This is a genomic window from Streptococcus sp. DFI.7.26, from assembly GCF_022240605.1.
GTDB lineage: Bacteria > Bacillota > Bacilli > Lactobacillales > Streptococcaceae > Streptococcus > Streptococcus xiaochunlingii.
The window spans coordinates 1-57,671 of sequence record NZ_JAKOGN010000008.1; the positions used below are offsets into that span (position 1 = coordinate 1).

The following is a 57,671-nucleotide window of genomic DNA, read 5'->3' on the forward strand; positions in this document are numbered from 1 at the left end:
TAGAGTACTTGGTTTGGGACCAAGGTGTCGCAGGTTCGAATCCTGTCTTCCCGATTTATGGCGGTGTAGCTCAGCTGGCTAGAGCGTCCGGTTCATACCCGGGAGGTCGGGGGTTCGATCCCCTTCGCCGCTATACTATTGATCTTGTCGGACCTTTAGCTCAGCTGGTTAGAGCTCTCGGCTCATAACCGAGTGGTCGTAGGTTCAAGTCCTACAAGGTCCATAATTAGCTGGAGGATTACCCAAGTCCGGCTGAAGGGAACGGTCTTGAAAACCGTCAGGCGTGTAAAAGCGTGCGTGGGTTCGAATCCCACATCCTCCTTAATATTAACGCGGGATGGAGCAGCTCGGTAGCTCGTCGGGCTCATAACCCGAAGGTCGTAGGTTCAAATCCTGCTCCCGCAATATTTGGCTCGGTAGCTCAGTTGGTAGAGCAATGGATTGAAGCTCCATGTGTCGGCGGTTCGATTCCGTCTCGCGCCATTTTCCTTAATAATAAGCGGGTGTAGTTTAGTGGTAAAACTACAGCCTTCCAAGCTGTTGTCGCGAGTTCGATTCTCGTCACCCGCTTTGAACTTTTTGTTCATTACCAAGTTTTTAACTTGGGCGCGTAGCTCAGGTGGTTAGAGCGCACGCCTGATAAGCGTGAGGTCGGTGGTTCGAGTCCACTCGTGCCCATTTTGGAGAATTACTCAAGAGGCTGAAGAGGACGGTTTGCTAAATCGTTAGGTCGGGTAACTGGCGCGGGGGTTCGAATCCCCCATTCTCCGTACGGAATCAAGTTAGCTTTCTAGCTAACTTTTTTTGTTACTTTGATACATCAATAGAAATAAAAATGTAACAAAGGCGTAATATAAAATCTTTCATTTTCTGTTATACTAGTTAGTGTCTTATATGAAGGAGTCTTTTATTTTATGAAGAAAAAATTATTAACGACTATTTTACTTACTACAGTTGCTTTATCACAAGTAGGTACAGTTATTTCTGTAGGAGCTGATTCTACTGATGATAAAATTGCTGCACAAGATAGTAAAATTGCAGATTTGAGTTCAAAAGAACAAAGTGCGCAAGCACAAGTTGATCAAATTCAAGCTCAAGTTTCTGAAATCAAAAAACAACAAGAAACTCTTAAAGCTGAAAATGAACGTTTGAATGAAGAGTCTGCTAAACTTTCTGCAGAGATTGAAGAGCTCTCTAAGAATATTGTTGCTCGTCAAGAATCATTAGCGAACCAAGCACGTAGTGCTCAAACAACAGGAACTGCTACAAGTTACATTAACGCTATTGTAAGTTCTGGTTCTTTGACTGAAGCTATTTCACGCGTTTCTGCAATGAATGAGATTGCTAGTGCGAATAACAAAATGTTGGAAGAGCAAAAACGTGATAAAGAAGATATCGATGCTAAGCAAAAAGAAAACAACGATGCCATTAACACTGTTATTGCGAACCAACAACAATTAAATGATGATGAACAAGCTTTAGCAACTAAGGAAGCTGAGTTGAAAGTCGCTCAATTGAATTTAGCGGCTGAAAAGTCAACAGCTGAAAATGAAAAGAATGCTTTGCTTGAAGAAAAAGCAGCAGCTGAGAAAGCAGCAGCTGAGAAAGCAGCTGCAGAAGCTGCATACCGTGCTCAACAAGAAGAACAGCGTAAGGCTGTAGAAGCATCTGCTAATACTAACTTGCAAGCACAAGTGCAAGCTGCTACTCAAACACCTGCAGCTGAAGGTGCACAACCTCAAGCAACTGTTGCAACTCCTGCTGCAGCACCAGCAGTTCAAACTCAAACAGTTGCTACACCAGCAGCAACTAGTCGTCCAACATACAGCTCTTCTGCAAGTTCTTACCCAGTAGGTGAATGTACTTGGGGTGCGAAAGTTTTGGCTCCTTGGGCTGGCGATTACTGGGGTAATGGAGCACAGTGGGCTGCAAGTGCCGCAGCTGCTGGATTCCGTACTGGTAGCCAACCACAAGTTGGAGCTATTGCATGTTGGAATGACGGTGGATATGGACACGTAGCGGTTGTTACAGCTGTTCAATCTACTACAAGTATCCAAGTATCTGAATCTAACTACTTAGGTATCCGTAGCATTGGGAACTACCGTGGATGGTTCAACCCAGTGAATGCACAAGGAACAGTTACTTATATCTATCCAAACTAAAAAATTAAAACACTCACTTTTGGTGGGTGTTTTTTACTATAGTTACTATTTTAATTTTTGATGGATTATGGATTGAAAAATCATGTAAAAAGCGTTACAATGGGTAAAGAGAAGATTTGTACATTTGTACATTGTGGTTAATTTTATGTGGAGGAAATCATGTCGTTTTCGGATTTAATGCTGTTTGCTTTATCTTCTAACCAAGATTTGGCTGAACGTGTCTCTAAGGAGATGGGATTGCCACTTGGTAAGTCGACCGTACGTCAATTTTCAGATGGGGAAATCCAAGTCAATATCGAGGAGTCTATTCGTGGTAAAGAGGTGTATATTCTTCAATCTACGAGCTCTCCTGTCAATGATAATTTAATGGAAATTTTGATCATGGTAGACGCCTTAAAACGTGCCAGTGCTCAAACCATTAATGTAGTGATGCCTTATTATGGTTATGCTCGTCAAGACCGTAAAGCTCGTGCTCGTGAGCCGATTACATCCAAATTGGTTGCCAATATGTTAGAGATTGCTGGTGTGGATCGCCTTTTAACCATTGATTTGCATGCGGCTCAGATTCAAGGATTCTTTGATATTCCAGTGGATCATTTGATGGGGGCTCCATTGATTGCAGACTACTTTGAACGTCGTGGCATGGTCGGTTCTGAGTATGTGGTAGTTAGTCCAGACCACGGTGGTGTGACGCGTGCTCGCAAGCTAGCTGAGTTTTTGAAAACACCAATCGCCATCATTGATAAACGTCGGAGTGTTGATAAAATGAACACCAGCGAAGTCATGAACATCATTGGGAACGTTGAAGGGAAAACTTGTATCCTGATTGATGATATGATTGATACTGCGGGAACCATTTGCCACGCTGCGGATGCACTTGCTGAAGCAGGAGCAGTAGAAGTCTATGCAAGTTGTACGCACCCTGTATTGTCTGGTCCAGCTATGGACAATATTCAGAAATCAGCGATTAAGAAGTTGGTAGTATTGGACACTATTTACCTACCTGAAGAGCGCTTAATCGATAAAATTGAACAAATTTCCATCGCAAAACTATTAGCAGAAGCGATTATCCGCATTCATGAAAAACGTCCTCTGTCTCCTCTATTTGAAATTGGAAATGCTAAAAAATCTTAAAATGTAAAAAAGAGGTTGTAGAAAGCCTCTTTTTTAAGAAAGGAAAAATATGTTTTTCAACTGGTTAAAAAAAGAAAGTAAGATCAATAATCAGAGGGAGGAGTTGCTAAAAGAAGCACAAAAAAATGAGGATAGATTGGATCCTTGTCTCCCCAAAAAGACCTTGCCAAAGAGTGGTGTAGTCAAATAGAGTAAGGAAAATGCCTTAAAAAATCAGGATTTCCATTATGGAAATCAAATAGTTTGCTTTTTCTAAAAAAATTTAAATTTAAGCCAAAAATTTATTGACAGATCTATGATATAGTAGTATACTTACAATAGTTACGAAGTAACGAAATATTTTTAAAATGAAAAAAGGAGATAAAACAATGAAAAAAGTTTTATTATCATCAGTAGCAGCACTTGCAGTATTTGCAGCAGCAGCACCAGTTTTCGCTAACGACGGTCATGTTCACACAGGAAGTCTTGATAACCAAGAAGTTGTTAAAGGAGAGCAATTCTTCACTGATAACGAAGGTGGTCTTACTCAAGCAGCTAAAGACGGTCTTAACAATGTTGATGCTGAATCAACTGAAGCTAAATTCAACGAAAATGGCGAAAAACTTGTACCTAAAAAGGATGCAAATGGTAACGTTATTCCAGGTGAATTCGTAGTTGAAGGTTCAGCTAAAGAAGCTAAAAAAGAAGCTAAAAAAGAAGAAGGAAAAGCTCCAGCAGCAGCAGGACAAAAAACTCTTCCAAAAACAAGCGCAGTTAAATAATTAAATTATTAATTAGCTCATAAAAATACACTGGGTCCTTGGGTTCAGTGTATTTTTTAGAAAAAATTGAATACTTAGGAGAGTTCTAATTTATGAAACGAGCAGAGAAACAGACGACTTCAAAAGGAAAAGGATTGGGAATTCTCTTTGCCTTAGTAGCCGTTGTAGCACTTGTTCTTGGGTTTATTTTCTTCAATCCATTTGGTAAACAAAAATCCACATCGACACATCAGGAAACTGCGAAATCGACAAGTGGTTCGACTAGTTCTAAACAAGAGGTAAAATATACCCCTAGTCAAGAGGAGAAAGATTACCTAGCAAATCGTTTTGCTCAATTTACTGCAGTTAATCCAGAGACGATTGCCTATGTTTATGCTCCTGGTACGGAGTTAGATGAGCCAGTGGTTCAAACAGGTGATAATGCTACTTACTTGGATAAAACTTTTGAAGGTGGCTACCAACCGTATTTAGGTACGGTCTTCATGGATACGGATAACAAAAAAGATTTTAGTGATCGGTTGACTTGGTTATTCGGTCATGCTCGTGGTAGCAAGGTTGCAGATCATCGGATGTTTAACGATGTTAACTTCTATGATAACCAAGAGTACTTTGACCAACATCCTTATGTAGTTATTGAAACACCTGAGCGTAAGTACTATTATGAAGCAATGTGCTTGGTCATTGTTCCTGAAACGACTGCTTTCTACCGTACAAGCTTTAAGGATGATGAAGATTTCACTACCCAATTGAAGCATAACTATGAAGGATCGCGGACAAAGAATCCAAATATTAAAATCAAAGCTTCTGATAAGTACTTAGTATTGTCTACTTGTCGTGAAGAAGATGAAACTATCCGTTCCAATCTCTACCTTCGTCAAATTCCGGATTCGGAAATGAAGGATTTCTTGGCGAAACATGGTGACCAGTTGAATTATGTGGCAACACGTGGTCAAGAATAGAAAAGATTTGGCAAAATTTATTCAATGAGAGAGAGTGGGACAGAAATCGGTAATTCGTTAGAATTCGATTTCGTCGTCCCACCTCCGCACAGTTGAGTAGGGCTGTAAAAGCTGATGAAATCAGCGTGGTAGAGCCCACTCAACCACTGCGTCTTGCTCGATAATCCAAAGACAATTGAGAGGCTAGGACTTTTGTCCCAGCCTTTTTTGATGAGAAAGGTCATTATTGTATCATTTTAGTTGGGGCTAGCCCCTTTTTTGCGATGCTTTTCCATTTATAGTATAATGGTGATAGAACTTTTTTTGGAGGTGGCTATGGATTTAACAAAACGGTTTAATCAAAATTTGAATCGAATCGAGATTTCTTTGATTCGTCAGTTTGACCAAGCCATTTCTTCTATTCCAGGTGTTTTACGTTTAACCTTGGGTGAGCCAGATTTTACGACGCCAGATCATGTAAAGGAAGCAGCAAAAGCAGCTATTGACGCCAACCAGAGCCATTATACGGGGATGAGTGGCTTGTTAGCTCTACGTGAAGCTGCTAGTCAGTTTGTAGCTAAAAAGTATAATTTACAGTATCGACCAGAGGATGAAATTTTGGTCACTATTGGGGCAACGGAGGCTCTTTCTGCGACCTTGACGGCTATATTGGAACCGGGAGATGTGGTGCTATTACCAGCACCTGCTTATCCTGGTTACGAACCTATTATTAAACTGATGGGGGCTAGTGTCGTCGAAATCGATACGACAGACAATCGCTTTATCCTCAGCCCAGAGGCTTTAGAAAAGGCCATAGAAGAGCAAGGGGACCGCGTCAAGGCGGTTATTCTCAACTACCCAGCTAATCCGACAGGTGTTACCTACTCTAAGGAGCAGATGCAGGAGTTGGCTAGGGTCTTGAAGAAATATGAAGTCTTTGTCATTTGTGACGAAGTTTATTCAGAGCTAACCTATACAGGACAGTCTCACGTTTCCTTGGGATCCTATCTACGGGACCAAGCCATTATTATCAATGGCTTATCTAAGTCTCATGCTATGACAGGCTGGAGACTTGGTTTTATCTTTGCGCCGGCTTCCTTGACAGCTCAATTAATCAAGAGTCATCAGTACTTGGTGACTGCAGCGGGGACCATGAACCAGTATGCAGCCATTGAAGCCTTAACGGTTGGTAAAGACGACGCAGAGCCGATGAAACGAGAATACATAGAGCGTCGAGATTATATCATCAAAGAAATGTCTGCCATGGGCTTTGATATTATCCGCCCAGATGGGGCCTTCTATATTTTTGCTAAGATCCCACAAGGATATCTTCAAAATTCCTTCGATTTTTTGAAGCTCCTAGCCCAAGAAAAGGCTGTTGCCTTTATCCCAGGAATGGCTTTTGGCCCATATGGAGAAGGCTATGTGCGCTTGTCTTATGCAGCAAGTATGGAAGTGATCCAAGAAGCGATGAGTCGGTTGAAGGAGTTTATGAAAGAACATGCTGGAGAGCATTGAGAGTCGTGGCATCGTCCTCTACCATCGGGATTACCGAGAGGATGATAAGCTGGTTAAAATCTTTACAGAGCAAGCTGGCAAGCTCATGTTTTTCGTGAAACATGCCAATCGTTCTCGGTTGAATTCTATGATCCAACCTTTGACTTTAGCGGATATGTATCTGAAAATCAATGATGACGGACTCAGCTATATCGAAGATATTCATGAGGTTCAAAGTTTCCAAGGGATTAATCAAGATCTTTTTCGCCTTTCCTACGCAACCTATATACTGGCCTTGGCAGATGCTAGTATACAGGATCGTCAACCTGATCCAGATTTATTTGCTTTTTTAGAGCAGACCTTGCAATTGATGGATCGGGGCTTGGATTATGAAATCTTGACCAATATTTTTGAAATGCAGATTTTATCCCGATTTGGTGTCGCCTTAAACGTTCATGAGTGTTGTGTCTGTCATCGAGTGGGGCTGCCTTTTGATTTTTCATTCCGCTTGGGTGGTGTCCTTTGCCCAGATCATTATGATCGTGACGAAAGACGGGCCCACTGGGATCCCAATGCCCTCTATTTGCTGGATCGTTTTCAAGCCGTGAAATTTAGTGAGTTAGAGACGATTTCCATCCATGATGCGATGAAGAAAGAATTGAGAAAGTGTCTAGACCAACTCTATGATGAATATGTAGGCATTCATCTAAAAGCTAAGAAATTTATTGATTCCCTGGGAAGCTGGGGAGAGATCTTAAAAGATCAGTCTGGAGGTAAGAAATGAAAAAAATTGCAGTTGATGCAATGGGTGGAGATCATGCTCCACAGGCCCTGGTAGAAGGGGTCAATCAAGCCATACAAGAATTTAAGGATATTGAAGTCATTTTGTACGGAGATGAGGCTAAAATTAAGCAATACCTGACAGCAACTGAACGGGTATCTATCGTCCATACAGATGAGAAAATCAACTCAGATGATGAGCCAACTCGTGCGATTCGTCGGAAAAAGCAAGCTAGCATGGTCTTAGCAGCGCATGCAGTTAAGAATGGGGAAGCGGATGCGATGCTTTCTGCAGGAAATACAGGAGCTCTTCTTGCCTCTGGTTACTTCATCGTCGGTCGGATCAAGGTCATCGATCGTCCAGGTTTGATGTCGACTCTTCCTACCCTTGATGGGAAGGGCTATGATATGTTGGATCTGGGGGCAAATGCTGAAAATACGCCAACACACTTGCACCAATATGCGATTATGGGAGCCTATTATGCAGAGAATGTCCGTGGCATTAAGCGGCCTCGTATCGGTCTCTTAAATAACGGAACAGAGGAAAGCAAGGGGGATCCCCTACGCAAGGAGACCTATCAACTATTAGCAGCGGATCCTTCTCTTAATTTTGTAGGAAATGTGGAAGCGCGTGACTTGATGGATGGAGTTGCTGACGTCATTGTGACAGATGGATTTACAGGAAATGCTGTCCTTAAGACTATGGAAGGAACTGCTCTGGGCCTATTTAAACAGTTGAAAACGGTCCTTAGTGGTGGTGGGTTGAAAGCTAAGATTGGAGCTTTCCTCTTGAAGAATGATCTACGAGGTTTGAAAAAGACCTTGGATTATTCAGATGTTGGAGGTGCGGTCTTGTTTGGCTTGCAAGCCCCTGTCGTGAAAACCCATGGTTCTAGTGATGCCAAGGCAGTCTATAGTACGATCCGCCAGATCCGGACCATGTTGGAAACAGATGTTATTCGTAAATCTGTGGTTGAATTATCAGAATTGGAGGAAGAGAAATGAGTCGTCATCAAGAAATTTTTAAACTAGTTGAAGGGTTGATTCAAGATAATAAGGGATCTGACTATGAGGTCTCTTTGGATTTGGATTTACGAAAAGACTTGGAAGTGGATTCCGTTGATCTCATGGAATACATTATTTATTTGGAAGAAGCCTATCAAATTAATATTCCAGACAAGGATATTGATGCCATGGCAACTGTTGGAGATATGGTAGACTACGTTTTGAAGAAAACAAGCAAATAAAGTTCGGATTTTACGAACGAACAAGCATCTAAAAATAAGAGGTTGAATCTTTTTGATTCAATCTCTTATTATTTTTGTGTTACAAGCGAACAAGATACGGATTTAACTTGAAAAAACAACCTCTCTGTGATACACTGAAAGGGATAAAAGATGAAAGGCGAACAAGAAGATGTCCGATCAATTAATTTATACGGGGAAAGCAAAAGATATTTATAGTACAGAAGACGAACATGTGATTAAGTCCGTTTATAAGGACCAGGCCACCATGCTGAATGGAGCTCGCAAAGAGACCATTGAGGGGAAAGGTGTGCTCAACAATCAGATTTCGTCTCTTATTTTTGAAAAATTGAATGCTGCGGGTGTTGCGACGCACTTTATCGAGCGTATTTCTGATACCGAACAATTGAACAAGAAGGTTACTATTATTCCTTTGGAGGTTGTTCTTCGAAATGTGACTGCGGGTTCTTTTTCTAAACGTTTTGGCGTTGAAGAAGGTTTGGACTTGGAGACTCCAATCGTTGAATTTTACTACAAGAATGATGAGTTGGATGATCCATTTATCAATGATGAGCATGTGAAGTTCTTGGATATTGCCAATGATGAACAAATTGCCTATATCAAGGAAGAAACGCGTCGCATCAATGAATTGCTGAAAGATTGGTTTGCACAAATTGGTCTTCGCTTGATTGACTTCAAATTGGAATTTGGTTTTGATAAGGATGGCAAGATCATCTTGGCTGATGAATTCTCACCAGATAACTGCCGCCTTTGGGATGCGGAAGGACACCATATGGACAAGGATGTTTTCCGTAGAGACTTGGGCAGTCTAACAGATGTGTACAAGGTTGTGTTAGAGAAATTGCAGGGCTTGAAGTAAAGTTTTACTTGGTCGTCACTACAATCTTTAAGTAGAAATAGATAAAGGAAATAAAATGGATAAACGTATTTTCGTTGAGAAAAAAGCTGATTTTCGTGTGAAATCGGACTCTTTAGTAAAGGAATTACAGCATAATCTTCAGTTGAAAACCTTGAAGGATCTTCGGATTGTTCAGGTTTACGATGTCTTTGATTTGGCAGAGGACTTGTTTGCGCGTGCGGAAAAACACATCTTTTCTGAGCAGGTGACCGATACTGTTTTGGATGAAGCTGCGGTTCAGGCTGATCTTGAGAAGCATGCTTTCTTTGCCATTGAAAGCTTGCCTGGTCAATTTGACCAACGGGCAGCATCTTCGCAAGAAGCTTTGCTTTTGCTTGGTAGTTCAAATGATGTAACAGTGAACACAGCGCAATTGTACTTGGTTAACAAGGATATTGATGCGAATGAGTTGGAAGCTGTCAAAAACTACCTCTTGAATCCAGTGGATTCTCGTTTCAAAGATATCACTGTTGGTATTGCGAAACAGGATTTTTCTGAGTCTAACAAGACCATTCCAAGCTTGGATTTCTTTGAAATTTATACGGCAGAAGATTTTGCACAGTATAAGGCTGAGCAAGGATTGGCCATGGAAGTGGATGACCTTCTCTTCATTCAAGATTACTTCAAGTCTATTGGACGTGTGCCAACTGAGACTGAGTTGAAGGTGTTGGATACCTACTGGTCTGACCACTGCCGTCATACAACTTTCGAGACTGAGTTGAAAAACATCGACTTCTCAGCTTCTAAATTTGAAAAACAATTGCAAGCGACTTATGACAAATATATCGCCATGCGTGACGAGTTGGGACGTACGGAAAAACCTCAAACCTTGATGGATATGGCCACTATTTTTGGTCGTTATGAGCGTGCTAATGGTCGTTTGGATGACATGGAAGTGTCTGATGAAATCAATGCCTGCTCTGTTGAAATTGAAGTGGATGTCAATGGTGTGAAAGAACCATGGCTTCTTATGTTCAAGAATGAAACCCACAACCACCCAACTGAAATCGAACCATTTGGTGGTGCGGCTACTTGTATTGGTGGTGCCATTCGTGACCCATTGTCAGGTCGTTCATACGTTTACCAAGCCATGCGTATCTCAGGTGCTGGTGATATTACAGCTCCAATTTCAGCAACTCGTGCTGGTAAATTGCCACAACAAGTGATCTCTAAAACAGCGGCTCACGGTTATTCTTCATACGGTAACCAAATTGGTTTGGCGACAACTTATGTTCGTGAATACTTCCACCCAGGTTTCGTTGCTAAGCGTATGGAGCTAGGTGCAGTTGTCGGTGCGGCTCCTAAAGAAAATGTTGTCCGTGAAAAACCTGAAGCAGGTGATGTGATTATCTTGCTCGGTGGGAAGACTGGACGTGACGGTGTCGGTGGTGCGACAGGTTCTTCTAAAGTTCAAACGGTTGAATCTGTTGAAACAGCTGGTGCTGAGGTTCAAAAAGGGAATGCCATCGAAGAACGTAAGATTCAACGCCTTTTCCGTAATGGGGAAGTGACCCGTCTGATCAAAAAATCAAATGACTTTGGTGCTGGTGGTGTCTGTGTGGCGATCGGTGAATTGGCAGATGGTCTTGAAATTGATCTAGACAAAGTGCCATTGAAATACCAAGGTTTGAACGGTACAGAAATTGCCATCTCTGAATCTCAAGAACGGATGGCTGTCGTGGTTCGTCCAGAAGATGTAGATGCCTTCGTCGCAGCATGTAACAAAGAAAATATTGATGCTGTTGTCGTTGCAACAGTGACGGAGAAACCAAATCTTGTCATGCACTGGAATGGTGAAACCATCGTTGATTTGGAACGTCGTTTCCTTGATACAAACGGTGTACGTGTGGTTGTAGATGCTAAGGTGGTTGACAAGGATGTTAAGCTTCCAGAAGAACGTCAAACATCTGCTGCAACCCTTGAAGCTGATACTCTTGAAGTCCTGGCTGACCTTAACCATGCCAGTCAAAAAGGGTTACAAACCATCTTTGATAGTTCAGTTGGTCGTTCAACAGTCAATCACCCACTCGGTGGTCGCTACCAAATTACACCAACGGAAGCTTCTGTACAGAAATTGCCAGTCCAACATGGCGTGACAACAACTGCTTCTGTTATGGCGCAAGGATTTAACCCTTATATCGCCGAATGGTCTCCATATCATGGTGCTGCTTATGCGGTCATCGAAGCAACTGCTCGTTTGGTTGCTGCTGGTGCCAACTGGTCTAAGGCTCGGTTCTCTTATCAAGAATACTTCGAGCGGATGGATAAACAAGCAGAGCGTTTTGGCCAACCAGTATCAGCTCTTCTTGGATCCATTGAAGCTCAGATTCAACTTGGTTTGCCATCTATCGGTGGTAAAGACTCGATGTCTGGTACCTTTGAAGAATTGACAGTACCACCAACCTTGGTTGCTTTTGGGGTAACAACTGCGGATAGCCGTAAGGTTCTTTCTCCAGAATTTAAAGTTGCTGGTGAAAATATTTACTACATTCCTGGTCATGCTTTGGCACAAGAAATTGACTTTGGACTCATCAAGTCGAACTTTGCTCAATTTGAAGCTATCCAAGCTGACCACAAAGTGACAGCCGCATCAGCTGTTAAATATGGTGGTGTGGTTGAAGCTCTTGCCCTTGCAACATTTGGGAACCATATCGGAGCAAACGTCGAATTAGCTGACCTTGACACTAGCTTGACAGCCCAATTGGGTGGATTCGTCTTCACATCGACTGAAGAAATTGCAGGTGTTGCTAAGATCGGACAAACAGTAGCTGACTTTACACTTACTGTCAATGGTGTAACGCTTGATGGACACAAACTTGACAGTGCTTTCCAAGGTAAATTGGAAGAAGTTTACCCAACGGAATTTGCACAAGCAACTGAGTTGGAAGAAGTACCTGCTGTAGCAACAGATGCTGTGATTAAAGCTAAAGAAACAGTTGATACACCAGTGGTTTACATCCCAGTATTCCCAGGTACCAACTCTGAGTACGATTCAGCTAAGGCCTTTGAAAAAGAAGGCGCAAAAGTTAACTTGGTACCATTTGTCACACTGAATGAAGAGGTGATTGTCAAGTCTGTTGACACCATGGTTGACAACATTGAAAAAGCCAACATTATCTTCTTTGCAGGTGGCTTCTCAGCAGCGGATGAACCAGATGGATCAGCTAAATTTATCGTTAACATCTTGCTCAATGAAAAAGTTCGTTCGGCTATTGATAGCTTCATCGAACGCGGTGGCTTGATCATCGGTATCTGTAATGGATTCCAAGCTCTTGTCAAATCAGGTCTCCTTCCATACGGTAACTTTGAAGATGCAAGCAGTACCAGTCCAACCCTCTTCTACAATGATGCCAACCAACACGTGGCTAAGATGGTGGAAACACGGATTGCCAATACCAACTCACCATGGCTTGCGGGAGTAGAAGTTGGAGACATCCACGCTATCCCAGTATCACACGGTGAAGGGAAGTTTGTCGTGACAGCTGAGGAATTCGCAGAGCTTCGTGACAATGGTCAAATCTTTAGCCAATACGTTGATTTTGAGGGCCAACCAAGCATGGATTCTAAATACAATCCAAATGGTTCTGTCCATGCCATCGAAGGAATTACCAGCAAGAACGGTCAAATCATCGGGAAGATGGGTCACTCAGAACGTTTTGAAGACGGTCTCTTCCAAAATATTCCAGGAAATAAAGATCAACATCTTTTTGCATCAGCGGTTCAATACTTTACTGGAAAATAAAAGGTATACAACATGACATACGAAGTAAAATCTCTTAATGAAGAGTGTGGAGTCTTTGGGATTTGGGGACATCCAGACGCAGCAAAACTCACCTATTTTGGCCTTCACAGTCTCCAACACCGGGGACAAGAAGGGGCAGGCATCTTGGCCAATGACCAAGGAACCTTGAGACGCCATCGGGATACAGGTCTGCTTTCAGAAGTCTTTCGGAATCCTTTAAATCTTGAAAAATTGACAGGATCTTCTGCTATTGGACATGTTCGCTATGCGACAGCGGGGGAAGCGTCTGTGGATAACATCCAACCCTTCCTCTTCCGCTTTCACGATACGCAGTTTGGTCTGGCCCATAATGGGAATTTGACCAATGCCCAATCGCTCAAATCCGAATTAGAAAAAAATGGAGCCATCTTTAGCTCGACCTCTGACTCAGAAATTCTGGCCCACTTGATCCGTCGGAGCCACAACCCTTCCTTTATGGGGAAAATCAAGGAAGCACTCAATACGGTCAAAGGTGGGTTTGCTTATCTGATGCTGTTTGAAGATAAGCTGATCGCGGCGTTGGACCCAAATGGCTTCCGTCCTCTTTCTATCGGGAAAATGGCCAATGGTGCCTTGGTTGTTTCTTCGGAAACCTGTGCCTTTGAGGTGATTGGGGCAGAATGGATTCGAGATGTGCATCCTGGTGAGCTCGTGATTTTCGATGAAAATGGTATTACCTATGATCGCTATACGGATGATACTCAACTAGCGATTTGTTCTATGGAGTATATCTATTTTGCTCGTCCTGATTCCAATATCCAAGGAGTCAACGTCCATACGGCTCGCAAGCGGATGGGCGCTCAGTTAGCACGAGAATTTAAGAACCAAGCAGATATTGTAGTGGGGGTTCCCAACTCCTCTCTCAGTGCGGCCATGGGCTTTGCGGAAGAATCCGGTCTGCCAAATGAAATGGGCTTGATCAAGAATCAGTATGTCCAACGGACCTTTATCCAACCGACTCAGGAATTGCGGGAACAAGGAGTGCGGATGAAGCTCTCTGCCGTATCTGGGGTCGTGAAAGGCAAACGGGTTGTCATGATTGATGATTCTATTGTACGTGGAACGACCTCTCGTCGGATTGTGAAATTGTTGAAAGAAGCAGGGGCTACTGAAGTCCATGTGGCAATTGCCAGTCCAGCTCTGGCTTATCCATGTTTCTACGGAATTGATATTCAGAGCCGCGAGGAGCTGATCGCAGCCAACCATACAGTAGAGGAAACTTGTGAGATTATTGGTGCGGATAGCTTGACCTACTTGTCCATTGATGGCTTGATTGATTCTATTGGTATTGATACCGATGCACCAAACGGTGGTCTTTGTGTAGCTTACTTCGATGGGAAATACCCAACACCTTTATATGACTACGAAGAACGCTATTTGGAAAGCTTGAATGAGCAGACCTCCTTTTATTAGGAATGTTTGCAAGTGAATCTGATCAATCACAGTAGACTCTAGGAAGAGAAAAAGGAATAAACAAATGACAAATAAGAATGCATACGCTCCACGTCTCACTACTGACTAAAAGCTAAAGCATTTGTCAGTAGACGCTTTGTCCTATGGGATCAAAGCTAGAGACCTGACTAGTATTTTTAGATAAAAAGATGGTTTATCTAAAAATACGTCGCAATCTTTCTCAAAAAAAGAAAAGGAATGAACAAATGACAAACAAAAATGCTTACGCGCAGTCTGGTGTAGATGTTGAAGCGGGTTATGAAGTTGTTGAACGGATCAAAAAACACGTGGCACGTACGGAACGTGCGGGTGTTATGGGAGCTCTTGGTGGTTTCGGTGGCATGTTTGACCTTTCAAAAACAGGTGTCAAAGAGCCTGTTTTGATCTCAGGTACGGACGGTGTCGGAACTAAGATCATGCTGGCCATCAAGTACGATAAGCACGATACAATCGGTCAGGACTGTGTGGCTATGTGTGTCAACGATATCATCGCTGCAGGTGCAGAGCCCCTCTACTTCTTGGACTACGTCGCAACTGGTAAAAATGAACCAGCTAAATTGGAACAAGTCGTTGCTGGTGTAGCTGAAGGGTGTGTGCAGGCTGGAGCAGCCCTCATCGGTGGGGAAACTGCTGAAATGCCTGGTATGTATGGCGAAGACGACTATGACTTGGCTGGGTTTGCTGTCGGTGTTGCAGAAAAATCTCAAATTATCGACGGTTCAAAAGTAGCTGAGGGGGATGTGATTCTTGGCCTTGCATCAAGTGGTATCCATTCAAATGGTTACTCACTCGTGCGTCGTGTCTTTGCGGATTACACAGGTGAAGAAGTATTACCTGAGTTAGAAGGCAAGAAACTTAAAGACGTTCTTCTTGAACCAACTCGTATCTACGTTAAGGCTGTTATACCGCTCATCAAAGAAGAATTGGTCAACGGAATCGCCCATATCACAGGTGGTGGTTTCATCGAAAATGTACCACGTATGTTCTCAGATGACTTGGCTGCTGAAATTGATGAAAGCAAAGTGCCAGTTCTTCCGATTTTCAAAGCCCTTGAAAAATATGGCCAAATCAAACATGAAGAAATGTTTGAAATCTTCAACATGGGTATTGGTCTCATGCTTGCGGTCAAACTAGAAAATGTGGAACGTGTCAAAGAACTTCTTGACGAACCTGTTTATGAAATTGGTCGGATTGTCAAGAAGACAGATGCAAATGTGGTGATAAAATAATGGCTAAAAAAATTGCTGTTTTTGCTTCCGGAAATGGTTCAAACTTCCAGGTGATCGCGGAACAATTTCCAGTAGAATTTGTTTTTTCAGATCACCGGGATGCCTATGTCATAGAACGTGCCGAAAAGCTAGGGGTATTAACCTATGCCTTTGAACTCAAAGAGTTTGAGAACAAGGCAGACTATGAAGGAGCCATTGTCGAACTTTTGGATAAACATCAGATTGACTTGGTTTGCCTCGCAGGCTACATGAAAATCGTTGGCCCAACCTTACTAGCAGCTTATGAAGGTCGAATTATCAATATTCACCCAGCCTATCTTCCGGAATTTCCAGGTGCTCATGGTATTGAGGATGCTTGGAATGCAGGTGTAGCTGAGAGCGGTGTGACCATTCACTGGGTGGACTCTGGTGTTGATACCGGTAAGGTCATCAAACAAGTCCGTGTACCACGCCTTGAAGGGGATACCCTTGCTACTTTCGAAACGCGCATCCACGAAACAGAGTACAAGCTCTATCCGGAAGTCTTGGATAGTTTGGGAGTGGAGAGGAAGAAATGATTATGGACCAATACTATATGGAGTTAAAGAATAAGTTATCTAACAGACCAATCCTACTGGATAATACTAAGGATTTTCTTTTTGTTTTAGTAAATACAGTGAAAGCTATGATAGAAAATACTGATAAAAGTCAGCTTTCAGAGTTAGATAAAATTTTAGACGGTGTCACAAGTCAAGAATTAAAACTTGCCTATGATTTTTGTCAAGGAAAATTCGGTCAAGCAGGTTTTTCTTATCGTCGGCACCCGAATTATTTTTATTTGTCCAGTTTAATTGCGACCTTTCCAGAATTTGAGTTGTCTAAAGCAGACCGAGATTACCTCAAAGGAATCATAAATTTTGATAACTACCTTTTATATGAGTTAGATTAGTCTTTAATCACCTCAAAATCCTATTTATTCAAAAGGAGAAAAATGATTAATCTGAAATTAGTAGATGAGAGCAGTTTTCAGGCAGTGCTGGATTTGAAAATATCTGATGCTGATGAACGAGCGCGTTTTGTAGCTCCCAATGAGCGTTCTTTAGCTGACGCATGGCTCTACCGAGAGAATGGGGATGTGTTTCCCATGGCAATCTATTGGAATGAGCTAGTAGTTGGTTTTCTACTGTTGGAAATAGATAAGGATGAGGCAGAATACTTTATCTGGCGGATAATGATTGGCCAGCAGTACCAAGGAAAAGGTTATGGACGAAAAGCCTTGGAAGTTCTGATCAAAGAGGCTCAGATGGATAGAGATTGCAATCATATTATCGCAGATTATGTGGTTGGAAATGAAAAAATGAAGTACCTGCTGACTAGTTTGGGTTTTCAGGAAACAGGATTTATAGAAGAAAATAACGAAGTCGCTATGCGGTTGGATCTAAAGAAAGAGGAATAGAATGACTAAACGCGCACTAATTAGTGTTTCAGATAAAGCGGGCATTGTTGAATTTGCCCAAGAACTCAAGAAACTTGGTTGGGACATCATCTCAACTGGTGGTACTAAAGTTGCCCTTGATAATGCTGGTGTTAATACCATTGCTATCGATGATGTGACTGGTTTCCCAGAAATGATGGATGGTCGTGTCAAGACTCTCCACCCAAATATCCATGGCGGTCTCCTCGCTCGTCGTGACCTCGATAGCCACCTAGAGGCTGCTAAGGACAACAAGATTGAGTTGATCGACCTTGTGGTGGTCAACCTTTACCCATTTAAGGAAACCATCCTCAAACCAGACGTGACTTACGCTGATGCAGTTGAAAACATCGATATCGGTGGTCCATCCATGCTTCGTTCAGCAGCGAAGAACCACGCTAGCGTCACAGTCGTGGTAGACCCTACTGACTATGCTGTTGTGCTTGACGAATTGGCAGCAAATGGCGAAACCTCTTATGAAACTCGCCAACGTTTGGCAGCAAAAGTATTCCGCCACACAGCAGCCTATGATGCTTTGATCGCAGAATACTTCACTGCTCAAGTGGGTGAAGAAAAACCTGAAAAACTTACTTTGACTTATGATCTCAAGCAAGCCATGCGTTACGGGGAAAACCCTCAACAAGACGCAGACTTCTACCAAAAGGCCTTGCCAACGGATTATTCGATTGCATCCGCGAAACAGCTCAACGGGAAAGAATTGTCCTTCAATAATATCCGCGATGCGGATGCTGCGATTCGGATCATCCGTGATTTCAAAGACCGTCCAACCGTTGTGGCTTTGAAACATATGAACCCATGTGGGATTGGTCAAGCTGATGATATTGAAACTGCTTGGGACTACGCTTATGAGTCTGACCCAGTATCCATCTTCGGTGGAATCGTCGTTCTCAACCGTGAGGTAGACGCTACGACGGCTCAAAAAATGCATGGAGTCTTCCTTGAAATCATCATTGCACCAAGCTACACAGATGAAGCGCTTGAAATCTTGACAACTAAGAAGAAAAACTTGCGGATTCTTGCGTTGCCGTTTGATGCTCAAGATGCTAGCGAAGTGGAAGCAGAATACACTGGTGTTGTTGGTGGTCTCCTCGTTCAAAATCAAGACGTTGTCAAAGAAAGTCCAGCTGACTGGCAAGTAGTGACCAAACGCCAACCAACGGAGACAGAAGCGACAGCTCTTGAGTTTGCTTGGAAGGCTATCAAGTACGTCAAATCAAATGGGATCATCGTGACCAACGACCACATGACACTTGGTGTTGGCCCTGGTCAAACCAACCGTGTGGCATCTGTCCGCATCGCTATTGACCAAGCTAAAGACCGCCTTGACGGTGCTGTCCTTGCTTCAGATGCCTTCTTCCCATTTGCGGATAACGTAGAAGAAATCGCTAAGGCAGGAATTAAGGCTATCATCCAACCGGGTGGATCAGTCCGTGACCAAGAGTCAATCGAAGCGGCTGATAAATATGGTTTGACCATGATCTTTACAGGTGTTCGTCACTTCAGACATTAATCTAAAAAGGCACTCATCGATTGATGAGCGCCTTTTGTTCTGGTTAGGAATTCCTTAATTTGGATAGATATAGCTGACTGTTCCCCAGACAACATTCGTGGGGTCAAACCAGCCACGGAAATTGTTGATGGTCCGATTTCCATTGTAATTAGCTTCTTTTACTTGGATTTTTTGATCATGTTCGACCTCCGTCACGACTGCAACGTGGCCATAGCCTCCATTATCCCAACAGGCGATAGCACCGACCTCTGGGGTATTTCCTGTCCGGAAGCCCGCAGCGCGTGCACTAGCTGCCCACATGCCACCGTTTCCCCACCAGTTTTGTGACCAAGGAGCTAGCTCTTTTGCCGCCCAGGTACATTCGCCGACGGGATAGTAATTATCCGGTTGAGTGACCAGTGGAGCAGGTTTGACCCGCTCGACCTGAAATTCAGTGGCAAGCAGGCCTTTTAAGTGCCCCTTGTCTTTTTGGTAGACGTGGAGATGAAAGGTTCCTTTCCCTGTATGTTTCTCGGCATTGAAGGATAATTGGTAGCGACCAGGTGCCGTTCTTTTTGCGGGATACCAGATCAAGTCGTCTTGGCCATCTTGTTCAGACCAGATGGGAAAGAAGACCTCCTCCACATCTTCAAAAAGCTGGAGTTGGATCTCAAATAGCTGTGCAGTGCTAGGTCGGACTGTAATCTTGGGTTGGGAAGAAGTCAGATCTTTTTCTTCAATGATTGTCTGTAGAGGAAACAGTCCTTCAATATTTCCGTTAGAATGGATCCCGTAGACATGGATGTGATAAAGTCCTGCTTGATCCAAATGATTAGTCAGAGGTACTTGCAAATCAAACCCATTTTCTCCTCGTTGGACAGGATACCAAATGAGGTCGTCCTGGCCATTTTGCTCGGACCAAATGGGGACGCTAACGCTTTGGAAGCGATCTGGAATGGTCCCGAGGTGGACAACTAATTGTCCTTTTTCCTTGTAGATATAATTGACGTTTTGGTCTGCTCTTGCAACTTGTGAAGCTCCTGCCCAGAAAAGACAAGCTGCCAAGAGTAGTTTCTTTATTCTCTGCATAAAACTCCTTTTTTAAAAAATATTAGAGGTCTCAATTATAATATTCGTAAAAAGGAGCAGAAATTTAAAAAATAATGAAAAAAGTTTGTTTTCTAATGAAAATCATCGGATATTCCTTGAAATATTAGAATAAAACGAACGATTATGATATAATTTAATAAAATAATTCGCAAAAGAGGTTCGAGATGAAACTTTTGGTTGTTGGATCTGGCGGTCGTGAGCATGCGATTGCCAAGAAATTGTTGGAGTCTAAAGACGTTGAGCAGGTTTTTGTGGCTCCTGGTAATGACGGGATGCGATTAGATGGTCTGGATTTGATCAATATCGGAATTTCCGAACATTCTAAGCTGATTGACTTCGCAAAAGTCAATGAGATTGCTTGGACCTTTATCGGTCCAGATGATGCCCTTGCGGCTGGAATCGTGGATGACTTCAATGCAGCTGGACTCAAAGCCTTTGGTCCGACTAAGGCTGCGGCTGAGCTGGAGTGGTCTAAGGATTTTGCCAAGGAAATCATGGTCAAATACGACGTTCCGACAGCAGCCTATGGGACCTTTTCAGATTTCGAGGAAGCCAAGGCCTATATCGAAGAAAAAGGCGCTCCAATCGTAGTCAAGGCAGACGGTTTGGCCCTTGGGAAAGGTGTCGTCGTTGCTGAAACGGTTGAGCAAGCAGTCGAAGCTGCTCATGAGATGCTTTTGGACAATAAATTCGGTGACTCAGGTGCGCGTGTGGTTATCGAGGAGTTTCTTGCAGGAGAGGAATTTTCACTTTTTGCCTTTGTCAATGGTGACAAGTTCTACATCATGCCAACAGCTCAGGACCACAAACGTGCCTATGATGGCGACAAGGGGCCTAACACTGGTGGGATGGGGGCCTATGCGCCAGTTCCACACTTGTCACAGAGCGTGGTTGACACAGCGGTTGACACCATTGTCAAGCCAGTCCTCGAAGGCATGATTAAAGAAGATCGTCCTTATCTTGGTGTACTTTATGCCGGTCTTATCTTGACAGCTGATGGGCCCAAAGTCATCGAGTTCAACGCTCGTTTTGGAGATCCTGAAACGCAAATCATCTTGTCTCGTTTGACATCTGACTTTGCACAAAATATTACGGATATCCTCGATGGCACGGAGCCAGCTATTACTTGGACGGATAAGGGTGTGACACTAGGTGTGGTTGTAGCATCAAACGGCTACCCACTCGCTTATGAGAAAGGTGTCAAGCTTCCTACCAAGACAGAAGGCGACATCATCACTTACTATGCTGGTGCTAAATTCTCTGAAAACGATCAAGACCTCCTCTCAAACGGAGGACGTGTTTACATGTTGGTCACAACAGCAGACACCGTCAAAGACGGCCAAAACATTATCTACAACCAACTTAACAAACAAAACACAGAGGGCCTCTTTTACCGAACAGATATCGGAAGTAAGGCGATTCGATAAAGATATAAGAAAAAGCGACGCAATCGCCAAACACGATAATGGTCGTTTAATTTGCGAGCATTAGCGAGCTAGTATAGGATAATCGTCACAGTAGTGGAACTCCTAGTAGCAAAGCTACTAGGAGCGGAAAACTGGAGACTCAGGCTCCAGTTTTAGTAATGGAACGCCCTAGGCGGTCGCTTACGTCCGCACTACATTAGACGATTATCAAAAAAGGAGAAGAAATGAAACCAGTAATTTCCATTATCATGGGCTCAAAATCCGACTGGGCAACCATGCAAAAAACAGCAGAAGTCCTCGACAACTTCGCTGTTGCTTATGAAAAGAAAGTTGTCTCTGCCCACCGTACACCGGACCTCATGTTCAAACATGCCGAAGAAGCACGTAGCCGTGGCATCAAGGTCATCATCGCTGGTGCTGGTGGCGCAGCCCATTTGCCAGGTATGGTAGCAGCCAAAACAACCCTTCCTGTCATCGGTGTACCCGTCAAATCACGTGCTCTTAGCGGTGTGGATTCACTTTATTCAATCGTTCAAATGCCAGGTGGTGTGCCAGTTGCAACTATGGCTATCGGTGAAGCAGGGGCGACAAATGCGGCTCTCTTTGCCCTCCGCCTCCTATCAGTAGAGGATCAGGCTATCGCGACAGCTTTGGAAGATTATGCAGAAGAACAAGGAAAAATCGCAGAGGAGTCGACAAATGAGCTCATCTAAAACAATCGGAATTATCGGTGGCGGTCAGCTGGGTCAGATGATGGCCATTTCTGCTATCTACATGGGGCACAAGGTCATCGCGCTGGATCCTGCAGCGGATTGCCCAGCCTCTCGCGTGGCGGAAATTATCGTGGCGGCTTATAATGATGTGGACGCCCTTCGTCAGTTGGCTGAGCGATGTGATGTCCTGACCTATGAGTTTGAAAATGTCGATGCTGACGGCCTTGATGCGGTTATCAAAGAAGGGCAGCTTCCACAAGGGACTGACCTACTTCGCATCTCCCAAAACCGGATTTTTGAGAAGGAATTCCTTTCAAACAAGGCCAAAGTCACCGTTGCACCCTACAAGGTCGTGACTTCTAGCCAAGACTTGGTAGATATCGACTTGTCGAAAAGCTATGTCCTCAAGACTGCGACTGGTGGCTACGATGGCCATGGTCAGAAGGTTATTCGTTCGGCAGAAGATTTGGCAGAAGCCAATGCACTAGCTGATTCAGCAGACTGTGTTTTAGAAGAATTTGTCAACTTTGACCTTGAAATTTCTGTCATCGTATCTGGCAACGGCAAGGATGTGACGGTTTTCCCAGTTCAGGAAAATATCCACCGTAACAATATCCTGTCTAAGACCATCGTGCCAGCTCGCATTTCAGAAAGTCTGGCTGAAAAAGCCAAAGCTATGGCAGTACGAATTGCAGAACAACTGAACTTGTCTGGAACCCTTTGCGTGGAAATGTTTGCAACAGCTGATGACATCATCGTCAATGAAATTGCCCCACGTCCACATAACTCAGGGCACTACTCTATTGAAGCCTGCGATTTCTCCCAGTTTGATACCCATATTTTAGGTGTTCTGGGAGCACCATTGCCAGCTATCCAGCTACATGCTCCAGCTGTCATGCTTAATGTTCTCGGCCAGCATGTCGAGGCCGCTGAAAAATATATCACAGAAAATCCAAGCGCCCATCTCCACATGTATGGTAAAATAGAAGCGAAGCACAACCGCAAGATGGGACACGTGACTTTGTTTAGTGATGTGCCAGATGAGGTTGAGGAGTTTGGGGAGTAAGACAGGACCCCAGCAATAAGGTCCGTCGTCTTACCCCTGCAAGGTTGACTAGGCTTGTCGCAGGTGAAAAATCGACAAGAGAAGCCAGACAACTACTGCTGGAAAGGAATTGATTTTTAAGTGAAAATAGCGATTCTAGGACTTGGAGTCATCGGGACCACTTATGCCTACGCCTTTCAAAAAGCAGGCCATCAAGTAGAGCACGTACTGAGAGATAGTAAGAAAAGCACTGCTCCGAAGGAATTGTCGGTTGATCTACTAGATGGTCGCTATCATTCCAAGGGTGAGAACAAACACGATACCTATGAGGTTCGTGTGGCAGAAGCTGATTCGGAATATGATTTTATTTTTCTGAGTGTGCGTCATGGGCTTGTCAAAGAGGCTGTGGAGACCTTGCTAAAAAATAATATCAAAGGCACCCTTGTTTTCTTCTGTAATTTTTGGGATACTCGAAAAGAGGTCCAAGAGTGGGCAGGAGATTATGACTATATTTTAGCTTTTCCAACAGCTGGAGGTCACATGCAGGAGGACCATTTGGATGGTGTCTTGTTCGACCATTTAATGCTAGAAGGTGAGCAAAAAGCACAGATTTCTAACTATGCTGATCTGACAACTTTACTGACTTCTGCAGATTTGAAGTGGGAAGTGCCTCATGATATGGTCGAGTGGATTTGGATTCACATGGCGATTAACGCAGGTGTTACTTCGACAGCCGCACGTTCGGGAAATCTGGAAAATCCAGAAGAATTGGCTTTGAACTTGATGAATAGTTCTTCGGAATTATCATTAGCCATCAAGGCCATTCGAGAGGCTTTGAAAGTTGTAGAAGCGCGTGGCGTGAATTTGAAGCTTTATAAAGCCGAGCTCTTGCCATACAAAATCCCTGCTTGGATAGCCGGAAAAGCCATGAAAATCATGTTTGCGAAAAATGAGCTGACTCGAAAAATTATGACCTTACACAATGATAAACAGGATATCTTCTATTGTTGTCAAAGTGTCTATCAGACTGGTCAGGAGTTAGGTGTGAAGATGCCTATTCTGGAAGCAAATATGAAGGGAATTTCGATTTAGGAGGTTTTATGATTCAACTCATCGTCAACGCATTTGTTGAAAAAGATAAGACTGGAGCAGTCGTCGAAGTCTTGTATGCTAGTAGTGATCATGAAAAAGTGAAAGCTAAGTATGAAGAGCTAGTTACACAATATCCTGAAAACTATTTAGCCATCTATGATCTACCGTTAGATACGGATTTGAATACACTGGATCATTATCCATCAGTGTGGATTGGGAAAGAAGAATTTTAATAAAACGACTTTTGTTCGTTAAACGGATGTTTCACGCCGTGGGGAAAGCGTAAGCGACGGAAATCTTGAGACTAGAGGCTCAAGATTTAGTCATGAGATTCCGGAGGAAGCTGCTGACGTCCGCCCCACATAAGTGAAACATCAAAAGAAAGGAAAATTAAACATGATTGATAGATATAGTCGCCCAGAAATGGCGAATATTTGGACTGAAGAAAATAAATACCGTGCTTGGCTTGAGGTGGAAATCTTGGCTGACGAAGCTTGGGCTGAATTGGGAGAAATCCCTAAGGAAGATGTGGCTTTGATTCGTGAAAAAGCAGACTTTGACATCGACCGTATTTTGGAAATCGAGCAGGAGACTCGCCACGATGTGGTTGCCTTCACACGTGCGGTTTCTGAAACGCTTGGTGAAGAGCGCAAGTGGGTCCACTATGGGTTGACTTCTACCGACGTGGTGGATACGGCCTATGGTTACCTCTACAAACAAGCCAACGATATCATCCGTAAGGATCTTGAAAACTTCCTTAACATCATCGCTGACAAAGCGAAAGAACACAAGTTCACTATCATGATGGGTCGTACCCACGGGGTGCACGCTGAGCCGACAACTTTTGGTTTGAAATTGGCAACTTGGTACAGCGAAATGAAACGGAACATCGAACGTTTCGAGCATGCGGCTGCTGGTGTGGAAGCTGGTAAGATTTCGGGTGCGGTTGGTAACTTTGCCAACATCCCACCATTCGTTGAAAAATACGTCTGTGATAAGCTTGGTATCCGTGCTCAAGAAATCTCGACACAGGTCCTTCCTCGTGACCTTCACGCTGAGTACTTTGCAGTTCTCGCTAGCATCGCAACATCGATCGAGCGTATGGCGACTGAAATCCGTGGTCTTCAAAAATCTGAACAACGTGAAGTAGAAGAGTTCTTTGCCAAAGGTCAAAAAGGATCTTCAGCAATGCCTCACAAACGCAATCCAATCGGTTCTGAAAACATGACAGGTCTTGCACGTGTGATCCGTGGTCACATGGTCACAGCTTATGAAAACGTAGCCCTTTGGCACGAACGCGATATCTCTCACTCATCAGCTGAGCGGATCATCGCACCAGATACAACCATCTTGATCGACTACATGCTCAACCGTTTCGGAAACATCGTTAAGAACTTGACAGTCTTCCCTGAAAACATGATCCGCAACATGAACTCTACATTTGGTTTGATCTTCAGCCAACGTGCGATGTTGACTTTGATTGAAAAAGGTATGACACGTGAGCAAGCTTACGACCTTGTTCAACCAAAGACAGCTCAATCATGGGATAACCAAGTAGATTTCAAACCACTTCTTGAAGCAGATCCAGAAGTGACATCACGTCTTACTCAAGAAGAAATCGATGAAATCTTCAACCCAACTTACTACACTAAACGGGTGGATGAAATCTTCGAACGCATCGGTTTAGGTGACTAAGCCCCTCATAAATTTGATAAAAAAAGAGGCTGGGACAAAAGTCCTAGCCTCTTAATTGTTTTTGGATTGTCGAGCAAGACGCAGTGGTTGAGTGGGCTCTACTACGCTGATTTCATCAGCTTTTACAGCCCTACTCAACTGTGCGGAGGTGGGACGACGAAATCGAATTCTAACGAATTACCGATTTCTGTCCCACTCTCTTTTTCTTTGCCGATATTAGGTGCTCTAGACACGGAATTTATCATAATAAATTTTGACTGATTAAACTATTTATAGGAAGTCTATCACTAATTATAGATTATTCGTTTTACATGTTTTAGGAACTATTTTTTCATGCTATAATTTGTATCATAAAAGTCTGAGGCCAAACCCCAGACTTTGAATGATCAATGATCACGATCACAAGAGATAAATTTGATTTTATAGTAGTCGCCGCGTTTATAGGTTTCGCTATATTCGAGAATTTGACCGGTCGCTTCCAATTTTGTCGTCTTCACTTGACGAACAGTTGGGAAGTTTTCATCGATATTCAACACAGAAGCGATTTTGCTTGGTGTTGGAAATACAATATCATTGATTTCTTCAAAGTGTTCATCATTCATATGGATATGATAATCTTCTTTAAAGCGATCATAAATCGAACTATAGTAATCTAAGCTCGGATAATTTGGGTTAATATATTGCTCTGGGACATAAGTCTGGTGGTAGATATAAGTATCTTCACCAATATGACGGGTCCGATCAATCTTATAATAGAATTGAGTTGGAGCAAGTCCTAGTTTATCCAAGATGTTCAGTGCGTTGCCACGCTTGATAGAGAGAACTTTTACGGTCGCTTTTTGGATAGGGAAGGTTTCAACGTCTGAAAACTCAACCAGCTTGTGTTTTCTAGCGCGCGAAACAAAGGTTCCTTTTCCTTGTTGGCGGACGATGTATCCATCACTAGCCAAATCGTTCAAAGCACGAACAACAGTAATCGAGCTAACATTATAAATCTTAATCAACTCGGCTTCTGTGTAAAATTTATCTCCATTTTCAAATTTACCTGAGATAATTTGTTGCTTCAAATCATCTTTGATGTGTTGGTATTTTGGGATTGCCATGTACTTCACCTCTTTTTTCGATATCTCTTGTTAATATTATTTTAACATATTTTTTTGAAAGTGGTTGACATTTTTTCGTTAATATATTATATTAATAAATGAAAAGGGTTTCTTAGAAGGAGGTTCTCAGTATGGGGGCATTTGAAATCCGTGAAGATTTTTATTTAAATGATCAACCTTTTAAGATTTTATCTGGTGCAATTCATTATTTTCGGATCGATCGTGAGGATTGGTATCATTCCTTATATAACCTAAAAGCTCTAGGTTTCAATACTGTTGAAACCTATGTTCCATGGAATGCTCATGAGCCGCAAAGAGGCCATTTTCACTTTGAAGGGAATTTGGACCTGGAGCACTTTATCCAAGTGGCTCAAGAGTTGGATCTGTATGTGATCCTCCGTCCATCACCGTTTATTTGTTCGGAGTGGGAATTTGGGGGCTTGCCAGCCTGGTTAATCGAAGAAGACCTTCGGATTCGTTCATCAGATTCGGCCTTTCTCGAGGAAGTGGCTCGCTATTACGACGAACTCCTGCCACGTGTGGCCAAGTACCAATTGGATCGTGGGGGCAATATCCTCATGATGCAGGTAGAAAATGAATACGGCTCTTACGGCGAAGACAAAGCCTATCTTCGGGCGATCAGAGATCTAATGATCGAGCGGGACATTACCTGTCCACTCTTTACTTCTGATGGACCTTGGAGGGCGACTCTTCGAGCAGGGACTTTGATTGAGGATGGACTCTTTGTAACCGGTAATTTTGGTTCGCGAGCAAATTACAATTTCTCTCAGATGAAAGAGTTCTTTGCGGAGCATGACAAAAAGTGGCCACTCATGTGTATGGAATTTTGGGATGGCTGGTTCAATCGTTGGAAAGAACCCATCATCAAGCGAGATCCAGAAGAGTTGGCAGAAGCAGTCCATGAGGTCTTACAAGAAGGCTCTATCAATCTCTACATGTTTCATGGTGGGACCAACTTCGGATTTATGAACGGTTGCTCAGCGCGAGGGACCGTGGATTTACCTCAAGTAACATCTTATGACTATGACGCTCTCTTAGATGAGCAGGGCAACCCGACTCCTAAGTACGATGCAGTCAAAAAGATGATGAAGACCTACTATCCAGAGTATCCACAGTCAGAACCACTTGTGAAGTCGAGTTTATCTGAACGAACATTGGAGTTGACCCAAAAGACTAGTTTGTTCGGCAATTTAAACGAGATTGCTCAAGTCACAGAAAGTCTTTACCCACAGACCATGGAAGAAATCGACCACCCATTAGGCTATCTGCTCTATGAGACAGAAGTGGAAATGGATGCGGAAGAAGAGCGCTTGCGTATCATCGATGCGCGTGATCGGGTGCAGGTTTATGCCAATGATCAGTTGATTGCCACTCAATACCAAGAAGAAATCGGTCAAGATCTTTTTTTAAACGGAGAAAAGAAAACGATTACAAACCTAAAATTCTTGATCGAAAACATGGGAAGAGTCAATTATGGGCACAAACTCTTAGCGGACACCCAACGAAAAGGAATCCGAACAGGAGTTTGTATCGATCTTCATTTCAAGCTTCATTGGAAACAATATGCGCTTGATTTTAGCCAGCTGGATCGCTTGGATTTTTCGAAAGAATGGCAAGAAGGTCAACCAGCTTTTTATCAATTTGCTTTTCATCTAGATCAGGTTGAGGATACCTTCCTTGATATGACTGGATTTGGAAAAGGGATCGTTCTTGTAAATGGCCACCATATCGGTCGTTTCTGGGAAGTCGGTCCAACACTCTCCCTCTACATCCCTCATGGTTTTCTCAAAGATGGGGAAAATGAGATCCTCGTCTTTGAGACAGAGGGCACTTGGAAGGAGACCTTAAAACTTGTTTCACAACCTACATTCAAAGAAGTAAAGGGGGAAAACTTATGACTATTGTAGGATGCCGTATCGATGGACGTTTGATCCACGGGCAGGTAGCCAACCTATGGACTACCAAACTTAATATTTCACGTATCATGGTGATCGATGATGAAGTCGCTCAAAATGATATCGAAAAAAGTGGCTTGAAATTAGCGACACCACCTGGTGTTAAGCTTAGTATCTTGCCAGTGGCAAAGGCTGCAGAAAATATCTTGGCTGGAAAATATGACAGCCAACGTCTCTTCATCGTAGCCCGCAAGCCAGACCGCTTCCTTGGTTTGGTAGAAGCAGGTGTACCACTTGAAACCTTAAACGTAGGGAACATGTCTCAATCAGATGAGACTCGTCCGATTACTCGTTCGATCAACGTAGTGGATGCCGATGTGGAAGCTTTCCACAAGCTAGCTGAAAAAGGAGTTAAGTTAACTGCTCAAATGGTTCCAAATGATCCAGTTGAAGACTTCTTGAAGTTGCTCAAATAGTTTATAAATAAAAAAGAAAAATTTTAGGAGGAAATTGTCATGATACAATGGTGGCAAATTTTACTACTTACTTTGTACTCAGCTTATCAAATCTGTGATGAGTTGACGATTGTTTCATCAGCAGGATCACCAGTCTTTGCTGGTTTCATTACTGGACTTGTCATGGGAGATTTAAAGACAGGTCTCTTTATCGGAGCTTCTCTTCAATTGACAGTACTCGGTGTTGGTACTTTTGGTGGAGCTTCTCGTATTGACGCGACTTCTGGTGCCGTTCTTGCGACTGCCTTCTCAGTAGCACAAGGGATTGATGCAGAGCTTGCTATTGCTACAATCGCTGTGCCGGTAGCAACTTTGTTGACCTACTTTGATATTCTTGGTCGTATGACTACAACTTACTTCGCTCACCGTGTAGATGCTGCAATCGACCGCTTTGACTACAAAGGTATCGAACGCAACTACCTTCTTGGAGCGATTCCTTGGGCTCTTTCTCGAGCTCTCCCAGTTTTCTTCGCTCTTGCTTTTGGTGGAGCTTTCGTAGAAACTGTTGTTACAGGTCTTGCTAATGTACAATGGTTGGCAAACGGTCTGAAACTTGCGGGTCAAATGCTTCCAGGTCTTGGATTTGCGATCTTGCTTCGCTACCTTCCTGTTCGTCGTAACCTTCACTACTTAGCACTTGGCTTTGGCTTAACAGCAATGTTGACAGTGCTTTATAGCAATGTTCAAAGTGTTGGTAACGCCGTTTCAGCAATGCTTGGAACAGATGCTTTTGCAAAACTTCCAAAAGAACAAATGGTTGCCTTCACAAACAACTTCAAATCTGTATCTATGATTGGTATTGCCATTATCGGTATCTTCCTTGCAGTACAACACTTCAAAAACAGCCAACGTACAGTTGTAGCTGCTCCAGTAACTGAATCAGAAAGCGGGGAAATTGAAGATGACGAATTCTAATTACAAACTAACAAAAGAAGATTTTAAACAAATCAACAAACGTAGCCTCTTCACCTTCCAATTGGGTTGGAACTATGAGCGGATGCAGGCTTCTGGTTACCTTTATATGCTTTTACCTCAGTTGCGTAAAATGTATGGTGATGGCACTCCAGAATTGAAAGAAATGATGAAATTGCATACGCAATTCTTCAATACTTCACCATTCTTCCACACTATTATCACTGGTTTTGATTTGGCCTTGGAAGAAAAAGATGGTGTGAAATCGAAAGATGCGGTTAACGGGATCAAGACAGGTCTCATGGGACCATTTGCCCCTCTTGGAGACTCAATCTTTGGATCATTGGTGCCAGCTATTATGGGTTCAATTGCAGCAACTTTGGCTGTTGCAGGAAACCCAGCCGGTATCTTATTGTGGATCGCTGTGGCAGTTGCTTATGACATTTTCCGTTGGAAACAATTGGAATTTGCCTATAAAGAAGGGGTTAACCTCATCAACAACATGCAAAGTACCTTGACAGCTTTGATCGATGCAGCTGCCGTTCTGGGTATCTTCATGGTTGGTGCCTTGATTGCCAGCATGATTGGTGTTGAAGTTTCTTGGACTCCACACATTGGGGACAAAGCGATTGAAATTCAAGATATGCTCAACCTTATCTTCCCACGTTTGGTACCAGCTATCATCACAGGTGTAATCTACTGGTTGCTTGGACGAAAGGGTATGAACTCTACAAAAGCTATCTTGCTCATCATCCTTGCAGCAATCGCATTCTCAGCATTTGGCCACTTCTTCTTTGGAATGGCATAATGGAGTAAGGTATGGCAAAACACCTAGTATTGGTCAGTCATGGTCGCTTCTGTGAAGAGCTCAAGGCCAGCACAGAAATGATTATGGGACCACAAGACAACATTCATGCCGTGGCCCTCTTGCCAGAGGAAGGTCCTGAGGAGTTTACAGCCAAGTTTGAAGCCTGTGTTGCAGACTTTGAGGACTACATCGTCTTTGCGGATCTTTTGGGAGGCACTCCTTGTAATACGGTTAGCCGTCTGATTCTTGAAGGGCGCGCCATTGACCTCTATGCAGGGATGAACTTGCCAATGGTAATTGAATTTATTAATAACAGCCTGGTCGGAGGAGAAGAAGCTTATCCAGCGCGTGCACAAGAAAGCATCGTGAAGGTTAATGATCTCTTATCCAACTTTGATGACGACGAGGATGAGTAAAATACGATAGCGAAAACCGCTTGAACATTCGGAATGGGGCTGGGACAATTGTCTCGGCCTCTTACCGCTTATAAGGCGGGTAGAAAAGAGGAGAAGCATGCTAGATTATACAAAAGAAGAACTGCTGGAACTGGGGGCTGAAATTACGACACGCGAAATTTACCAGCAACCGGAAGTTTGGAAAGAGACCTATCGTCTCTATCAAGAGAAAGCAAAAGAAATCCAAGAGTTTTTGGAGGCTATTGGGAAGCGTCATGGCTACATCAAGGTCATCTTGACAGGGGCAGGGACCTCAGCCTATGTGGGGGATACTTTGGTTCCGTATTTGCAGGAAGTGCACGATGAACGTCACTGGAATTTCCAATCCATTGCGACGACAGATATCGTGGCGCATCCACAAACCTATCTCAAAAAAGAAGTACCAACTGTCTTGGTTTCCTTTGCACGAAGTGGCAACTCCCCAGAAAGTGTCGCAACCGTGCAGCTGGCCCAAGACTTGGTCAATGAACTCTATCAAATCACCATTACCTGTGCGGAAGAAGGGAAGCTGGCTCAGCAGGCTCACGGAGATGAGCGCAATCTCTTGCTCTTACAGCCGAAAGAAACCAACGACGCCGGCTTTGCCATGACCTCCAGCTTTACCTCTATGCTCTTGACAGCCCTCTTGGTCTTTGATCCAAGTGAGGAAGCAATCAAGGCAAAACGAGTAGAAGAATTGATTCACCTGTCAGAACAGGTCTTGGAAAAAGATCGCGAGGTTAAGGAAGTTGTAGACTTAGACTTCGAGCGCGTCATCTATTTGGGGGCAGGACCTTTCTTTGGGCTCGCTCATGAAGCTCAGCTAAAGATTTTGGAATTGACTGCCGGTAAAATCGCGACCATGTACGAGAGTCCTGTCGGCTTCCGTCACGGTCCGAAATCCCTCATCAATGATCAGACTCTCGTCTTGGTATTTGGATCGATTGCCCCTTATACACGCCAGTACGATCTAGATTTGGTTGGAGAAGTAGCCGGAGATCAGATTGCCCGTCAGGTCGTCCTCTTGACGGACCAAGCTGCAGGCATTGAGCATGTACGAGAAATTTTGGTAGCATCTTCAGCCGATTCACTGGATATCTACCGTGCCTTCCCATACATTATCTATGGTCAATTGATTTCTCTCTTGACTTCGCTCAAGGTTCAAAATCGTCCAGACACGCCATCACCAACCGGTACCGTCAATCGGGTTGTACAAGGAGTGGTGATTCACCCTTTTCACTAGAATGAATGATCTTGGAGGAGACAACTTGTGAAACACTATCAAAAATATCTATTTGGTCAACTGGACGGCCAAGACGTAGAAGCTTATCGCCTCGAAAATGACTTAGGTTATCAATTGTCTGTCATGACCTATGGGGCGACGATCTTAGAGTATGTGACACCAGACAAGCATGATCAATTCGCTAATATTGTATTGGGCTTTGACAATTTTGATGCCTATGTCGGCAATAGCCCCAAGTATGGAGCTAGCATTGGCCCAGTCGCGGGCCGGATTGCGGAGGCAAGTTTTGAGCTCAATGGTCAAACCTATCACTTAGAAGCCAATAATGGTGCCAACTGCAACCACAGTGGACCGACTGGCTGGGACAGCGCCTTGTTTAGCGTGGAATCCGTGACAGACCAAGAAATCACCCTGTACACAGAGCGTGCGGATGGTACCGGCGGTTTCCCTGGAAATCTCAAGATCTGGGTGACCTATGGCTTGACGGAAGCAGGGGAGTTGGAAATCAGCTATCGAGTAGAAACGGACCAAGATACTCTAGTTAATCCGACCAACCACAGCTATTTCAACCTATCAGGAAACTTCACTCAGCCGATTAATGACCATGTCTTTCAGATCAACCATCAAGGGCTTTACCCTATCCATCCCGACGGTGTCCCTCTTCACACTGTGGACAAAGAAAGTCCGGTTGTTCAGCATCTCTACCAAGCTATGCTCTTAGAGGATCTCTTTAAGGATTCTGATCCGCAAATCCGCCTGGTAGAAGGCTTGGACCATCCATTTGCTCTTCCAGAAGGGCATGAGAATGCAGGCTTCTTCTATCATCAGCCGTCTGGACGCTTTTTGACCTTCAAGTCAGAAGCTCCCGCCTTGGTGGTGTATTCTGCTAACTTTGTGGATGAAACGGTTTATCTGGAAGGCAAACCAATGGTTCAACACAATGGCTTGGCTCTAGAATTCCAAATCGTACCAGATGCCATTCATAGCGACCAAGCTGAAAAGGTTATCTTGAGAGCGGGTCAAATCTTCACCAGCAAGACCAGCTACCATGCCATTGCTAAGAAATAGATAAGAAAGAGAGGGTGACAAACAAGGATGTGAAATCTTTGCTTGGAACCTCCTCTTTTTTTGAAAAAAATTTAAAAAATGACTATAAGGAAACTTTAAGCTTCCCGTCGTATACTAATACCATCATCAAAGACCTCCTAACTTTGAATGATAAAACTCCTAAAACTTTTTCATAATAATCTCCCTATAAGAGCCACCAAAACCGGTGGCTTTTTTTCTGGGAGTGAGACAGAACAATTTTTTAAAATTGTTCGTTGTCTCACCCCCGCACAGTTGATTAGGTAATCTTTGGAGCTATAAGAGCGAACAAAGATACCAATCAACCACTGCGTTATGTAATTATTACTAAACCTATTTCATCTAACCAAGCCTGATAGGGACGTAGACGAGTTTAGGTACGTTGACGCAGTTTGAGCGGAGCGAAAACTACGTTCCTTATTCTTTACGAGTATTAGCGAGTTTAGGTACATTCCTTAAAAAGAAACAAGGTAGTTTAAGAGGGGAATCGATTCCCAACACCCAACAATCAATAATTAGTGACATATTGAATAGAATATGATTTTAAATCATCAGAGGCATCATTTTTTGCTATAATAGACTGTATGAGTAGAATTTTAGACAATGAGATCATGGGCGATGAAGAGGCTGTTGAACGGACGCTGCGCCCGCAATATTTACATGAATATATCGGTCAAGATAAGGTCAAGGACCAGTTAAAAATCTTTATCGAGGCAGCCAAGCTTCGGGATGAGGCGCTGGATCATATCCTTCTTTTTGGTCCTCCGGGACTAGGGAAGACTACGATGGCTTTTGTTATTGCCAATGAACTGGGCGTCAATCTAAAGCAGACTTCCGGTCCTGTCATTGAAAAGGCTGGTGATTTGGTAGCTATCCTCAATGATCTAGAGCCAGGCGATGTTCTCTTTATTGATGAAATCCACCGTCTTCCTATGTCAGTCGAAGAAGTACTATACAGTGCCATGGAAGATTTTTACATCGACATCATGATTGGTGCTGGCGAGACCAGCCGGAGTGTCCATCTGGATCTTCCTCCCTTTACCTTGATTGGTGCGACGACTCGAGCTGGGATGCTGTCCAATCCCTTGCGCGCTCGCTTTGGAATTACCGGTCATATGGAATACTACGAGCAAGATGATCTGACAGAGATAGTCGAGCGGACCGCCGAGATTTTTGAGATGGAGATTACTCACGAGGCTGCCGAGGAGCTTTCTCTTCGTAGTCGGGGGACTCCTCGGATTGCCAACCGTTTGCTGAAGCGGGTGCGTGATTTTGCTCAGATTATGGGTGATGGCTTGATTGATGACACCATTACTGACAAGGCCCTCTCTATGCTAGATGTGGACCATGAAGGACTGGACTATGTCGATCAAAAGATCCTGAGGACCATGATTGAGATGTACGGTGGCGGCCCGGTTGGCCTTGGGACTCTATCGGTTAATATTGCCGAAGAGCGAGAGACCGTAGAAGATATGTATGAGCCTTACTTGATTCAGAAAGGCTTTATCATGCGGACCCGGACAGGGCGCGTGGCGACCCGCAAGGCTTATGAACACCTGGGTTATCCCTACAATGGAGACTAGAAGAAGATGCTAACGGAAAAAGCGATAGTAGAGCAAATCCAAGCGGATCAAGAGATGATGACTGTCTTGGCCATTATTCGGGATCTCAACCTGGCAGACGCTTGGCTTGCAGCTGGTGCGGTGCGCAATTTCGTCTGGAACCAGCTCTCTGGAAAACCAGGGTTTGATGCGACGACCGATATGGATCTGGTCTTTTATGACCCTACGATTAGCTATGAGGAGACTTTGCAGATCGAGCAGGGATTAAAGAAGACCTATCCTCAGTACGCTTGGGAAGTCAAAAATCAAGTCTATATGCACCAGCATAGTCCGGGGACGGCTCCTTATCGCAGTGCTTGTGACGCGGTTTCTAAATACCCCGAGCAGTGTACAGCAATTGCAGTTCGCTTAAGGAAAGATGGTCAGCTAGAGCTCTTTCTCCCCTATGGGACAAGGGATATCGAAGATTTCATCGTTCAGCCGACTCCACATTTTTTAGCCAGTCCCGAGCGTTTGGCGGTTTATACAGAGCGTATGCGGAAGAAAGATTGGAAACGAAAATGGCTATCCCTTCAGATCATCCTGCCTGAATAAAAAAAGAAAGTCAGCCCACCTCAACGATGGACAGGCTTTTTTCGTCTTGCCTCAAAAATATAATTTTAGCAGATTATATTTTTCTTACATTCTGTTATAATAGAAAGGAGGTGCTGTCATGAAAAAAATTGTATTTGTGTGTTTAGGAAATATTTGTCGGAGCCCCATGGCAGAGTTTGTCATGAAGGACTTGACCAACCAGTATGAGATTGAAAGTCGTGCCACTTCTAACTGGGAGCACGGGAACCCTATTCACCAAGGGACTCAAAAGATTTTTCGTAGTCATGGCGTGCCCTATGATGCTTCTAAAACATCCCTTCAAATCAGCGACCAAGATTTTCATGCCTTTGATCTGATCTTAGGAATGGATGAGAACAATGTAGCTGACCTCAAACGAATGGCACCTCCTGGAACAGAGCACAAGATTCATCTCTTTGCAGGAGAAAGTGTTCCAGATCCATGGTACACAGGAGATTTCGAAGAGACCTATCGCCGTGTTCTAGCTGGTTGTCAAGAGTGGTTGGATCGATTAGAAGATTAGTTTCGGACTGGCTCCTGAAATGAGTAACCGGCTGAAGATAAAAAGAATGAACAGAGTATGGAAAAAATAAAAGAATTATTTGAGACCTATAAGGTCTATGTTACGAGAGAGAATATTGAACGATTGTCCTTGGGGATTATTGTTCTGTCTGCTTTGTGGGTATTTCTTTCCTCCATTCCTTTCGGAGGTGTGTTGACCCTCGATAAGGGAGCTATTCGCTACGACGGAAGTGTCGTCCGAGGCAAGATGAATGGCCAAGGGACGGTGACCTTTGAGAATGGGGACACCTACAAGGGCAATTTTGTCAATGGAACCTTTAGTGGTTATGGAACCTTTACAGCCAAGGCTGGTTGGAAATATGAAGGTGAATTTGTCAATGGTCAACCAGAAGGACAGGGAACCTTGACGACAGAACAAAATGTCGTCTATAAGGGAACGTTTAAACAAGGAATTTATCAAAATGCGAATTAAATGGTTTTCATTGGTACGGATAACGGGACTTCTTCTCGTTCTTCTCTACCATTTCTTCCAAAAGGTTTTTCCTGGTGGATTTATTGGAGTAGATATCTTCTTTACTTTCTCAGGATTTTTGATCACGGCTCTTCTGATCGATGAGTTTGCCCGTCATCAAAAAATTGATCTCAAGGGCTTCCTTAGACGACGCTTCTACCGGATTGTCCCACCTTTAGTCTTTATGGTCTTGCTGGTCATGCCTTTTACCTTCTTGGTCAGACGAGACTTTATTGCTGGGCTTGGGACACAGATTGCTGCCGTCTTTGGCTTTGTGACCAATTTCTATGAGATGTTAAGTGGCGGAAGTTACGAAAGTCAGTTCATCCCCCATCTTTTCATTCATACTTGGAGTTTGGCTCTTGAAGTTCATTACTACGTCCTCTGGGCTCTTTTGGCTTGGTTTTTGGGTAAAAAAGCTAAGTCAGTTGGCCAATATAGAGGCTGTATCTTCCTGTCGTCGACAGGTCTCTTTTTGGTGGCCTTCCTGACCTTCTTTGTCGGAGCGCTGGTCACCAAGAATTTGTCCAATGTCTATTTTTCTAGTATCGCTCACGTCTTTCCTTTCTTTGTGGGGAGTGCTTTAGCGACAGTGACAGGGATTACAACGACCAGCCCAAATCTTACTCAATTAGTGAAGAAGCTATCTCTACAGAAGACGTTAACGATTTTAGCGGGTGCTTTTCTAGTTTTGTTGGTCTTGACATTTATTCTTCCATTTGATAGTGTTTGGACCTATTTATTTGGATTTTTAGTAGCAACTCTTGCTGCATCTGTGATGATTGTGATGACGCGTGTCCTTCATGAAAAGACACCAGATCAAAAAGAACCAGCAGTGATTACCTTTATTGCAGATACAAGTTATGGGGTTTATCTCTTCCACTGGCCATTTTACATCATCTTTTCTCAATTAATGACCAATGGATGGGCTTCTCTACTAACAGCGCTTGTATCATTTAGTCTTGCTGCCTTGAGTTTCTATATTATTGAACCAACCTTAGCTGGACGTGAACCGAAGATTTTTGGAATCTCGATGGATCTCAGAAGTTTCACGAAACCACTCTTTTACAGCGCGATTCCCTTGACCTTGCTCATGTTTGGGATTGCACTCTTTGCGCCACGCGTCGGAGCCTTTGATGAAAATCTGATTACCGAAGGGCTTCGTCAATCCGACAGCAAGATGCAGATCACGCGTGCCCAAGTTGACAATGCTTCAGCGACTTCCTACAATGTATCAGATGGCGTGACCATGATCGGAGATTCTGTAAACCTCCGGGCATCAGATTATCTGAAACAAGTTCTGCCAGATATCCAACTAGATGCTTTGGTGAGTCGCAATCTGGACTCAGGCTTAAAGGTATATGAAACGGATATTGCCAATAGAGTCTTGCTCAAGAACGTGGTGATCGCACTTGGAACTAACTCTTCTAATAATTATCAAGAATTGTTGGATAAGTTTGTTCAAGAACTACCAAAAGGACATCGCTTAATCTTTGTGACCCCATATGATGGACGTGAAGCAAATGATAGCAAGAGCGTCACCGTTCAGACTCGAAAGTATGAGCTAGAGTTAGCTAAAAAATACGATTATGTCTATGTAGCGGACTGGCATCAAGTTGCTGTCGAAAATCCAGCTATCTGGGCTGGAACGGATAGTGTCCACTTTGGTTTAGAATCAGATGGCTCCATCGATGTTGGGGGAAATCTATACGCTAACGTCGTAAAAGAAGCAGTTGATCAAGCAAATCGGGGGCCAGTTAAGCCGTAAAAATTACTAAACGACTTAAGCAATTTTCACTTGAAGAAAATTGCTTTTTTTAGTAAAATTAAGAAAACGCTTACAAAAAATGCGTGAAAATATTTGTTTGTGAAATTGAAGTGCTTTCTCAAAAAAATTCTTCAATTTTTTCTTGAAAATACTCCTGTATAGAAGGAGAAGGAGGATTCATGATAAAAAGTTAAAAAAATCTTTGTGAAACTATTTACAAATTTTCTAAAATAGAGTACAATAATATTGTGAAAAAATTAACAAATCGAAATTTCTTACACTATTCTTGAAAGTTTCTGAAAACAGGAAAAAGTTCCGGAAAAGGATAAGGGTTTCAAACATTGGAGGAAAGCATCAAATGGCTGATAAAAAAACTCAATCACCTGAAGAAAAGAAACTCGCTGCTGAAAAACATGTAGACGAGTTGGTGCAAAAAGCGCTCGTAGCGCTTGAAGAAATGCGCAAATTGGATCAGGAGCAAGTAGACTACATTGTGGCGAAAGCATCTGTAGCTGCTCTTGACGCTCACGGTGAGCTCGCTCTTCATGCCTATGAAGAAACTGGTCGTGGAGTCTTTGAAGACAAGGCGACTAAGAACTTGTTCGCTTGTGAGCACGTTGTAAACAACATGCGTCACACCAAGACAGTTGGTGTCATTCAAGAAGATGATGTCACTGGTTTGACCTTGATTGCTGAGCCAGTCGGAGTAGTCTGCGGGATCACACCTACAACCAACCCAACTTCAACAGCAATCTTTAAAGCATTGATTTCCTTGAAGACACGGAACCCTATCGTCTTTGCTTTCCACCCATCAGCGCAAGAATCATCTGCTCATGCGGCACAAATCGTCCGCGATGCAGCGATTAAAGCAGGAGCTCCTGAAAACTGTGTGCAATGGATCACGCAACCATCTATGGAAGCAACCAGTGCCCTTATGAACCACGAAGGGATTGCGACTATCCTTGCAACAGGTGGTAACGCAATGGTGAAAGCTGCCTATTCTTGCGGTAAACCAGCTCTTGGGGTCGGTGCCGGAAACGTTCCTGCTTATGTCGAAAAATCAGCTAACATCCGCCAAGCTGCACACGATATCGTCATGTCTAAATCATTTGACAATGGTATGGTCTGTGCGTCTGAACAAGCGGTCATCATCGATAAAGAAATCTACGATGAGTTTGTTGAAGAATTCAAATCTTACCACACTTACTTCGTCAACAAAAAAGAAAAAGCCCTTCTTGAAGAGTTCTGCTTTGGTGTAAAAGCTAACAGCAAAAACTGTGCGGGTGCGAAATTGAATGCGGACATCGTTGGGAAACCAGCAGCATGGATCGCTGAACAAGCTGGCTTCTCAGTTCCAGAAGGAACCAATATCCTTGCGGCAGAATGTAAAGAAGTTGGCGAAAAAGAGCCTTTGACTCGTGAAAAATTGTCACCAGTCATCGCTGTCTTGAAATCTGAAAGCCGTGAAGACGGAATTAACAAAGCTCGTCAAATGGTTGAATTCAACGGTCTTGGTCACTCAGCTGCCATCCATACAGCTGACGAAGAATTGACCAAAGAATTTGGTAAAGCAGTTAAAGCCATTCGTGTGATCTGCAACTCTCCTTCGACTTTCGGTGGTATCGGGGATGTTTACAATGCCTTCTTGCCATCATTGACACTTGGATGTGGTTCTTACGGACGTAACTCTGTTGGGGACAACGTTAGTGCCATCAACCTCTTGAATATCAAAAAAGTCGGACGCCGGAGAAATAACATGCAATGGATGAAACTTCCTTCAAAAACATACTTTGAACGTGATTCAATTGAATACCTACAAAAATGTCGTGACGTTGAACGTGTCATGATCGTTACAGACCACGCTATGGTAGAGCTTGGTTTCCTTGATCGTATCATCGAACAGCTTGACCTTCGTCGCAACAAGGTAGTTTACCAAATCTTTGCAGACGTTGAACCAGATCCAGATATCACAACTGTTGAACGTGGTACAGAGATCATGCGTGCCTTCAAACCAGATACTATCGTCGCTCTCGGCGGTGGATCTCCAATGGATGCGGCTAAAGTAATGTGGCTCTTCTATGAACAACCAGAAGTGGACTTCCGTGACCTTGTACAAAAATTCATGGATATCCGTAAACGTGCCTTCAAATTCCCATTGCTTGGTAAGAAAACTAAATTCATCGCGATCCCAACAACATCTGGTACAGGATCTGAAGTAACTCCATTTGCCGTTATCTCTGATAAAGCAAACAACCGTAAATACCCAATCGCAGACTACTCATTGACTCCAACGGTTGCCATTGTAGACCCTGCCTTGGTATTGACAGTTCCTGGATCTGTTGCGGCTGATACTGGTATGGACGTATTGACTCACGCGACTGAAGCTTACGTATCACAAATGGCTAGCGACTACACTGATGGTCTTGCTCTTCAAGCCATCAAACTTGTCTTTGAAAACTTGGAAAGCTCAGTGAAGAATGCAGACTTCCACTCACGTGAGAAAATGCATAACGCTTCAACTATTGCTGGTATGGCCTTCGCCAATGCCTTCCTAGGTATTTCTCACTCAATGGCTCACAAGATTGGTGCGCAATTCCACACCATTCACGGACGGACCAATGCAATCTTGCTTCCATACGTTATCCGCTACAACGGTACACGCCCAGCTAAGACAGCAACATGGCCTAAGTACAACTACTACCGTGCAGATGAGAAGTATCAAGACATCGCTCGTATGCTTGGCCTTCCATGCTCTACACCAGAAGAAGCAGTTGAAGCTTACGCGAAAGCTGTTTACGAACTCGGTGAACGTGTAGGAATTGAAATGAACTTTAAAGCACAAGGAATTGACGAAAAAGAATGGAAGAAACATTCTCGCGAATTGGCCTTCCTTGCTTACGAAGATCAATGTTCACCAGCTAACCCACGTCTTCCAATGGTAGACCACATGCAAGAAATCATCGAAGATGCATACTATGGTTACAAAGAACGTCCAGGACGTCGTAAATAAGGCGCTAGAGAACAACTGATGTTTATCAGCTACCCCTCGCTCAAAAGAGCGAGGGATTTTTCTTTATCTTAACGCTAGAAATTGATTTTTGAGACCTGAAAACTATCTTTTAAAGAAATCTAATAAATATGTTGCAAGCGCTTGCTTTGTATGTTATAATATTCACAAAGTAAAAACTGTAATAAAATGGTTTGATAAAACCAACAAAAAAGGAGTCGCTTATGAAAGCAGCAACATATGTATCAGCAGGAAATCTTCAGTTGATTGATCAACCAAAACCAGTGATCAAGAAACCAACTGATGCGATTGTTCGTCTAGTGAAAACGACCATTTGTGGAACAGACCTCCATATTTTGGGTGGTGATGTTCCAGCTTGTAAAGAAGGGACCATCCTGGGTCATGAAGGAATTGGGATTGTCGAAGAAGTCGGCGATGCGGTTACGAACTTTAAGGTAGGAGACAAGGTTATCATCTCATGCGTAACAGCTTGTAACACTTGCTACTACTGTAAACGTGGCTTGCCTTCCCACTGTGAAGATGGGGGCTGGATCCTTGGCCACTTGATCAACGGTACCCAAGCAGAGTATGTCCATATCCCTCACGCAGACGGCAGTCTCTATCATGCACCAGCTTCTGTAGATGACGAAGCCCTGGTTATGCTCTCTGATATTCTGCCTACTTCCTATGAGATTGGAGTGCTCCCTTCTCACGTGAAACCTGGAGACAACGTTTGTATCGTTGGTGCAGGGCCAATCGGTTTGGCAGCTCTCTTAACCGTACAATTCTTCTCACCAGCTACCATTATCATGGTAGACTTGTCAGAATCACGTCTCGAAGCTTCTAAGAAGTTTGGAGCTACTCATACCATCTGTTCAAGTGATATTGATGAAATCAAGGCCTTTATCAATGAAGTGACCGATGGTCGTGGTGTTGATATCTCTATGGAATGTGTGGGCTATCCAGCTACCTTCGATGTCTGCCAAAATATTATCTCGGTCGGCGGTCATATTGCCAACGTCGGAGTGCATGGTAAACCAGTTAGCTTCAATCTTGACGACCTTTGGATTAAGAACATCACGCTCAATACTGGTTTGGTCAATGCCAATACAACTGAAATGCTTCTTAATGTTTTGAAATCTGGCAAGATTGATGCGACGAAGTTAGTGACCCACCACTTCAAACTTTCAGAAGCAGAAAAGGCATACGAAATCTTCAAACATGCTGGCGAAAACAATGCCTTGAAAGTCATTATTGATAATGACCTCAGCTAAGAAGGCTCAATCGTTTGATGCTGAAACAAAAAGGACAGGAACATGAAACTGTTCCTGTCCTTTTTAACAGATGTAGTAGTTGTTCTTGTCACGTCTATTTACTTGCTACTCCTAATAAAACGTACTCTAATATGATTAGAAATATAACATAAATAGAAAGGTGTGATCTTATGAAAATGTTCCATTATCATCGTGAGTTCTGGTTGGACTTTCATTTCTGGCTCTTGGTCTTACTTTTAGTGGCTGTAGCTATGATGACACAGGATCCGCTTTCGGTTGTTAGCCTTGCTTATCTTGCTTTTGTAGGGATTTTGATTCTTCTTCAGGTCTTTCAACCGCAGGTGTCCATTCGCCAGCATCCAGTAGGTAGCTACCATTTCAATTGGGACTTTTATCGTGACACCAGATTGTATATTGATCTCTTTTTATTGGCTGGTCTCTTAGAAGGTCCGTTCACTTCAACGGATATAGTTTATTGGATCTTGCTTGGGGCATTCGTCGGCTCTATTGGCTTTGTGTTTGTCGTAAAGGAAAAACCGATTCAAAAAACGGCCTAGTGCATCGAAAGTTCTAGAAGACATTTATTTGGGATCTCTCTCCTCGATGATGAAGAGGGAGAATAGAAAAAGGGCTTGCTTCGTTCAAACGAAAAAATCCTAGCTTTTTTAAAAGCTGGGATTTTTTGTACTGTTTAGTGAGATGATAAAGAAGTGTTACTATTTGCCTCGTTTGCGAGCGTATTCGTCAAAGGCACCAGCGAAGGTTCCCATGAGTAGGGGAGTTGCGATTAGTCCGACAGTAATCCAGACGGATCCACCATCTACATGGCTGAGTTCCTGCTCGGACAAGCTTCTAAAACGTGTTTCTTCGAGTTTCATGCTTGCTCCTTTCTAGTGCATGATGCCATTGATGATACTACGGCCAAAATCACGTCCGGAATTGTATAAAATATTCCATGTTTGAACGATGAATTTTGCCGAGTCAAAGACGGAGACTCCTCCATCAATGGTCGCCAGTTCAGCTTCCGTTAGGTAAGTATAATGGATGCTTGTATCCATAAGTGTCCTCCTTAATGTAAGATTGTGTAGAGTAAATCAATTGCCTCGTTGAGAATGGTGAAAGTGACCATGAAGGCAATAGCAAATTTAGGAAAGTACCCTTCTACCTGTTTGGGTGCTTTTTTATCAAGAATGCAGTATCCCGTCAAAAGGATGAGGGTGATAAATACCAGACTCATTGGTCTCCTCCTTTACCATTTCCGTGTCATATTACTATGAAATGCATCGATCAGTTTTGTTGTCCCGATATAAGCAGAAGAAAAACCGTAAGCGAAAACTAATAGAAAAGGGAGTCCTCCACCATTAATATCACTTAATTCTTCATGCGTGAGATCTTTAAATTGTACTTGGTCTATCATTGCTTTTCTCCTTCAAATTGATTATTTAAATGCTCCCCAAATGGCAGTTCCGACAGCTGTTACACCACCAGCAATAGTGCCAGATAGATAGGGATGAGCAAGGATCCAAGCAACCAATGGGATAGCTCCCCCATCAACTTGTGTCAATTCTTCTTCTGTTAAGGGTGTGAATTTTTGTGTGAATTCTGTTGTCATTTAATTTTCCTCTTTCTTTCTTGTTTGTCGCCATCTAGCATCAACTGCTAGATAGATTGTAGCCGCAATGGCTAGATTAATCTGTGGTTGAAACGCAATCAGATGTGCATCATGTAAAACAGTTAATGCGATGATGATTGCAAAGATTATAGTGTGGATAGGCCATCTCATATTTTAATAATCCTAATTTTTGTTGAGAAGCAAAGCTAGGGTAATTTTCCAATAGAGCTAGCTTGTATGGGTAGCCTTTTATTCATCTTGTGTCAGCTAAGCTGATTAGATGAAGCAAGGATAAGGTCAATAGCCAATGCTGTGTTTTTCTTACGTTTCAAGATTTGAGTTTAAAACAAGATCAATGAAAGCAAGATTAATAGAACAAAAGCTTTGGTATTCTTTTTCATGTTCGGTATTCCCTTTCCTTATTTATTTACGGAAGAAGTAATACAAAAACCATGGGATGATAATGGGAGTATAGTACATCTGTAGTCCTCCTTTCTTTTTGTTTGGTCACTTATACTATTCGTATAAAAATCTGGAAATGGAAAAAATTTTTAAAAAAGTTTTAGAATGTTTGCTTCTCTGAAACTAGTTTCAGAGGAAAGGGATGATAGTTTAAAATATGAAACTATAATCAAAATAGCTCTACAATATTGTAAGCGCTTTAAAAATACTATATAATAACTTTACAAGTACTCGAGTTGACGTAATAAATAAAGGAGATGGAATGTATGTCCAAGATCACGAAAGAAGAATTAATTCAACAGATCAAAGACGGCATTATCGTTTCTTGTCAGGCGCTTCCTCATGAACCTCTCTACACAGAGGCAGGAGGTGTGATTCCTCTCTTGGTCAAAGCAGCTGAGCAAGGAGGGGCGGTTGGAATCCGAGCGAATAGTGTCCGCGATATCAAAGAAATCAAGGAAGTGACAAAACTTCCGATTATCGGGATCATCAAGAGAGATTATCCTCCTGAGGAACCATTCATTACTGCTACTATGAAAGAAGTAGATGAATTGGCCGTATTAGATATCGCAGTGATTGCCCTGGATTGTACCAAACGTCCGCGTCATGACGGTCTATCGATTGTCGACTTTATCCAGCAAGTGAAGGAGAAATATCCTGATCAACTCTTGATGGCAGATATCAGCACCTTTGAAGAAGGCTTAACAGCTGTCGAAGCAGGGGTTGATTTTGTCGGAACGACCTTATCTGGGTACACAGATTATAGCCCGAAAGTAGACGGACCTGACATTGACTTGATTCGCCAACTCTGCCAAGCGGGTGTCGATGTGATTGCTGAAGGTAAGATTCATTATCCTGCACAAGCCAAAGAAATTCATGACCTGGGTGTCAGAGGAGTTGTAGTAGGGGGAGCTATCACACGACCTAAAGAAATTACAGAACGCTTCGTCGCAGCATTAAAATAGAAAAAGAACAGCAAAAAGAGACAAGGAGGAAGCTAGGAAGAGAGAAGTCACCCAGTATAAAAGAAAATATTTAATGACCACTGTCCTCGGTGAGGATACACTAAGTAAGAGAAATCTTACCGCAAACGTGAGGAGAAATCACATGAAAATGAAAAAAGTACTGTACTCGTTGGTAGCTGGTGCAGCGGTGCTAGCACTTGCAGCTTGTGGATCTGGAGGAGGATCTAAGTCTGAATCTTCAAGTGACAATTCTGGTAAAACAGAAATCACTTGGTGGGCCTTCCCAGTCTTTACACAAGAAAAAGCTGAAGATGGCGTAGGAACTTACGAAAAATCAATTATCGAAGCTTTCGAAAAAGCTAATCCAGATATCAAAGTTAAACTAGAAACCATCGACTTCAAATCTGGTCCTGAAAAGATCACTACTGCCATCGAAGCTGGAACTGCTCCAGACGTTCTCTTTGACGCACCAGGGCGGATTATTCAATACGGTAAAAATGGTAAATTGGCTGACTTGAACGACCTCTTTACTGAAGATTTTGTAAAAGATGTCAACAACGACAATATCATCCAAGCTAGCAAGGCCGGCGACACTGCTTACATGTACCCAATCAGTTCAGCACCATTCTACATGGCGATGAACAAGAAGATGTTGGAAGATGCAGGAGTTCTAGACCTTGTCAAAGAAGGCTGGACAACAGACGACTTTGAAAAAGTCTTGAAAGCTTTGAAAGACAAAGGTTACACACCAGGATCACTCTTCAGTAACGGTCAAGGTGGAGACCAAGGTACTCGTGCCTTTATCGCTAACCTTTACGGTGGTTCTGTAACAGATGAAAAAGTAACCAAGTATACAACAGATGATCCAAAATTTGTCAAAGGTTTGGAAAAAGCATCTAAATGGATTGAAGATGGTTTGATGATGAATGGTTCTCAATTCGACGGTGGAGCAGACATCCAAAACTTCGCTAACGGTCAAACTTCTTACACTATCTTGTGGGCACCTTCACAAAACGGTATCCAAGCTAAATTGTTGGATGCAAGTAAAGTTGAAGTAGTCGAAGTACCATTCCCATCTGATAGCGGTAAACCAAAATTGGAATACCTTGTCAATGGTTTTGCAGTCTTTAACAACAAGGATGAAAAGAAAGTAGCAGCAGCTAAGAAATTTGTTCAATTCATCGCGGATGACAAAGAATGGGGTCCTAAGAACGTTGTTCGTACAGGTGCCTTCCCAGTTCGTAGTTCATTTGGTAAATTGTATGATGACAAACGGATGGAAACCATCAGTACTTGGACTCAATACTACTCACCATACTACAACACAATCGACGGCTTTGCAGAAATGCGTACACTTTGGTTCCCAATGTTGCAATCTGTTTCAAACGGGGATGAAAAAGCAGAACCAGCTTTGAAGACCTTTACTGAAAAAGCAAACGAAACGATCAAGAAAAAATAGATCATCTATGAAACTCAAATGATCCTTTCATAGAAATAAGAAAGCATAGGCCCCCTCGATTTCTTATCTCCATGTGTAGATTGAAAGAGGGGGCCTTCGTGTTTTCACTCTCCTAATTATCATATGTAGGAAGGGGCAGTGCCATCCGTTCCACATAGGAATCAAGGAAAAAATAGAAAAAGAACATCAGGAGGTGCCTTATTGTGAAGGTAAACAAAATCCGAATGAGGGAGACGCTGGTTTCCTACGCATTCTTAGCACCCATTTTAATCTTCTTTATTGTCTTTGTATTAGCACCAATGATTATGGGGTTTGTCACTAGTTTCTTCAACTACTCGATGACCTCCTTCAAATTTGTTGGTCTTGAAAATTACTCCCGCATGTTTGCGGATAAGGTCTTTATCAAGTCCTTGATCAATACTGTCATCATCGTTATCGGATCCGTTCCAATCGTAGTATTGTTCTCCTTGTTTGTGGCTTCTCAGACCTATCATCAAAATGCGATTGCGCGTTCCTTCTATCGTTTCGTCTTCTTCCTTCCAGTTGTTACAGGGAGTGTAGCGGTAACGGTTGTGTGGAAATGGATCTACGATCCACTATCTGGTATTTTGAACTTCGTCCTTAAATCTGGTCATGTTATCCAACAAAATATTTCTTGGTTGGGAGATAAGAACTGGGCTTTGATGGCCATTATTGTCATCTTATTGACAACCTCTGTTGGTCAACCGATCATCCTCTACATCGCAGCTATGGGAAATATTGATAACTCTCTCGTAGAAGCAGCGCGTGTGGATGGTGCGACAGAACTTCAAGTTTTCTGGAAGATCAAATGGCCAAGCTTATTGCCAACAACTTTGTACATTGCGATCATTACGACCATTAACTCTTTCCAATGTTTCGCCTTGATCCAATTGTTGACATCCGGTGGTCCTAACTACTCAACGAGTACCCTCATGTACTACTTATATGAAAAAGCCTTTAAGCTCTCTGAATACGGTTATGCCAACACCATGGGTGTCTTCCTGGCAGTGATGATTGCCATTATTAGTTTTGCGCAATTCAAGATCCTCGGAAACGACGTAGAATATTAAAGAAAGGAGTCTCAGATGAAATCAACACAAAAGAAACCAATTACTGCCTTTACAGTGATTTCTACCATCATTTTGCTCCTTTTGACAGTTTTGTTCATTTTCCCATTCTATTGGATTTTGACAGGGGCCTTTAAGTCTCAACCGGATACCATTATGATCCCACCTCAGTGGTGGCCAAAGACACCAACTATGGAAAACTTCCAACAATTGATGGTTCAAAACCCAGCCCTGCAATGGTTGTGGAACAGTGTCTTTATTTCCCTTGCTACCATGCTTTTGGTATGTATGACGTCTTCTTTGGCGGGCTATGTCTTGGCTAAGAAACGTTTCTATGGGCAACGAATTCTCTTTGCTATCTTTATCGCAGCCATGGCCCTTCCAAAACAAGTTGTCTTGGTTCCATTGGTGCGCATTATCAACTTTATGGGAATCCACGACACCCTTGCAGCGGTTATCTTACCGCTGGTCGGATGGCCATTCGGGGTCTTCTTGATGAAGCAATTTAGTGAAAACATCCCAACAGAACTCTTAGAATCTGCTAAGATCGATGGTTGTGGAGAGTTACGGACTTTCTGGAGCGTTGCCTTCCCAATTGTCAAGCCGGGATTTGCAGCCCTTGCCATCTTTACCTTCATCAACACCTGGAATGACTACTTTATGCAATTGGTGATGCTGACCTCTCGGCAAAACCTGACCATTTCACTAGGGGTTGCGACCATGCAGGCTGAAATGGCCACCAACTATGGTTTGATCATGGCTGGAGCAGCTTTGGCTGCGGTACCAATCGTTACGGTCTTCCTGGTCTTCCAAAAATCCTTCACTCAAGGGATTACCATGGGAGCGGTCAAGGGATAAGCCGTCTGCTTGGACAAACGATAGTAGTGTGCAGATACTTTTTTCTAGGCTGAGAGGTGTAGGGTTCTTGCAGGCTCTACATCTCATCGGTGCCCTAGAAGGGGCTAGGGAAGAAATCACTTGTTTTCTTTTCTCGTCCTAAGAAGTGTCGAAAGGAAAAGTGTATGATATTTGATGATTTAAAAAACATCACCTTTTACAAAGGGATCCATCCCAATCTAGATCAGGCCATTGATTTTCTCTATGAGCATCGGAAGGATTCTTTTGAATTAGGAAGATACGACATTGATGGAGATAAGGTCTTTCTCGTCGTTCAAGAAAATACCCTCAATAAAGAAGAAAATGATCGCTTTGAACACCACAAAAAATATGCCGATTTGCATCTTTTGGTAGAAGGACATGAGTTTTCGAGTTATGGATCTCGTGTGACAGGTGAGGCGCTCGCCTTTGATGAAGCATCGGACATCGGTTTTGTCCATTGCCAGGAGTCTTATCCACTTCATCTGGGTTATCATAATTTTGCGATTTTCTTCCCAGGGGAACCTCATCAGCCCAATGGTTATGCGGGTCAAGAAGAAGTCGTTCGAAAACAGTTAGTGAAAATTTTAATCGATTAAGAGAGTCAGAAAGGAGACGGTATGTCACAAAGAGAAACAGGATTGATCAAAACAGTTTTTAATACTGACAATCTGGTGATGCGAATCAGCGAGAAAATAGCGGACTTAGTCACAGTCAATCTTCTTTTTGTGCTGAGCTGTCTGCCGATTGTCACAATCGGGATCGCAAAGATTAGTTTGTATCAAACGGTTTTTGCCATCAAACACCAGCGTCGCCTACCAGTCATTCGGACTTATATCAACGCCTTTCGCGAAAATTGGAAGTTGGGGCTTCAGCTCGGAGGGATAGAGTTGCTCATTTCAGGGATCTGTCTCTTTGACTTGCTCCTCTTTTGGAGCCAGACAGCCTTGCCAATGCAGGTGTTAAAAGCTGTTTGTCTAGGGCTCTTTATCTTCCTAGTTCTGGTCATGCTAGCGGCCTATCCAATTGCGGCGCGTTATCGATTGACTTGGACAGAGTGTCTACAAAAAGCTCTGATTGTATCCGGTTTGTATTTCCCATGGTTCTTCGTTATGGGGGCTCTCTTGTTGCTAGTAGCTATGGTGTTTGTGACTTCTGTCTTAAGCTTTTTACTAGGACTCATGGTCTTCTTCTTGATTGGTTTTTCTAGCCTGACCTTCCTACAGGTTGGATTGATGGAAAAGATATTTGCTCGTTTTAAAGAATAAAAAAGAAAAATAGGATTTGGTAAACATTCGTGAAAGGAGAAAAGAATGTCAGATTTAAAAAAATATGAAGGAGTCATCCCGGCTTTTTATGCCTGCTATGATGACCAAGGAGAAATTAGCCCGGAGCGGGTACGTGCGTTGGTAGAATATTTTATCGCGAAAGGTGTGCAGGGCTTGTATGTCAACGGATCTTCCGGCGAATGTATCTACCAGAGCGTAGCCGATCGCAAGCTGGTCTTAGAAGAAGTCATGGCAGTGGCTAAAGGGAAATTGACCATCATCGCTCACGTAGCCTGCAACAATACCAAGGACAGCGTGGAATTGGCACGACATGCAGAAGAGCTAGGAGTAGATGCCATTGCGGCCATTCCGCCAATTTATTTCCGCTTGCCAGAATACAGCGTGGCCCACTACTGGAATGAAATCAGCGCAGCAGCACCAAACACAGACTTTGTCATCTACAATATCCCGCAATTGGCAGGGGTAGCTTTGACACCGAGTCTGTATACAGAAATGTTGAAAAATCCACGGGTGATTGGGGTGAAGAATTCCTCTATGCCTGTTCAGGATATCCAGACCTTTGCTTCTTTGGGAGGCGATGACCATATCGTCTTTAATGGTCCAGATGAACAATTCTTAGGTGGCCGTCTTATGGGAGCAGGAGCTGGTATTGGGGGCACTTATGGTGCTATGCCGGAGCTCTTCTTGAAACTCAATCAGCTGATTGCTGAGAAAGACTTGGAAACTGCGCGTGCCTTGCAATTTGCCATTAATGGCATAATCGGAGTCTTGACGTCTGCTCACGGAAACATGTATGGCGTTATTAAAGAAGTCTTGCGAATCAATGAAGGTCTAGAACTGGGATCTGTTCGGAGTCCATTAAGTCCAGTAACTGAAGCAGACCAGGAAGTGGTTCAAAAAGCAGCTAGCTTAATCCGTGAAGTCAAGGAACGTTTCCTTTAAAAAAGAGTGTAAATCGGAAAGGAGAGGTGTATGGCCTATTACCTAGCGATTGATATCGGTGGGACCAATATCAAATATGGTCTGATTGATGAAGCAGAGAATTTGATTGAGTCGCATGAAATGCCGACAGAAGCTGAAAAAGGGGGACCGGGGATTCTAGGGAAAACCAAAGCTTTAGTAGAATCTTACCTCGAAGAAAATACCATCCTTGGAGTCTGTATTTCGTCAGCTGGGATGGTTGACCCCGATAAGGGGGAAATCTTTTATGCAGGCCCTCAGATTCCCAATTATGCAGGAACTCAGTTCAAAAAAGAAATTGAAGAGACCTATCAAATCCCCTGCGAAATTGAAAATGACGTCAACTGTGCTGGTTTAGCAGAAGTCATGTCAGGGAATGGCCAGGGTGCTCAAGTTGCCGTCTGTTTAACGGTCGGTACTGGCATTGGTGGCTGTCTCTTGATCAACGGGGAGATTTTCCATGGCTTTAGCAATTCTGCCTGCGAGGTAGGTTACCTTCATCTTCAAGATGGCGCCTTCCAAGATTTGGCATCGACGACAGCTTTGGTTGAATATGTTGCCAAGCAGCATGGGGATCCTGTTGAACAATGGAGTGGTCGTCGCATATTCAAGGAAGCGACCCAAGGAAATACCATCTGTATGGCAGGAATCGATCGCATGGTCGACTACCTGGGCAAGGGGCTTGCCAATATCTGTTATGTTGTCAATCCTCAAGTAGTCATTCTTGGTGGTGGGGTCATGGGACAGGAAGCTATATTGAAACCAAAAATTTCAGCTGCCCTCAAAGAATCCCTCGTTCCAAGCCTAGCGGACAAGACGCAATTGGAGTTTGCGCATCATCAAAATACGGCAGGGATGATAGGAGCTTACTACCATTTCAAACAACAACAAGCCAGACGGAATTAAATCAAAAATGCTCACCACTTAGGTGAGCATTTTTGATTGAAAATAAAGTCTTCTGAAAAACTTTCCTTAGGTGAGTACGGACGTCAGCGAACTTCGAAGAAGTTCTATGACTAAATTAAGATACAAAGGGCGTCTGCGGATAAAGTCAAAATAGGGAGCAGGACAGAAGCACTGTTGTATGGGATTGCTTCGTTGTCCTGCCCCCACAAGGCTGATTAGGATTCTTCCGAGCTGAAAGGTGAGAGAAGAATTCAATCAGCTACTGTGTCTTGGATTTAGTACTAATACATTTGCACTTTTTGACACAATCCGCAGCCCGTGTTCAATTAATTTTGAGCTTCTTCGTTCTTTAATTTCCGGGATCAGGCTAAAACAGTTTCCCAAACTGTTTTACTCCCAAAACTCCCGAGTTCCTGAAACACTTGTGTTTCAGGAACTTTTCTCACAGCGGAAAGTTTTTAATCTTCTTAAATGACTATAAATATAAGTCATTTTTTGAAAAGTATCTAGCCGTTTTATGTAAAACAATAGTTTGTCTACATTCAAAAAATGCTCACCTAAGTGGTGAGCATCATTTTTTTAGAAAAAAACCAGAATGCAGAGGAAAAGATCCTCAGCTCCTGGTGATATTTAGGGAGACTAACGTCTACGTGAATCGTAGCCATTGAGTTTTTTGTTTTCCCAATAGCTATTGAAAATTCTTTCTTTACGCTCCCGATCCATTTCGAGAAAGTGAGCATAGATTAAATCAATCGTGGTTAAGAAGGGAAGGGTTGCCGTAATACGGTCGATATAGGTGCTTCCAGGTAGGGGAGCAACTGGTAAAATTTCCGTAAAGTCATCTTTGATAGCGTCTGGTTGAGCAGTGAGAAGAACGGTTTTTGCTCCCATTTCTTGAGCATCCAGGAGGCTGTGGATAATCGAGCGTGTAGTTCCCGATAGAGAGAAGGCAATGACTAGGCAGGATTTATCCAAGATACTGGTCGTCCATGCAAAGCCGTCTTGATCGGTTAGGGCCTCGCAAACAACGCCCAGTCGGAGGAAGCGAAGTTTCATCTCGGAGGCGACTAGACCGGAGCTTCCTTTTCCAAAGAAGTAGACCCGATCTGCTTGAGTGATTAAGTTGGCGACTTCTTTGATTTGGTCATCTTTTGCTAGGGTTTCTGTAACCTGAAGGACCTGCTGGTAGCGACGCAAGACATCCTGGGTTAGTTCGTCGTGTGGGGATTGTTGCTTTTGAGATTTGGTTTCTTCGTTAAAGTGATAAATAAATTCACGGTAGCCTGTGAAGCCACACTTTTGGGAAAAACGGGTCAAAGCAGCTTTTGATACATGCAAAAGTTCCGTCACTCTAGACGAGGAAAGAGAGTGTTGCTGCGCTTCAGGAGATAAAAAATAGCGGGCAATGTCTAACTCTAGCTCCGTCATTTCTTCTTGATGGCTCTTAATAATGCTTCGGAGATCACGATCTTGTTTCACAGCAGTCCTCCTTTCAACCGAGGTTACACCTGGAGAAAATCCTATAATATATTTCACAGTATAACATAAAAAGCTGTGATATACAAGGAATACGACCAGCGAACGACTGAAAGAAGGAACAGAATCCGCATCTTTTTTGAATCACCTTTGTTAAAAAAATAACCTCTGGAAACAAAGGAAAGACGCTGAAAAAAGTTGATGAAATATGTTATAATTTACACAAGAATTTGTTCCTTCTCATAAAGGAAGAGGTAAGGAGGTGGAGTGATGGCCAACGCAACTCTCGAAATGATGCAAGAGATTGAAATGGCGGCGGAAGCCGTTGTCGCAAGTTACGAGGATCAGGTCCAAGATTTGCGCCAACAGCTAGGTGATCACCTACAGGAGGTAGCAGCATCCTATGACAAAGAGACTGCTAAGCTGGTCGCAGAGCGGGAAGAGTCCTCGAAAGCAACGATTGCTAGCTTGGAAGCTGACCTGGCAGTGACCAGTCAACGCAATGACGAAAAGGTGCAGCAAGCCATGACAGATAAGCGTGCAGCTTTGGTAGACGAAATTGTAGAAAAGGTGGTAGCAACCTATGGCAATTAGTCCAATGCAACACCTTTCTCTGGTTTTGCCCACAAATCTAATGGACGAGCTTCTCTTGTCGCTCCAGTCAGAGGAATCTGTCCAAATCTATGATTTGAGCGAGCAAGAGGATTGGCAAGTTGCCTTTCAGACGAGTGATGGGTCCAAAGGATCAGCTCTAAGAATGGATGAACTAAGACGTCGAGAAGAGCAGTTAGAAAAGGCCATACAGGCCCTGGAGCCTTTTATTCCTCAGAAGAAGGGATTAGAAAAACTAAAAGAAGCTCCCTTGTCCTTGTCTTTTCACGATTTAGAGTCTCATGGGGTCATCCGTGATGAGCAACGTCTTTTACAATACGTACAAAAACAATTGGCTGTCTTAGCAAAGGCTCGGGATCGCATCCAGCAAGCCCAAGAAGAAATCGCCTCTTTAGAAAAATGGACTGCCTTGACGACAACACCTGACCAGCTCAAGCGTTTCCGTTATGTTCGTGGCTTAATCGGTACCATTCCGAATAGTGAACAGGATCAGGCGCGACAAGCCTTACTGGCTCATCCAGATGTAGAAGTTGATGTGGTCTTCAGCTCGGAAACGGAGCATGGGGTAGTAGTCTTGTATAAGTCTGGGGATTTAACAGACCTTCAAGATACGCTGACTAGTTCGCATTTCAAAGAGTTTGACTACCAAGGAGAGACCCTACCAAAAGAACGTTTGGAGCAACTCAAGAGAGAGATTAAAGAACAAGGTGCTGTCGAAGCAGCTACGTTGGAAACGCTCAGTCAAGCCAAGGAAGACCTTAATCAACTCAAGTACCAACTCGATTATGTCTTGAGTCTAGGGGCCCGGGAAGAGGCCAAAGGCTCTCTTGCCAGTACAGCTCATCTAGTCGCATTAGAAGGGTGGATTGAAACTGCTCAACTCGATGCTTTAAAAGCCAAACTTCAAAAGGAGTTTGGGAACCAAGTCGTCTTGCAGACACGTGAAGTCGCTCAAGAAGAATGGGACCAGGTACCAATCAAACTGAAAAACAATGCCTTGGTGGAGCCCTTCGAGTTAGTGACAGAAATGTATGCCTTGCCTAAGTATTACGAGAAAGATCCGACACCAATCGTCTCTCTCTTCTACTTTGTTTTCTTCGGCATGATGGTAGCAGATATCGGCTATGGTCTCTTGTTGACGTTGGCAACTGGTTTTGCTCTAAAGGCCTTCCAGCTTCAGCCGAGCGCAGCAAAAAACCTTCGCTTTTTCTGCCTTTTAGGAATCTCGGTAGCCCTTTGGGGAGTCGTCTACGGTTCCTTCTTCGGCTTTGAGATGCCCTTTGCTTTGATCAGTACGACGACCAATGCCATGACCATCTTGATATTATCAGTTATCTTTGGTTTCATCACCGTTCTGGTCGGCCTCTTCCTAGGTGGGATGAAAAATGTCCGCCTGAAAGACTACACCGAAGCCTACAATGCAGGCTTTGCCTGGGTCTTGATTTTATTGGGCTTGATGCTCTTAGCGGTCGGAAACATCCTACCAGGCTTATCCTACCTAGTCCCCATTGGCCAGTGGCTAGCCATTCTCAATGCGATTGGTATTTTGGTCGTGTCCATTGTCAGTGCTAAGAAATTATCAGGAATTGCAGCTGGTCTCTTTAATCTCTACAACGTTAGTGGCTATGTCGGAGACTTGGTCAGCTTTACCCGGCTGATGGCGCTTGGTTTATCAGGGGCTAGCATCGGTTCAGCCTTTAACCTGATTGTCAATCTCTTACCAACCCTGGGACGATTCACCGTCGGCCTTGTCCTCTTTGTCCTCCTTCATGCCATCAACATGTTCCTGTCCTTTTTATCAGGCTATGTGCATGGAGCACGTTTGATCTTTGTCGAATTCTTTGGCAAGTTCTACGAGGGTGGTGGCAAGCCCTTCCGACCTTTAAAACCGTCGGAACGCTATGTCAAAACAAAAAAATAATTCAGTAAATCAATCATAAAAAATTTTATAGGAGTATATTCATGGAATCTTTAGCTTCATATTTCTCAACCCATGGGGGTGCCTTCTTTGCAGCCCTTGGTGTAGCCATTGCAGTGGCTCTTAGTGGAATGGGTTCAGCCCTCGGTGTTGGTAAGACTGGTCAGGCAGCCGCCGCACTCTTGAAAGAACAACCAGAAAAATTTGCCCAAGCCTTGATCTTGCAATTGTTGCCAGGTACACAAGGTTTGTACGGTTTCGTTATCGGGATCTTGATCTGGTTGCAAATTAAACCAGATATGGCTCTTGAAACAGGAGTTGCTTACTTCTTCACAGCCCTTCCAGTAGCGATCGTCGGCTATTTCTCAGCGAAACATCAAGGAAATGTCGCAACTGCTGGGATGCAAATCTTGGCAAAACGCCCTGAAGACATGATGAAAGGGGTTATCCTTGCGGCCATGGTTGAAACCTATGCCATCTTGGCCTTCGTTGTGTCCTTCCTTTTGACTCTTCGCGTCGGCTAATCTAGACACACCTCAGTCAAAGAAGAGGAATGTTCTCTTCGTCTATTATCGGTGGCGAAGAACTCCAAAGGAGGAAATAAAAACAATGACGGATTATTCCCAATTAAAGGATTCCATCCTTGAACAGGCCCATGAAAAAGGTCGGAAATTAGTGGCGGAAGCAACGGCTAAGGTTCAAGCAGAGTCCCAGTTGCAGGAAGCTCGTTTGGTAGAAGAAAAGTTACACCAACGGGCGGTTCAATTGCAGACTATTGAGCGCCGCTTGCAACGTGAAAGCCAACAAATTGAAAATAAAAAGCGCCAATCGAC

Annotated in this window: 57 protein-coding genes and 8 tRNA genes (1 of these 65 running past the window's edge); 57 read left to right on the forward strand and 8 right to left on the reverse strand. The window is 43.3% G+C overall.

Going from position 1 to position 57,671, the window contains the following annotated elements; genetic code table 11:
- Positions 1-59: 59 nt before the first annotated feature.
- From L0M85_RS07105 to purH, 24 genes are all read left to right on the forward strand, one after another.
- Positions 60-133 (forward strand) — tRNA-Met (locus tag L0M85_RS07105).
- Positions 134-149: 16 nt separating this feature from the next.
- Positions 150-223, forward strand: a tRNA-Ile gene (locus tag L0M85_RS07110).
- A gap of 9 nt (positions 224-232) precedes the next feature.
- Positions 233-322: transfer RNA gene (locus L0M85_RS07115), tRNA-Ser, on the forward strand.
- Between the two features lie 9 nt (positions 323-331).
- Positions 332-405 (forward strand) — tRNA-Met (locus tag L0M85_RS07120).
- 5 nt (positions 406-410) lie between these two features.
- Positions 411-483: transfer RNA gene (locus tag L0M85_RS07125), tRNA-Phe, on the forward strand.
- Between the two features lie 16 nt (positions 484-499).
- A tRNA-Gly gene (locus L0M85_RS07130) sits at positions 500-570 on the forward strand.
- Between the two features lie 34 nt (positions 571-604).
- Positions 605-678, forward strand: a tRNA-Ile gene (locus L0M85_RS07135).
- Between the two features lie 4 nt (positions 679-682).
- Positions 683-770, forward strand: a tRNA-Ser gene (locus L0M85_RS07140).
- A 144-nt stretch (positions 771-914) separates the two neighbouring features.
- Positions 915-2,162 (forward strand): CHAP domain-containing protein, encoded by a 1,248-nt coding sequence (locus L0M85_RS07145; protein ID WP_238656746.1) that lies wholly within the window; start codon positions 915-917, stop codon positions 2,160-2,162.
- A gap of 159 nt (positions 2,163-2,321) precedes the next feature.
- Positions 2,322-3,296 (forward strand): ribose-phosphate diphosphokinase, encoded by a 975-nt coding sequence (locus L0M85_RS07150; protein WP_238656747.1) that lies wholly within the window; start codon positions 2,322-2,324, stop codon positions 3,294-3,296.
- A 368-nt stretch (positions 3,297-3,664) separates the two neighbouring features.
- Entirely contained in the window at positions 3,665-4,057 is a 393-nt protein-coding gene (locus L0M85_RS07155; RefSeq protein WP_195214417.1) for an LPKTxAVK-anchored surface protein, read from the forward strand.
- A gap of 92 nt (positions 4,058-4,149) precedes the next feature.
- A complete protein-coding gene (gene srtB / locus L0M85_RS07160) occupies positions 4,150-5,016 on the forward strand; it encodes a class B sortase, LPKTxAVK-specific (RefSeq protein WP_061564553.1) in 867 nt (288 codons plus the stop codon).
- A 315-nt stretch (positions 5,017-5,331) separates the two neighbouring features.
- The gene (locus L0M85_RS07165) at positions 5,332-6,513 is read left to right on the forward strand and encodes a pyridoxal phosphate-dependent aminotransferase (RefSeq protein ID WP_238656748.1); all 1,182 of its coding nucleotides are present in this window, start codon (positions 5,332-5,334) and stop codon (positions 6,511-6,513) included.
- Positions 6,497-7,276 (forward strand): DNA repair protein RecO, encoded by a 780-nt coding sequence (gene recO, locus L0M85_RS07170; RefSeq protein WP_238656749.1) that lies wholly within the window; start codon positions 6,497-6,499, stop codon positions 7,274-7,276. Before L0M85_RS07165 ends, recO begins: the two co-directional genes overlap by 17 nt.
- Positions 7,273-8,277: a phosphate acyltransferase PlsX gene (gene plsX / locus L0M85_RS07175; RefSeq protein ID WP_048687892.1), complete on the forward strand. Its 1,005-nt coding sequence runs from the start codon at positions 7,273-7,275 to the stop codon at positions 8,275-8,277. The genes recO and plsX overlap by 4 nt, the downstream gene beginning before the upstream one ends.
- Complete coding sequence (locus L0M85_RS07180) at positions 8,274-8,519, forward strand: phosphopantetheine-binding protein (RefSeq protein ID WP_048687889.1); 246 nt, start codon at positions 8,274-8,276, stop codon at positions 8,517-8,519. The genes plsX and L0M85_RS07180 overlap by 4 nt, the downstream gene beginning before the upstream one ends.
- Before the next feature lie 169 nt (positions 8,520-8,688).
- Entirely contained in the window at positions 8,689-9,396 is a 708-nt protein-coding gene (purC, locus tag L0M85_RS07185) for a phosphoribosylaminoimidazolesuccinocarboxamide synthase (RefSeq protein ID WP_154854620.1), read from the forward strand.
- Between the two features lie 55 nt (positions 9,397-9,451).
- Positions 9,452-13,177 (forward strand): phosphoribosylformylglycinamidine synthase, encoded by a 3,726-nt coding sequence (locus L0M85_RS07190; RefSeq protein ID WP_238656750.1) that lies wholly within the window; start codon positions 9,452-9,454, stop codon positions 13,175-13,177.
- Positions 13,178-13,189: 12 nt separating this feature from the next.
- Positions 13,190-14,629 carry an amidophosphoribosyltransferase gene (gene purF, locus L0M85_RS07195; protein WP_048687883.1) on the forward strand — a complete coding sequence of 480 codons (1,440 nt, stop codon included), beginning with the start codon at positions 13,190-13,192 and terminating at the stop codon, positions 14,627-14,629.
- Positions 14,630-14,874: 245 nt separating this feature from the next.
- Positions 14,875-15,897 (forward strand): phosphoribosylformylglycinamidine cyclo-ligase, encoded by a 1,023-nt coding sequence (gene purM, locus L0M85_RS07200; protein ID WP_048789401.1) that lies wholly within the window; start codon positions 14,875-14,877, stop codon positions 15,895-15,897.
- Positions 15,897-16,454, forward strand: a complete 558-nt coding sequence (purN, locus tag L0M85_RS07205; protein WP_048789402.1) for a phosphoribosylglycinamide formyltransferase — start codon at positions 15,897-15,899, stop codon at positions 16,452-16,454. The genes purM and purN overlap by 1 nt, the downstream gene beginning before the upstream one ends.
- Before the next feature lie 2 nt (positions 16,455-16,456).
- Positions 16,457-16,825: a hypothetical protein gene (locus L0M85_RS07210; protein WP_236128260.1), complete on the forward strand. Its 369-nt coding sequence runs from the start codon at positions 16,457-16,459 to the stop codon at positions 16,823-16,825.
- 42 nt (positions 16,826-16,867) lie between these two features.
- Positions 16,868-17,332, forward strand: a complete 465-nt coding sequence (locus L0M85_RS07215) for a GNAT family N-acetyltransferase (protein WP_048789404.1) — start codon at positions 16,868-16,870, stop codon at positions 17,330-17,332.
- A 1-nt stretch (position 17,333) separates the two neighbouring features.
- On the forward strand, positions 17,334-18,881 hold the full coding sequence (gene purH / locus L0M85_RS07220) for a bifunctional phosphoribosylaminoimidazolecarboxamide formyltransferase/IMP cyclohydrolase (protein WP_048789405.1): 1,548 nt from the start codon (positions 17,334-17,336) through the stop codon (positions 18,879-18,881).
- Between the two features lie 54 nt (positions 18,882-18,935).
- On the opposite strand, the gene L0M85_RS07225 is transcribed toward purH, so the two are convergent.
- Positions 18,936-19,949 (reverse strand): GBS Bsp-like repeat-containing protein, encoded by a 1,014-nt coding sequence (locus tag L0M85_RS07225; RefSeq protein WP_048687873.1) that lies wholly within the window; start codon positions 19,947-19,949, stop codon positions 18,936-18,938.
- Positions 19,950-20,134: 185 nt separating this feature from the next.
- Between L0M85_RS07225 and purD the strand changes: the two genes are divergently transcribed.
- From purD to purB, 6 genes are all read left to right on the forward strand, one after another.
- The gene (purD, locus tag L0M85_RS07230) at positions 20,135-21,397 is read left to right on the forward strand and encodes a phosphoribosylamine--glycine ligase (protein WP_238656751.1); all 1,263 of its coding nucleotides are present in this window, start codon (positions 20,135-20,137) and stop codon (positions 21,395-21,397) included.
- 224 nt (positions 21,398-21,621) lie between these two features.
- On the forward strand, positions 21,622-22,110 hold the full coding sequence (gene purE / locus L0M85_RS07235; RefSeq protein ID WP_238656752.1) for a 5-(carboxyamino)imidazole ribonucleotide mutase: 489 nt from the start codon (positions 21,622-21,624) through the stop codon (positions 22,108-22,110).
- A complete protein-coding gene (gene purK, locus L0M85_RS07240; protein ID WP_238656753.1) occupies positions 22,097-23,176 on the forward strand; it encodes a 5-(carboxyamino)imidazole ribonucleotide synthase in 1,080 nt (359 codons plus the stop codon). The genes purE and purK overlap by 14 nt, the downstream gene beginning before the upstream one ends.
- A 120-nt stretch (positions 23,177-23,296) precedes the next feature.
- Positions 23,297-24,247, forward strand: coding sequence for a 2-dehydropantoate 2-reductase N-terminal domain-containing protein (locus L0M85_RS07245; protein WP_048789410.1), 951 nt, complete (start codon positions 23,297-23,299; stop codon positions 24,245-24,247).
- 8 nt (positions 24,248-24,255) lie between these two features.
- Positions 24,256-24,480, forward strand: a complete 225-nt coding sequence (locus L0M85_RS07250) for a hypothetical protein (RefSeq protein ID WP_048687864.1) — start codon at positions 24,256-24,258, stop codon at positions 24,478-24,480.
- 163 nt (positions 24,481-24,643) lie between these two features.
- The gene (purB, locus tag L0M85_RS07255) at positions 24,644-25,942 is read left to right on the forward strand and encodes an adenylosuccinate lyase (protein WP_048789411.1); all 1,299 of its coding nucleotides are present in this window, start codon (positions 24,644-24,646) and stop codon (positions 25,940-25,942) included.
- Between the two features lie 386 nt (positions 25,943-26,328).
- Here purB and L0M85_RS07260 read toward each other — a convergent pair whose 3' ends face one another.
- Positions 26,329-27,045, reverse strand: coding sequence for a GntR family transcriptional regulator (locus L0M85_RS07260; RefSeq protein ID WP_006595289.1), 717 nt, complete (start codon positions 27,043-27,045; stop codon positions 26,329-26,331).
- A gap of 131 nt (positions 27,046-27,176) precedes the next feature.
- On the opposite strand from L0M85_RS07260, the gene L0M85_RS07265 reads away from it, so the two are divergent.
- From L0M85_RS07265 to L0M85_RS07335, 15 genes are all read left to right on the forward strand, one after another.
- Positions 27,177-28,964 carry a beta-galactosidase family protein gene (locus L0M85_RS07265; RefSeq protein ID WP_048788705.1) on the forward strand — a complete coding sequence of 596 codons (1,788 nt, stop codon included), beginning with the start codon at positions 27,177-27,179 and terminating at the stop codon, positions 28,962-28,964.
- Positions 28,961-29,437, forward strand: a complete 477-nt coding sequence (locus L0M85_RS07270) for a PTS system mannose/fructose/N-acetylgalactosamine-transporter subunit IIB (RefSeq protein WP_048788704.1) — start codon at positions 28,961-28,963, stop codon at positions 29,435-29,437. The genes L0M85_RS07265 and L0M85_RS07270 overlap by 4 nt, the downstream gene beginning before the upstream one ends.
- 39 nt (positions 29,438-29,476) lie before the next feature.
- Entirely contained in the window at positions 29,477-30,391 is a 915-nt protein-coding gene (locus L0M85_RS07275; protein WP_006595286.1) for a PTS mannose/fructose/sorbose/N-acetylgalactosamine transporter subunit IIC, read from the forward strand.
- Positions 30,378-31,196, forward strand: a complete 819-nt coding sequence (locus tag L0M85_RS07280; protein ID WP_006595285.1) for a PTS system mannose/fructose/sorbose family transporter subunit IID — start codon at positions 30,378-30,380, stop codon at positions 31,194-31,196. The genes L0M85_RS07275 and L0M85_RS07280 overlap by 14 nt, the downstream gene beginning before the upstream one ends.
- 11 nt (positions 31,197-31,207) lie before the next feature.
- Positions 31,208-31,612 carry a PTS sugar transporter subunit IIA gene (locus L0M85_RS07285; RefSeq protein WP_006595284.1) on the forward strand — a complete coding sequence of 135 codons (405 nt, stop codon included), beginning with the start codon at positions 31,208-31,210 and terminating at the stop codon, positions 31,610-31,612.
- A gap of 97 nt (positions 31,613-31,709) precedes the next feature.
- Positions 31,710-32,873 carry an SIS domain-containing protein gene (locus L0M85_RS07290; protein ID WP_048788703.1) on the forward strand — a complete coding sequence of 388 codons (1,164 nt, stop codon included), beginning with the start codon at positions 31,710-31,712 and terminating at the stop codon, positions 32,871-32,873.
- A gap of 27 nt (positions 32,874-32,900) precedes the next feature.
- Positions 32,901-33,941 carry an aldose epimerase family protein gene (locus tag L0M85_RS07295; protein WP_048788702.1) on the forward strand — a complete coding sequence of 347 codons (1,041 nt, stop codon included), beginning with the start codon at positions 32,901-32,903 and terminating at the stop codon, positions 33,939-33,941.
- A 602-nt stretch (positions 33,942-34,543) separates the two neighbouring features.
- Entirely contained in the window at positions 34,544-35,542 is a 999-nt protein-coding gene (ruvB, locus tag L0M85_RS07300; RefSeq protein WP_082161844.1) for a Holliday junction branch migration DNA helicase RuvB, read from the forward strand.
- A gap of 6 nt (positions 35,543-35,548) precedes the next feature.
- Positions 35,549-36,115 (forward strand): nucleotidyltransferase family protein, encoded by a 567-nt coding sequence (locus L0M85_RS07305; RefSeq protein WP_048687844.1) that lies wholly within the window; start codon positions 35,549-35,551, stop codon positions 36,113-36,115.
- Positions 36,116-36,233: 118 nt separating this feature from the next.
- A complete protein-coding gene (locus L0M85_RS07310; RefSeq protein WP_048687842.1) occupies positions 36,234-36,656 on the forward strand; it encodes a low molecular weight protein-tyrosine-phosphatase in 423 nt (140 codons plus the stop codon).
- 57 nt (positions 36,657-36,713) lie between these two features.
- Complete coding sequence (locus tag L0M85_RS07315; RefSeq protein WP_006595277.1) at positions 36,714-37,127, forward strand: hypothetical protein; 414 nt, start codon at positions 36,714-36,716, stop codon at positions 37,125-37,127.
- Positions 37,117-38,934, forward strand: a complete 1,818-nt coding sequence (locus L0M85_RS07320) for an acyltransferase family protein (RefSeq protein WP_238656754.1) — start codon at positions 37,117-37,119, stop codon at positions 38,932-38,934. Before L0M85_RS07315 ends, L0M85_RS07320 begins: the two co-directional genes overlap by 11 nt.
- A 358-nt stretch (positions 38,935-39,292) precedes the next feature.
- On the forward strand, positions 39,293-41,944 hold the full coding sequence (gene adhE / locus L0M85_RS07325; RefSeq protein ID WP_125336210.1) for a bifunctional acetaldehyde-CoA/alcohol dehydrogenase: 2,652 nt from the start codon (positions 39,293-39,295) through the stop codon (positions 41,942-41,944).
- Positions 41,945-42,165: 221 nt separating this feature from the next.
- Positions 42,166-43,215, forward strand: coding sequence for a zinc-dependent alcohol dehydrogenase family protein (locus tag L0M85_RS07330; RefSeq protein WP_023027479.1), 1,050 nt, complete (start codon positions 42,166-42,168; stop codon positions 43,213-43,215).
- 170 nt (positions 43,216-43,385) lie between these two features.
- Entirely contained in the window at positions 43,386-43,772 is a 387-nt protein-coding gene (locus L0M85_RS07335; protein ID WP_048687834.1) for a hypothetical protein, read from the forward strand.
- 159 nt (positions 43,773-43,931) lie between these two features.
- Here L0M85_RS07335 and L0M85_RS07340 read toward each other — a convergent pair whose 3' ends face one another.
- The 5 genes from L0M85_RS07340 to L0M85_RS07360 are packed head-to-tail and all read right to left on the reverse strand — an operon-like array spanning position 43,932 to position 44,827.
- On the reverse strand, positions 43,932-44,093 hold the full coding sequence (locus tag L0M85_RS07340) for a hypothetical protein (RefSeq protein WP_006595272.1): 162 nt from the start codon (positions 44,091-44,093) through the stop codon (positions 43,932-43,934).
- A gap of 12 nt (positions 44,094-44,105) precedes the next feature.
- On the reverse strand, positions 44,106-44,273 hold the full coding sequence (locus L0M85_RS07345; protein WP_238656755.1) for an alcohol dehydrogenase: 168 nt from the start codon (positions 44,271-44,273) through the stop codon (positions 44,106-44,108).
- Positions 44,274-44,284: 11 nt separating this feature from the next.
- Positions 44,285-44,452 carry a hypothetical protein gene (locus tag L0M85_RS07350; protein ID WP_006595270.1) on the reverse strand — a complete coding sequence of 56 codons (168 nt, stop codon included), beginning with the start codon at positions 44,450-44,452 and terminating at the stop codon, positions 44,285-44,287.
- Between the two features lie 12 nt (positions 44,453-44,464).
- Positions 44,465-44,632 (reverse strand): class IIb bacteriocin, lactobin A/cerein 7B family, encoded by a 168-nt coding sequence (locus L0M85_RS07355; protein ID WP_006595269.1) that lies wholly within the window; start codon positions 44,630-44,632, stop codon positions 44,465-44,467.
- Between the two features lie 21 nt (positions 44,633-44,653).
- Positions 44,654-44,827: a Blp family class II bacteriocin gene (locus L0M85_RS07360; RefSeq protein ID WP_006595268.1), complete on the reverse strand. Its 174-nt coding sequence runs from the start codon at positions 44,825-44,827 to the stop codon at positions 44,654-44,656.
- Positions 44,828-45,555: 728 nt separating this feature from the next.
- Between L0M85_RS07360 and L0M85_RS07365 the strand changes: the two genes are divergently transcribed.
- The 8 genes from L0M85_RS07365 to L0M85_RS07400 all read left to right on the forward strand — a co-directional run bounded on the left by L0M85_RS07365 (position 45,556) and on the right by L0M85_RS07400 (position 52,832).
- Complete coding sequence (locus L0M85_RS07365) at positions 45,556-46,254, forward strand: N-acetylmannosamine-6-phosphate 2-epimerase (RefSeq protein ID WP_061564585.1); 699 nt, start codon at positions 45,556-45,558, stop codon at positions 46,252-46,254.
- A 142-nt stretch (positions 46,255-46,396) separates the two neighbouring features.
- Entirely contained in the window at positions 46,397-47,713 is a 1,317-nt protein-coding gene (locus tag L0M85_RS07370; RefSeq protein ID WP_238656756.1) for an ABC transporter substrate-binding protein, read from the forward strand.
- Positions 47,714-47,916: 203 nt separating this feature from the next.
- Positions 47,917-48,804 (forward strand): sugar ABC transporter permease, encoded by an 888-nt coding sequence (locus L0M85_RS07375; RefSeq protein ID WP_048788696.1) that lies wholly within the window; start codon positions 47,917-47,919, stop codon positions 48,802-48,804.
- A gap of 15 nt (positions 48,805-48,819) precedes the next feature.
- Complete coding sequence (locus L0M85_RS07380) at positions 48,820-49,659, forward strand: carbohydrate ABC transporter permease (RefSeq protein ID WP_238656757.1); 840 nt, start codon at positions 48,820-48,822, stop codon at positions 49,657-49,659.
- A gap of 164 nt (positions 49,660-49,823) precedes the next feature.
- Entirely contained in the window at positions 49,824-50,276 is a 453-nt protein-coding gene (locus tag L0M85_RS07385; protein WP_238656758.1) for a YhcH/YjgK/YiaL family protein, read from the forward strand.
- A gap of 21 nt (positions 50,277-50,297) precedes the next feature.
- Positions 50,298-50,945 (forward strand): YesL family protein, encoded by a 648-nt coding sequence (locus L0M85_RS07390; protein WP_238656759.1) that lies wholly within the window; start codon positions 50,298-50,300, stop codon positions 50,943-50,945.
- Positions 50,946-50,990: 45 nt separating this feature from the next.
- Positions 50,991-51,908, forward strand: a complete 918-nt coding sequence (locus L0M85_RS07395; RefSeq protein ID WP_156677128.1) for a dihydrodipicolinate synthase family protein — start codon at positions 50,991-50,993, stop codon at positions 51,906-51,908.
- A gap of 30 nt (positions 51,909-51,938) precedes the next feature.
- A complete protein-coding gene (locus L0M85_RS07400; RefSeq protein WP_156677129.1) occupies positions 51,939-52,832 on the forward strand; it encodes an ROK family protein in 894 nt (297 codons plus the stop codon).
- Positions 52,833-53,471: 639 nt separating this feature from the next.
- Here the strand turns inward: L0M85_RS07400 and L0M85_RS07405 are convergent.
- Positions 53,472-54,311, reverse strand: a complete 840-nt coding sequence (locus L0M85_RS07405) for a MurR/RpiR family transcriptional regulator (RefSeq protein WP_048789848.1) — start codon at positions 54,309-54,311, stop codon at positions 53,472-53,474.
- 267 nt (positions 54,312-54,578) lie between these two features.
- On the opposite strand from L0M85_RS07405, the gene L0M85_RS07410 reads away from it, so the two are divergent.
- The 4 genes from L0M85_RS07410 to L0M85_RS07425 form a co-directional block, all read left to right on the forward strand.
- Positions 54,579-54,902: a hypothetical protein gene (locus L0M85_RS07410; RefSeq protein WP_195612131.1), complete on the forward strand. Its 324-nt coding sequence runs from the start codon at positions 54,579-54,581 to the stop codon at positions 54,900-54,902.
- Entirely contained in the window at positions 54,892-56,841 is a 1,950-nt protein-coding gene (locus L0M85_RS07415; protein WP_125336214.1) for a V-type ATP synthase subunit I, read from the forward strand. Before L0M85_RS07410 ends, L0M85_RS07415 begins: the two co-directional genes overlap by 11 nt.
- A gap of 41 nt (positions 56,842-56,882) precedes the next feature.
- On the forward strand, positions 56,883-57,362 hold the full coding sequence (locus L0M85_RS07420) for a V-type ATP synthase subunit K (protein ID WP_023024938.1): 480 nt from the start codon (positions 56,883-56,885) through the stop codon (positions 57,360-57,362).
- Between the two features lie 85 nt (positions 57,363-57,447).
- On the forward strand, positions 57,448-57,671 hold the 5' end (the start) of the coding sequence (locus L0M85_RS07425; RefSeq protein ID WP_238656760.1) for a hypothetical protein. The gene runs 367 nt beyond the window's last position; 224 of the gene's 591 nt are visible here — the first part of the coding sequence; the start codon lies at positions 57,448-57,450; its stop codon lies beyond the right edge, outside the window.

Bases quoted from the DNA above. Each gene is read 5' to 3' on its own strand.
- purK (WP_238656753.1), top strand. From the start codon at position 22,097: ATGAGCTCATCTAAAACAATCGGAATTATCGGTGGCGGTCAGCTGGGT.
- L0M85_RS07165 (WP_238656748.1), top strand. From the start codon at position 5,332: ATGGATTTAACAAAACGGTTTAATCAAAATTTGAATCGAATCGAGATT.
- purM (WP_048789401.1), top strand. From the start codon at position 14,875: ATGACAAACAAAAATGCTTACGCGCAGTCTGGTGTAGATGTTGAAGCG.
- L0M85_RS07310 (WP_048687842.1), top strand. From the start codon at position 36,234: ATGAAAAAAATTGTATTTGTGTGTTTAGGAAATATTTGTCGGAGCCCC.
- purC (WP_154854620.1), top strand. From the start codon at position 8,689: ATGTCCGATCAATTAATTTATACGGGGAAAGCAAAAGATATTTATAGT.
- L0M85_RS07380 (WP_238656757.1), top strand. From the start codon at position 48,820: ATGAAATCAACACAAAAGAAACCAATTACTGCCTTTACAGTGATTTCT.
- L0M85_RS07225 (WP_048687873.1), bottom strand. From the start codon at position 19,949: ATGCAGAGAATAAAGAAACTACTCTTGGCAGCTTGTCTTTTCTGGGCA.
- purE (WP_238656752.1), top strand. From the start codon at position 21,622: ATGAAACCAGTAATTTCCATTATCATGGGCTCAAAATCCGACTGGGCA.
- L0M85_RS07360 (WP_006595268.1), bottom strand. From the start codon at position 44,827: ATGACAACAGAATTCACACAAAAATTCACACCCTTAACAGAAGAAGAA.
- L0M85_RS07270 (WP_048788704.1), top strand. From the start codon at position 28,961: ATGACTATTGTAGGATGCCGTATCGATGGACGTTTGATCCACGGGCAG.
- L0M85_RS07305 (WP_048687844.1), top strand. From the start codon at position 35,549: ATGCTAACGGAAAAAGCGATAGTAGAGCAAATCCAAGCGGATCAAGAG.
- L0M85_RS07215 (WP_048789404.1), top strand. From the start codon at position 16,868: ATGATTAATCTGAAATTAGTAGATGAGAGCAGTTTTCAGGCAGTGCTG.
- L0M85_RS07400 (WP_156677129.1), top strand. From the start codon at position 51,939: ATGGCCTATTACCTAGCGATTGATATCGGTGGGACCAATATCAAATAT.
- L0M85_RS07290 (WP_048788703.1), top strand. From the start codon at position 31,710: ATGCTAGATTATACAAAAGAAGAACTGCTGGAACTGGGGGCTGAAATT.
- L0M85_RS07335 (WP_048687834.1), top strand. From the start codon at position 43,386: ATGAAAATGTTCCATTATCATCGTGAGTTCTGGTTGGACTTTCATTTC.
- L0M85_RS07155 (WP_195214417.1), top strand. From the start codon at position 3,665: ATGAAAAAAGTTTTATTATCATCAGTAGCAGCACTTGCAGTATTTGCA.
- L0M85_RS07410 (WP_195612131.1), top strand. From the start codon at position 54,579: ATGGCCAACGCAACTCTCGAAATGATGCAAGAGATTGAAATGGCGGCG.
- srtB (WP_061564553.1), top strand. From the start codon at position 4,150: ATGAAACGAGCAGAGAAACAGACGACTTCAAAAGGAAAAGGATTGGGA.
- L0M85_RS07385 (WP_238656758.1), top strand. From the start codon at position 49,824: ATGATATTTGATGATTTAAAAAACATCACCTTTTACAAAGGGATCCAT.
- L0M85_RS07365 (WP_061564585.1), top strand. From the start codon at position 45,556: ATGTCCAAGATCACGAAAGAAGAATTAATTCAACAGATCAAAGACGGC.
- L0M85_RS07150 (WP_238656747.1), top strand. From the start codon at position 2,322: ATGTCGTTTTCGGATTTAATGCTGTTTGCTTTATCTTCTAACCAAGAT.
- L0M85_RS07345 (WP_238656755.1), bottom strand. From the start codon at position 44,273: ATGGATACAAGCATCCATTATACTTACCTAACGGAAGCTGAACTGGCG.
- L0M85_RS07355 (WP_006595269.1), bottom strand. From the start codon at position 44,632: ATGATAGACCAAGTACAATTTAAAGATCTCACGCATGAAGAATTAAGT.
- purB (WP_048789411.1), top strand. From the start codon at position 24,644: ATGATTGATAGATATAGTCGCCCAGAAATGGCGAATATTTGGACTGAA.
- L0M85_RS07315 (WP_006595277.1), top strand. From the start codon at position 36,714: ATGGAAAAAATAAAAGAATTATTTGAGACCTATAAGGTCTATGTTACG.
- L0M85_RS07395 (WP_156677128.1), top strand. From the start codon at position 50,991: ATGTCAGATTTAAAAAAATATGAAGGAGTCATCCCGGCTTTTTATGCC.
- L0M85_RS07420 (WP_023024938.1), top strand. From the start codon at position 56,883: ATGGAATCTTTAGCTTCATATTTCTCAACCCATGGGGGTGCCTTCTTT.
- L0M85_RS07280 (WP_006595285.1), top strand. From the start codon at position 30,378: ATGACGAATTCTAATTACAAACTAACAAAAGAAGATTTTAAACAAATC.
- adhE (WP_125336210.1), top strand. From the start codon at position 39,293: ATGGCTGATAAAAAAACTCAATCACCTGAAGAAAAGAAACTCGCTGCT.
- L0M85_RS07260 (WP_006595289.1), bottom strand. From the start codon at position 27,045: ATGGCAATCCCAAAATACCAACACATCAAAGATGATTTGAAGCAACAA.
- L0M85_RS07320 (WP_238656754.1), top strand. From the start codon at position 37,117: ATGCGAATTAAATGGTTTTCATTGGTACGGATAACGGGACTTCTTCTC.
- L0M85_RS07330 (WP_023027479.1), top strand. From the start codon at position 42,166: ATGAAAGCAGCAACATATGTATCAGCAGGAAATCTTCAGTTGATTGAT.
- L0M85_RS07350 (WP_006595270.1), bottom strand. From the start codon at position 44,452: ATGAGTCTGGTATTTATCACCCTCATCCTTTTGACGGGATACTGCATT.
- purD (WP_238656751.1), top strand. From the start codon at position 20,135: ATGAAACTTTTGGTTGTTGGATCTGGCGGTCGTGAGCATGCGATTGCC.
- L0M85_RS07210 (WP_236128260.1), top strand. From the start codon at position 16,457: ATGGACCAATACTATATGGAGTTAAAGAATAAGTTATCTAACAGACCA.
- L0M85_RS07370 (WP_238656756.1), top strand. From the start codon at position 46,397: ATGAAAATGAAAAAAGTACTGTACTCGTTGGTAGCTGGTGCAGCGGTG.
- L0M85_RS07145 (WP_238656746.1), top strand. From the start codon at position 915: ATGAAGAAAAAATTATTAACGACTATTTTACTTACTACAGTTGCTTTA.
- L0M85_RS07190 (WP_238656750.1), top strand. From the start codon at position 9,452: ATGGATAAACGTATTTTCGTTGAGAAAAAAGCTGATTTTCGTGTGAAA.
- recO (WP_238656749.1), top strand. From the start codon at position 6,497: ATGCTGGAGAGCATTGAGAGTCGTGGCATCGTCCTCTACCATCGGGAT.
- L0M85_RS07275 (WP_006595286.1), top strand. From the start codon at position 29,477: ATGATACAATGGTGGCAAATTTTACTACTTACTTTGTACTCAGCTTAT.
- L0M85_RS07265 (WP_048788705.1), top strand. From the start codon at position 27,177: ATGGGGGCATTTGAAATCCGTGAAGATTTTTATTTAAATGATCAACCT.
- ruvB (WP_082161844.1), top strand. From the start codon at position 34,544: ATGAGTAGAATTTTAGACAATGAGATCATGGGCGATGAAGAGGCTGTT.
- L0M85_RS07180 (WP_048687889.1), top strand. From the start codon at position 8,274: ATGAGTCGTCATCAAGAAATTTTTAAACTAGTTGAAGGGTTGATTCAA.
- purH (WP_048789405.1), top strand. From the start codon at position 17,334: ATGACTAAACGCGCACTAATTAGTGTTTCAGATAAAGCGGGCATTGTT.
- L0M85_RS07390 (WP_238656759.1), top strand. From the start codon at position 50,298: ATGTCACAAAGAGAAACAGGATTGATCAAAACAGTTTTTAATACTGAC.
- L0M85_RS07415 (WP_125336214.1), top strand. From the start codon at position 54,892: ATGGCAATTAGTCCAATGCAACACCTTTCTCTGGTTTTGCCCACAAAT.
- L0M85_RS07285 (WP_006595284.1), top strand. From the start codon at position 31,208: ATGGCAAAACACCTAGTATTGGTCAGTCATGGTCGCTTCTGTGAAGAG.
- purF (WP_048687883.1), top strand. From the start codon at position 13,190: ATGACATACGAAGTAAAATCTCTTAATGAAGAGTGTGGAGTCTTTGGG.
- purN (WP_048789402.1), top strand. From the start codon at position 15,897: ATGGCTAAAAAAATTGCTGTTTTTGCTTCCGGAAATGGTTCAAACTTC.
- plsX (WP_048687892.1), top strand. From the start codon at position 7,273: ATGAAAAAAATTGCAGTTGATGCAATGGGTGGAGATCATGCTCCACAG.
- L0M85_RS07250 (WP_048687864.1), top strand. From the start codon at position 24,256: ATGATTCAACTCATCGTCAACGCATTTGTTGAAAAAGATAAGACTGGA.
- L0M85_RS07340 (WP_006595272.1), bottom strand. From the start codon at position 44,093: ATGAAACTCGAAGAAACACGTTTTAGAAGCTTGTCCGAGCAGGAACTC.